Origin of the sequence: Marinobacter sp. UBA3607 (assembly GCF_002375525.1) — a bacterium.
Lineage (GTDB): Bacteria > Pseudomonadota > Gammaproteobacteria > Pseudomonadales > Oleiphilaceae > Marinobacter > Marinobacter vinifirmus.
This window is the reverse complement of record NZ_DFLY01000032.1, coordinates 105,074-162,744: the sequence shown is the minus strand read 5'-3', so window position 1 is coordinate 162,744 and position 57,671 is coordinate 105,074. Positions and strand designations below refer to the sequence as shown.

Genomic DNA, 57,671 nt, shown 5'->3' with positions numbered 1-57,671 from the left:
CGCCTGGGGTTTAAAACCCTGGTTGCCAACCGGCCGGACCGGGAAGAGCCGGGCCAGCCGTCCATGGCCGATATTGAAGCCGCTGCCGCCGAGCACGGGCTCAAGTGGGTCTACCTGCCAGTGGAGTCCGGCAACATTACCGATGCGGATGTCGACAACTTTGCCCCGATGATCCGGGATGCCGACAAACCCGTATTCGCTTTCTGTCGATCTGGCACCCGCTGTACCGTACTATGGGCCCTGAGCGCCGCCCGCGAGCTTGACCCACGGGAAATCCTGACCAGGGCCCACCGGGCCGGCTACGACATTACCAGCTTGATTCCGCGGCTTCAGCAGCAGGCAGACCAGCACTAACTACCCAACACCGGAAAGCTTCAATGCCATACAAAGGGACAGAGAACTTCAGCCACAAGCAGTCGGAGCGCCTTGGCGTTCTGGTAACCAACCTGGGCACCCCGGATGCCCCCACTACCCCGGCACTGCGCAGGTATCTCGGGGAATTTCTGTGGGACCCCCGGGTGGTTGAAGTTCCCCGCCCCATCTGGTGGCTGGTCCTGCATGGCATTATTCTGCGCATCCGCCCGAAGAGAAGTGCTGAAGCCTACGCCAGCGTGTGGGACAAAGACGGCTCACCCCTGCTGATCCACACCGCCAACCAGGCGGAGGGCATCCGCAAAGCCCTGCAAGCCCGATATGGCAACGACGTGGTAGTGGGCTTTGCCATGCGTTATGGCAACCCGTCTATTCCCCGCGTACTGGACGAGATGCAGGAACAAGGTGTACGCAAGCTGCTGGTGCTGCCACTTTACCCCCAGTATTCGGCCTCAACCACGGCCTCAACCTTTGATGCCATTGCTGGCGATTTCACCAAGCGGCGATGGTTGCCGGATTTCCGGTTTGTTTCCCATTACCATGACTTCCCTCCCTATATTGAAGCCATGGCGAAGCACATTGAGAGCCACTGGGCCGAGCACGGGCGCAAGCAAAAGCTGATCCTGTCCTACCACGGGGTGCCGCTCAAGTACCTGCAGAGGGGCGACCCGTACCATTGCGAATGCCACAAGACTTCGCGCCTGCTGGCCGAGCGACTGGCACTCAAGCCCGAAGAATACATGACCACTTTCCAGTCCCGCTTCGGGCGTGAAAAGTGGCTGCAGCCCTATACCGACGAAACCCTGAAATCCCTGCCGGGCAAAGGCGTGAAGAGCATTGATGTGTTCTGCCCCGGCTTCTCTTCCGATTGCCTGGAAACCATCGAGGAAATCAACGAAGAGAACCGCGAATACTTCATGGAAGCCGGCGGCGAAGGCTTTGCTTACATCCCCTGCCTGAACGCCACCCAGGGCCATATAGACGCCCTGGTGCAACTGGTAGAAGATAACCTGCAGGGCTGGGCCGCACCTGAAAGCAGACCGGAAGTGCTTGAGCAGAGGGCCGCGCTGGCCAGCGAGCGCAAGCAGGCAACCTGGCCCGGCCGGGACGACCTCTGAGCGAGTCGATAGCATCAAGAGGGGGGTACCATGAAGCTGAACTGTGATCTGGGCGAAAGCTATGGTGCCTGGCAAATGGGCCAGGACGACCTGGTTATGCCGCTGATTGATATGGCCAACGTGGCCTGTGGCTTTCACGCCGCAGACCCGATGGTGATCCGGCACACCCTGGTACTGGCAGCACAGCACAAGGTTGAAATCGGTGCCCACCCTTCCTATCACGACCTTCCAGGCTTTGGCCGACGCTCCATCTATCACACCCCGGATGAAATCGAAGCCCTGATGCTTTATCAGTTAGGGGCACTGGAAGGCATGTGCCGCAGCGAAGGCCTGGCCGTGAGCTATGTAAAACCCCACGGCGCCCTCAACAACGACATGATGAAGGATAAGGACACCCTGGCAGTGGTTATGAAAGCGGTACGGACCTTCCGTGAAGGCCTGCCGCTGATGATTCCGGTAACCCTGGGTTATCGGGAGCATCAGGCCCTGGCTGAGAACCTGGGTGTGCCGTTGCTGCTGGAAGCCTTTGCCGACCGCGCCTACGACGATCAGGGCCAACTGGTGTCCCGCCGCCAGGCCGGTGCTGTGCACGAAGATCCGGAGTTGATCGTAAAGCAGGCCTTGTCTTTTGCCCGCAATGGCGGAGTCACCAGCGCTACCGGCAAATGGCTGGATTTACCCGCCGACAGCCTGTGCGTTCACGGCGACAACGAAGCCGCCCTTGAAGCCGTTCGCGCCATACGGACAGCACTCGGCAAAGCGGCATAAAGCCCGGCGCCAGGAAACCGACGGAAGCCCCTGATTACTCGGCAGGGTGCGAATGACCGGTTACCCGGGTTGATTTTACGCTGGCGTCATCTTCAAGATCCGGCACAGCCTGGCAAAAAGTGCACTCTTCGGCATCCACTGCCGCCCCACCCGTTTCCACGTAACGAATGCGATGGCTGGCCTTGCCCCGATTGGCAGACACGGCAAAGCGACGATTCTTGCGCTCGTTTTCGGCTTCAGGAGTTTGATGTTCGTCCATATCGACACCTGCTGTTTTCGGTAAACGGTTCAGCAATGAGTGTACGGCAAAATCGGAATTGATTGGTAAAGCGGAGGAAAATGCGTATTCGGGAAGGTGTGTCTGAGAGAAAAATGGCGGTGGGCCAGGGATTCGAACCCCGGGACGGCTATTAACCGTCGGCGGTTTTCAAGACCGCTGCATTCAGCCACTCTGCCAGCCCACCGTCTTGTTGGATCGGCGATGACTCGCCTTTCCTCAGCTGCCTTGCGACAGCGGGTGGAATGATACCGGATTTGCCTGTGCTGTCAACGCCCTGTAGAAAAAACGATGTAAATTCCGGAGCTTCTGAACAATCCATAAACAAGATTACAGCGGTTTAATGGAATCCAGAAGGCGAATTACTGTCGTAAATGATTGAAAGTTGCGGATTCAACATTATGATGGGACACAGTATCCAGTTTCACTAAACGGAGATGACAATGGAAGACAGACGTTTCGGCGTTCAGAACAACCAGGCTGCCTACGACACGACCGGGGAAAGAAGCCAGGTCGCTGCGGGTATCAGTGATGATGCCATGAAGGTGCTTCGCAACACTTACATGTTGCTGGGCATGACCCTCGCCTTCTCAGCCCTGACTGCGTTCCTGAACATGAACGGCACTCATCCGGGCTTCCTGATCACCATCGTGGGTTACATTGGCCTGCTGTTCGCTACCTATAAACTGAAGAACAGCCCCTGGGGCATCGTAACCACCTTCGCCCTGACCGGTTTCATGGGTTATACCCTTGGCCCGATCATCGGTGCGTTTGTGGCGGCCGGCGCCTCCCAGATTGTGGCCCAGGCCCTGACACTGACAGCAGTGGCCTTTGTCGGCCTGTCTGCGACAGCGATCATCACCAAGAAAGACTTCAGCTTCATGTCCAGCTTCCTGACCGCTGGCGCATTTGTGCTGATCGGTGCCATGCTGCTGGCGTTCTTCATGGAAAGCTCTGCCCTGCACCTGGCGGTGTCTGCAGGCTTCACCATCTTCGCCTCCATCATGATCCTGTTTGAAACCAGCCAGATCATCAAAGGCGGCGAGCGTAACTACATCATCGCCACGGTTGGCCTGTATGTATCCATCTACAACCTGTTTGTCAGCCTGCTGCACCTGCTGGCGGCATTCAGCGGCGAAGACTGATCTCCGGTCAGTCCCTCGCTTCCAGAAACCCCGGCCTTTGCCGGGGTTTCTGCTTTAGGTACACTGCAAATCCTCAAGATTCACTCCCGGGTGCAGGACGCCATGACGCCACTGAGCTATACCCTCGTAATCACCGGAGCCCCCTGGTCTTCCCAGGCCCCCCAGAGCGCCCTGGCCGTTGCCCGGGAATTGCTTGTTGCGGGCCACCGGATTGACCGGGTATTCCTGTATGGTGAGGGCGTATTGCTGGCCTCGGCGCTGGCGACGCCACCCTCTGACGAGGTGAACTGGCCGAAGCAGTGGGCCGGCTTCCTGGCTGACAACGCCATTCCCGCTACCGTTTGTATTGCCTCGGCGCTGCGCCGCGGAATCATTGATGATACCGAACAGGCCCGCTACGAACTGCCCGGCAACAACCTGCTGGAGCCGTTTGGCATTGCCGGCCTTGGTGAATGGGTGGAAGGTAATGTGAAATCGGACCGGGTTATCTATTTCCACGGGAGTAACTGACGGTGAGCACGCTGATCATAGTAGACCAACCCCCATATGGTAACTGGGCCGGGCGCGAGGCCCTGGACATGGTGTTCTCGCTGGCCGCCTTCGACCAGCCGGCTGCCCTGCTCTTTACCGGCGCCGGGGTCAACTGGCTGCGCAAGCAACAGGCTCCCGACGCCATTGGCCAGAAATCCGTGGAGAAAAACCTTTCGGCAGCGCCCATGTTCGGCGTGGAAGAAATCCTTGCAGACACGGCGTCCTGCGAGCGCTTTGGGCTTGGGCCGGAGCAACTGGTTTCCGGTGTCACCCTCGCCGAAAACCTGCAAGACGTCATGAACGCCCACAGTAACGTGGCCTTTGCAGGCTGAGGCAGCAAGATGATGACAAGCACGCAGCCAGCAACCCCGACACTGCACATTCTGAACAAACCACCGGGGCACCCCCGCTTTGAATCCTGCCTCCAGGCCATCCAGGACGGCGATCAGCTGGTACTTACCGAAAACGCGGTACTTGCCCTGGCCGATCGCTCCGTTACCCTTCCTGCCGCCTGTAAGGCCATGAAAGCGGATGTCGACGCCCGAGCGCTGAATGAGCAAACCCGGACAGGAACGATCGACTACGCCGAACTGGTACGCCTGACCGCCAAACATTCACGCATCATCAGCTGGTAAACCATGCCCATAACTGACATGCCGCCCCGCAACAACGAAGGTTTTCTGGAAGACGCCAATCAGTGGACACCAGAGGTGGGCCGCCAGATTGCCGCAGATGATCAAATAGAGCTATCGGAAAAGCACTGGGAAATCATAGAGTTTCTGCGGGTTTTTTATAAATCACATGAAATGTCGCCGCCATCAAACCGGCTGTTCGTAAAGGCGGTAAAGGAAGCGCTGGGCGAAGAAAAAGGCAACAGCATCTACCTGATGCAGCTGTTCCCCGGCACACCGGCCAAAACCGCGTGCCGGATAGCAGGCCTGCCCCGCCCCACCAATTGTCTGTAAGACTGGACTGCGATCAGATCAGTACAAACTGGATAAAGCCCGCAATCGCCCCGAACAAGCCACCGACCAGCATCAGCTGGATTTCCTCTTCCCGAAACGCCGGGCGCAGGATTTCCTGGAATTCTTCAGGCTTGAGGGCTTTCATCTGGCCCGCCAGAACTCCTGCAACGACCGGTGCCCGTTCCTTGTTGAATGCCGTGTCAGAGAAGACATCCCGGGTAGCCAGTACCGCCTTGTCATTCATGGCCCGCTTAAGGTCGGTGTAACCGGACATACCCACGGTCACCTGCGCAGCCAGTCGCATGACCATGGAGTTATCCAGCATCGGGCGCAGGTGTTTCTGCAAAATGGAGCGGGTACGGGCGCCGTGGCGACCATTAATCATGGCATCCGCCACCTTCTCCACGGTAATCAGTTCCTCGGCCACCAGCTGCGCCCAGATGTCGCTGATTTCGTCCTGTCGCTGCAAAAACAGGCCCTGAAACTTCCAGAACAGCATCCGGCGCGGCCTGAGCGGGGCAAAAATCAGGTTGATGGCCAGCCAGTTGGTGATAAAACCGATGGCAAAGCCACCCACCGGCAACACCCACGGCTGCGGGTAAGATATCCAGAACGGCACCAGCAGAGCGCCCAGCAAGGCACCGATTAGCGCACCCCGGTTGATCACGGACTGCAATTCCACGGCACCGGCCTGTTTGAAAATGCGGTTCATCAGGTCCGGATGGTGTTGCAGTTCGCGGCTCAGCAGCGCTTTCAGGTCTACCAGGTCGTCCAGGTCGTCACCAAAGTCTTCCACCAGCTCCTCTATGCGCGATGGCAATTGCTGTCGCGCCCACTGGTAAATGCGCTCTTTCACAAACATCGGCAGGTTGTCCCAAAGCACCGGCTGCACTTCGTACATCACTTCATCGATGTATTCGTCCATGCGCGGCGATACCTGGGTCAGAACCTGCTGGACAATGCGCTGGGGTTCGAGCTTCTGGTACACCGAGTTGAGGTCGCCGAAATGCTGCAGGGTGCGGTCGATGCAGATGTGGGCCATTTTCTCGGCTTTGCGGGGAATCACGCCCTGCCAGCCAACGACGCCGAAACCGATGAACTGAACCGGATAGAACGACATCTGAATAGCCAGCCAGTTAGTAAACCAGCCAACTACGGCAGCCATCACTGGCACGGATAGAAGTGTTAGGTCCGACAAGACTTACCCCGAGTAAATACCAAGTCATTCTGTTGATGGCGGGAATAATGAAACAGAAGGCACTCTCGGGCATTGGCCGTGTAGCCACGGCGGAGGGGTGTCTGTGGCAGACTGTCCAGGCTCGGGAAGTCAGCCTGCCACAGCAGTCGCTTACTGGTAGTAAGCGTTTTCGGTGTTGGTGTGGTCCGTTACGTCACGCACGGCGGTAATTTCCGGCACGCGTTCTTTCAGGGTTTTCTCGACACCCTGCTTGAGAGTCAGACTCACCGCTGAACAACCCTGGCAACCACCGCCAAAACGCAGCACGGCCACAGACTCTTCAACAATCTCGACCAGCGATACATCGCCACCGTGAGCCGCCAGGTTGGGGTTGATCTCGGAGGCCAGTACGTAGTTCACCCGGTCCGGCAGCGGTGCATCGTCAGATACCTGGGGTACCTTGGCGTTCGGCGCCTTGATGGTCAGCTGGCCGCCCATCTGATCCTTGGAATAATCCACGTAGGCTTCTTCCAGGAAGGGTACCGAGTTGTGATCCAGGTACAGCGTAAACTTCTGCAGGTCTACCGTTTCGTCGGTGGGGACGATTTCGTTCGGCGGACAGTAGGCCAGGCAGGTTTCTGCGTTACGAGTGCCGGGCTGGGTCACAAAGATACGAACCCCCATACCTTCGACGTCCTGCTTTTCGATCAGTTGTGCAAGATAGTCCCTTGCAGAATCAGTAACAGTTACCAGAGCCATGCTTCCTACCTGTTTTCAAATGTGACGTCCATTTTAGGAGAGTTCGCAGGAACTTAAAAGACCAAGTAAAATAGTCGGGCATTAATCGGGCTAATGAGTTTCCCTTATGACCCGGCTAACCGCCGCGCACGGCAAGGCACTTGATAATGATCATCCGTACTAAGACGAACTGCTCGCTTTTTGCTATGATCCCGCGCCATTAACCGTATTAGACGTTATTCACGACATCCGGAAGATTTCCCTATGACCGATCGCAACACCCGTCTGGACCAGCTTAAAAAGGCACTCAAGGAACGCATCATTGTTCTTGATGGCGCCATGGGCACCATGATCCAGAACCAGAAACTGGATGAAGCCGCGTTCCGTGGCGACCGGTTCAAAGACTACGATCGGGAAGTCCAGGGCAACAACGACCTACTGAACCTTACCCAGCCTGCCCTGCTGCGCAATATCCACGCAGAATACCTGGATGCCGGCGCCGATATTATCGAAACCAACACCTTCAACTCCACCCGCCTGTCCCAGGCCGACTACGGCATGGAAGATCTGGCAAGGGAGCTGAACGTGGCTTCGGCCAGGCTGGCCCGGGAAATCGCTGATGAATACACCGCGAAGAATCCCGACAAGCCCCGCTTTGTGGCCGGTGCCGTGGGCCCCACCTCCCGTACCGCGTCGCTGTCGCCGGATGTGAACAACCCGGGGTACCGCAACGTCGATTTCCAGACTCTGGTGGATAATTATTACGAGGCTGTGTCAGGCCTGGTGGAAGGCGGTTCTGACCTCATCCTGATTGAAACCATTTTCGACACCCTGAACGCCAAGGCAGCCATCTACGCTACCCAGCAGTTCTTCGAAGATTCCGGCATTGAACTGCCGATCATGATCTCCGGCACCATTACCGATGCTTCCGGCCGAACCCTGTCCGGCCAGACTACCGAGGCGTTCTACAATTCCGTGGCCCACGCCAAGCCGATTTCCATTGGCCTGAACTGCGCCCTGGGTGCGGATGCCCTGCGCCCCTATGTGGAAGAACTGTCCAACAAAGCGGAAACCTATGTCTCCGCCCACCCCAACGCCGGCCTGCCCAACGAATTCGGTGAGTACGACCAGACTCCGGAAGAAATGGCCGAAATCATCGAAGGCTTCGCCAGAGACGGCTTCCTGAACATCATCGGCGGTTGCTGTGGTTCCCGCCCGGAACACATTGAAGCCATTGCCAACGCGGTCGCGAAATATCCGCCCCGGCAGATTCCCGATCGCCCGAAGGCCCTGCGCCTGGCCGGCCTGGAGCCATTTACCGGCGACGAAAACACCCTGTTTATCAACGTGGGTGAACGAACCAACGTGACCGGCTCCAAGCGTTTCCTGCGCCTGATCAAGGAAGAGCAGTACGAAGAGGCCCTCAGCGTTGCCCGGGACCAGGTGGAGAATGGCGCCCAGATTATCGATATCAACATGGACGAGGGCATGCTGGATTCGAAGGAGGTAATGGTTACCTTCCTGAACCTGGTTGCCTCCGAGCCGGACATCTCCCGTGTGCCGATCATGATCGACTCCTCCAAGTGGGAAGTGATCGAAGCCGGCCTGCGCTGCATTCAGGGCAAGGCAGTGGTGAACTCCATCAGCCTGAAAGAAGGCGAAGAGGCGTTCATCAAGCGGGCAAAAGACTGCATGCGCTACGGCGCCGCGGTGGTGGTTATGGCCTTTGACGAAGACGGCCAGGCCGATACCTACGAGCGCAAGACCGAGATCTGCAAACGCTCCTACGATGTGCTGACCAGCATCGGCTTCAACCCGGGCGACATCATCTTCGACCCGAACATCTTTGCCATCGCTACCGGTATCGAGGAACACAACAACTACGCGGTGGACTTCATCAACGCCACCCGCTGGATTAAAGAGAACCTGCCCCACGCATCCATTTCCGGCGGCGTGAGCAACGTGTCCTTCTCGTTCCGCGGCAACGATGCCGTGCGTGAAGCCATCCACTCGGTGTTCCTGTACCACGCCATCAAGGCCGGCATGAACATGGGTATCGTAAACCCGGGCCAACTGGTGATTTACGATGAAATCGAGCCGGATCTGAAAGAACTGGTGGAAGACGTGGTACTGAACCGCCGCGAAGATTCCACCGACCGCCTTCTGGAAGCGGCCGAGAAGTTCAAGAGCAAGGGCGGTCAGACGAAAGAAGAAGACCTGGCCTGGCGTGAATGGCCGGTCGAGAAGCGTCTTGAGCATGCCCTGGTTAAAGGCATCACCAACTTCATCATCGAAGACACTGAAGCCTGCCGCCTGAACGCCAGCCACCCCATCGAGGTGATCGAAGGCCCACTGATGGACGGCATGAACGTGGTCGGTGACCTGTTTGGCGACGGCAAGATGTTCCTGCCCCAGGTGGTGAAAAGTGCCCGGGTAATGAAGCAGGCGGTCGCCCACCTGATTCCGTACATTGAGGCTGAGAAATCTGAAGACCAGCAAGCCAAGGGCAAGATCCTGATGGCTACGGTGAAAGGCGATGTGCACGACATCGGCAAGAACATCGTGGGCGTGGTGTTGCAGTGCAATAACTACGAAGTGATCGACATGGGCGTGATGGTGCCCTGCGAGAAGATCCTTGAGACGGCGAAGAAGGAAAACGTCGACATCATCGGCCTGAGCGGCCTGATCACCCCGTCGCTGGATGAAATGGTGCACGTTGCCCGTGAAATGCAGCGGCTGGACTTCAAGATTCCGCTGATGATCGGTGGCGCCACCACGTCCAAGGCCCATACTGCGGTCAAGATTGAGCCTCACTACAAGAACGACATTGCCCTGTACGTGTCTGATGCGTCCCGTTGCGTCAACGTGGCGTCACAGCTGCTGAGCAAGACCGCCAAGCCGGCCTTTGTGGAAGCAGCCCGCACCGAATACGACGAAATCCGTGAGCGCCGCAAGAACCGTGGCGACCGCACCAAGCTGGTATCCCTGAAAGAAGCCCGGGCACGGGCGCCGGAGATTGATTTCGAAAACTACCAGCCGCCCAAGCCGGCGTTTACCGGCGTGCGGGTGTTCGAAGACTATGACCTGAACGAACTGGCGGAATACATCGACTGGACGCCGTTCTTTATCTCCTGGGACATTGCCGGCAAGTACCCGGCGATTTTCGACGACCCCAAGCGTGGAGAAGCCGCCCGCAACCTGTTCGACGACGCCCAGAAACTGCTCAAGCAGATGATTGAGGAGAAGCGGATCAGTGCCCGTGGCGTGATCGGCTTCTGGCCGGCCAACCGCCGGGGCGACGACATCGTGGTGTACACCGACGAGACCCGCACCAAGGAACTCACCGTACTGCACCACCTGCGCCAGCAGGACGAGAAAGCCCCGGGCAAGCCAATGATGGCCCTGTCTGATTTCGTGGCACCGGAAAGCTCGCACCTGGGTGATTATGTGGGTGGCTTTGCGGTCACCACCGGCATTGGCGTGGACGAACTCACCACCGAGTTCAAGAATGCCCACGACGACTACAGCGCCATCATGGTTCAGGCCCTGGCGGACCGCCTGGCGGAAGCCTTTGCCGAGCGCATGCACGAAAGGGTTCGCAAGGAGTTCTGGGGTTACGCCAATGACGAGCAGATGGCCAATGAAGACCTGATCAAGGAACGTTACCGGGGTATTCGCCCGGCACCAGGCTATCCGGCCTGCCCTGACCACACAGAAAAGGCTACCCTGTTCAAACTGCTGGATGCCACCGCCAATACCAGCCTTGAGCTGACAGAACATTTCGCCATGTACCCAACGGCTGCTGTATCCGGTTGGTACTTTGCTCACCCGGAATCCAAGTACTTTTCCGTGAGCAAGATTGGCGTGGACCAGGTTGAGGACTATGCTGAACGCAAGGGGCTGTCAAAGGCAGAAGCCGAACGTTGGCTGATGCCGAGCCTGGCCTATGATCCCGCAGAATAAATCAGGGCGGTAAACCATGACTGACGTTGCCAACAAAAACAAAGAGGACAACGAAGACCAAAAACCCGGTTCGCCGGGTGTTCTGAAAATCATGCAAAGCATCCTGGCCGGGGCCCTCGGTGTGCAATCCGACCGGCGCCGGCAGGAAGACTTCTCCAGCCACAGTCCCGTGCCCTACATAGTTGCGGGGCTGCTGTTTACGGCCGCCTTCGTAGGCGGCCTGATCCTTGTGGTGAACCTGGTACTGGCCGGTCAGTAACCTACTGGCCAGCCACCCAGATTACGGCAAACGACACAGTTAACACGACTAAAAGAACGGCTGCTACGGCATCGACCTTGCTGTCTGAACCTGCAGATTTGCTCATGGCTACCTTCACCTCTCTTTATTGGCTTTTGTTCTTCGCGTACGCCCTTCATTTAAGCAGCAAATTGATATTCGTCCAGCCCTTCAGCGCCGCCCTTATCACCTGAATCGATAATGTTATGTTGAAATAATCATTTTGAGAATAACAAGCCGGTGATATCCTGCCCCACAGGAATAAGGCGCTCCCTATTTTCGAGCCCGATATCACAAGACTCTTTGATGTAGCAGGCAGGACGTTACCCTATGTACGTTTACGATGAACACGACAAGCAAATCGCAGCCGAGCGTGTGGCCCAGTTCCGGGATCAGACCGAACGCGCACTGGCCGGTGAGCTTTCCGAAGAGGAGTTTCTTCCCCTTCGCCTCCAGAACGGCCTTTATGTTCAGCGTCATGCCCCAATGCTTCGCATCTGCGTACCCTACGGTATGCTGCGCTCCGAACAATTACGACGGCTGGCGCGGATTACGCGGGATTACGACCGTGGCTACGCACATGTAACCACCCGGACCAACATCCAGCTGAACTGGCCAAAGCTGGAAGATGTGCCGGATATCCTGGCCGAGTTGGCAGAGGTAGAGATGCACTCCAACCAGACCAGCGGCAATTGCATTCGTAACACCACCACAGACCAGTTCTCCGGTGTGCAGGCGGACGAAATTGCCGATCCGCGGCCCTACTGCGAAATCATCCGGCAGTGGTCTACCTTTCATCCGGAATTCGCCTTCCTGCCCCGCAAGTTCAAGATTGCAGTGAACGCTTCGGAGAAGACCGACAGGGCCGCCATCCAGATTCATGACATCGGCCTGCAACTGGTCCGGAATGAACAGGGTGAGCTGGGTTTCCGGGTACACGCCGGCGGCGGTCTCGGCCGCACCCCCATGGTTGGGCCCGTTATCCGGGAGTTCCTGCCGGAACTGGACCTGCTCACTTACCTCGAGGCCATCGTTCGGGTGTACAACCGCTATGGCCGCCGGGACAACAAGTTCAAGGCGCGTATCAAGATTCTGGTAAAAGCCCTGACACCGGCCGGGTTCGCCGAAAAGGTCGAGGCTGAGTGGGCACAGATCAAGGATTCCCCCACCCGTCTCACCCCTGACGCGATCACGAAGTTTCAGGGCTACTTTACCGAGCCGGACTATCAAACACTGGAAAACGCCAGCGACCTGCTGGGCAAGCAACGTTTTGAGAACCGGGAATTCGACAAGTGGCTGACCCACAACGTGGACGAGCACAAGAAGCCCGGTTACGCCATCGTCACCCTGACCCTCAAGAAAACCGGCACACCTCCGGGCGATGTAACAGACGCCCAGCTGGAAGACATTGCCGACCTGGCCGACGAATACAGCTTCGGCGAAGTTCGGGCCACCCATGAACAGAACATTGTCCTTGCAGATGTACGCCAGGACCGCCTGTTCGAGCTTTGGCAGCGCATTACCCCGATGGGCTTTGCCACCGCCAACCTGCACACCCTGAACGACATCATCTGCTGCCCGGGTGGCGACTTCTGCGCCCTGGCCAATGCCAAGTCGATCCCCATCGCGGAAGCCATTCAGCGCCGCTTTGACAACCTGGATTTCCTGTACGACCTGGGCCCGATCGACCTGAACATCTCCGGCTGCATGAATGCCTGCGGCCATCACCATGTCGGCAATATCGGCATCCTGGGTGTCGACAAGAAGGGCGAAGAGTTCTATCAGGTAAGCCTTGGTGGCGCTTCCCATCACGACGCCGCCATCGGCAAGATCCTTGGGCCATCATTTGCCCGGGAAGAAATGCCCGATGTGGTTGCGAAGATTATTGACGTGTTTGTTGAGAAACGCACAGAAGAAGAGACTTTCCTGGATACCTATCGCCGGGTTGGTCTGGATCCTTTCAAGGAGCGGGTTTATGCCTGATGTCATTGCCGTTGACGGCACCCTTCGTAACGACAACTGGGCCGTGGTTGCCCGCCCGGAAGCCGGCGAATCGCTGGCCATTCCAGAGGGCCAGCCGGCACTGATCCCGGTGGATCTCTGGCTGGCCGGAGCTGAACACTATGCCGGGCGGGAAGATATCGGCGTATGGTTCGACAGCCATCACGAACCAGAACTGTTGGCCGACAGAGCCAACCAGCTGCCGGTAATAGCCGTTAACTTCCCACGCTTCGTGGATGGACGGGGCTACAGCATTGGCCGCTTGCTGCGGGAAAGGTACGGATACAGCGGCGAGCTGCGGGCCATAGGTGACGTACTGCTGGATCAGCTCCAGTTTATGAAACGCTGCGGCTTCGATGCCTTTGTGCTTCGGGCTGACAAAGACGCCACCAAGGCAGCCCGCTGCCTGAACTTCTTCTCCCAGACCTACCAGGCGGCAGCCGACACCGACGTGCCGCTGTTCCGCCGCCGGGCTTCCTGAGGAAGCCCGTTACTGGATTTTCTGGTTACGGAACGCGCTCAGCACTTTCCACAGGGTGTGCTCGAGCGCGGCACTGGTGGCCAGCCCGAGTTTTTCCGGCAGTGTCCGCTTGCGCTGGAAAGATACCGACACGACATCCCCCCGATCACAAGCCTCGATCAGGTATTCGTCTGAGGTTTTGATCTCGTCAATCAGTTTGACCTCCAGCGCCCGCTTGCCAAACCAGATGTCACCGTTCGCCACCGCCTGGATATCCAGGTCAGGACGGCGCTCACTGACGTATTCCTTGAACAGGCCGTGGGTGTCTTCGAGGTCTTCCAGGAACTTCTGGCGGCCTTTGTCGGTGTTCTCACCAAACACGGTCAGGGTGCGTTTATGCTCACCGGCTGTCAGCACTTCGAAGTCCACGTCGTTCTTTTTCAGGAACCGGTGGAAGTTGGGCAGCTGTGCCACCACGCCTATGGAGCCCAGCACTGCAAACGGAGAGGCAATAATTTTGTCTGCGACGCAGGCCATCATATAACCGCCGCTGGCGGCCACCTTGTCGACACAGGCGGTCAGCGGAACGCCCTTGCTGCGGATGCGGTCCAGCTGCGCGGCAGCCAGGCCGTAGGCGTGTACCAGGCCGCCACCACTTTCAAGGCGCACCACTACTTCATCGGTTTTCGGGTCTGCCACACTGAGCACCGCAGACACTGAACGGCGCAGGGTATCGGTGTCGCTGGCCTTGATGTCGCCATCAAAGTCGATCACATAGATCCGGGACTTGCCAGGCTGCTCACCCTCACCTTCCTTGGTGCTGCTTTTTGCGGCTTTTTTCTCGGCCTTATATTCTTTCTTTTTCTTCTTCGACCAGATTTTGTATTCTGCATCGGACATCAGGCGGGTCTGGATAGACTCTTTCAGCTTGCGGTACTGGTCGTTCAGCTTTCGGATTTTCAGCTCACCTTCACCTTCGTGGTCATCGCGATCACGATGGGCAGCCGAAAAGATAATAGAGGCAAGAATGATGGCCGCCACAACGAAGGTGGCAACCTTGGCAAGGAACAGGCCGTATTCGGTGAGAAATTCCAAAATGCAGTCTCCGGAAGTGTTTCGCAAAGCCAAGAGTGTACCCGCTCGGGCCAAGTGTGATAAGCCCGAAAGAAAATTAAAACAAGCGTTCGATCAAGCTTGACACACACTCTCTGTGCCCATAAAGTCGAATTGCGAAGTCACCATGACAAGACAACCACCAAAAAGGGTAAAACAATGTCTGTAGCTCAGGTATTTGAAAAGCTGGAACAGAACTTCAACGCAGACGCGGCACAGGGCCTGGACCTGGTCTTCCAATTCGATATCGAAGACGACAAGACCTACAACCTGGAAATCAACGACGGTACCTGCAAGATGAACGAAGGTGCCCACGATGATCCTTCCGTTACCCTGATCATGAACTCTGAAACCCTTCAGGGCATTGTTTCCGGCGAAACTGACGGCATGCAAGCATTCATGGCTGGTCAGCTGCGCGCCGAAGGCGACATGATGCTGGCCACCAAGCTGGGCGAACTGTTCAACATGGGCTAATCCCCTGCAGAGCGTTCCACAAAAAAACCTGCGCAAGTCGCAGGTTTTTTTGTGGCTGGACAAAAGCCCTAAAAACGGGCCGGCTGTTACAGCCCTACGTCATCCAGCGATGATTCCGCCAGCTTCAGAAGATCGGTGTTGCGATCTTCACGGCGGCCGATGCTTTCAATGTAGTATTCCAGCGAGGTCAGAGCATCCGCCAGCGCTTCCAGCACCTGGGAAACCGGCGCTTCGCGGGCATCCAGCAGCCGCTCCTGGATAGAAGCCGCAACGCGTGCGATCACATCCGCGGCCTGCGGATCGTTGACCATCACCAGGCCACCCCAGATGCTTCGCAATGTTCCGGGCAGGTTTGCCAGGTGCAGCTTGTCGTAGTCAGATTCAATAAACGCAGTAATCGCCCGCTTGGCCAGGGTCAGTGCACTTCGGGCTTCGTCTGCTACCACCCAGACCGCTTCCTGCAGGTAAATCGACTCTTCTGCTTTGCGCTCACTGGTAGCCAGGGCGTCGGTTTCAGAGGTAATGCCACGGGGCACAATCTGCATCACCGCGTCTTCAACACCCAGCACCGAATCGGCCAGGCGATATAGTTCGTCTTCCTCCGGCAGGCGATCCTCTTTTTGCCACTGGCGAAGCTTGCCAGCTTCTTCGCGGGCAACACCCGCCAGACGGTTCAGGTCGAGCATCACCAGGGTATTGGCCAGGCGTTCGAGAGACTCGGCAATGGACACCAGTTCAGCAAGATCCGGCTCGATGCCCCGTTCGATGATATCCAGTTTGTCCTTGAGCTGGTTCAGCTCTTCCTGCAGCGCTTCCGACAGGGATTTCAGGACGTCGGAACCCGGGCCATATAACCGGCGGGAGTGGGCTTCCAGCAGGGAGTCCGGGAAGTCAGACGGTGCTACCTGCCAGGCTGACAAGACTTCGGCGACTTCCGGGTTGCCGGAACCACTGCGGTACAGCAGGTAGACCAGGTCACGAATCAGGGAATCCGGAGCGTCTTTTGCGGTAGCAACCTTGCCCACATACACCACTTCTCGGGCGTATTTCTCAATACGCATCAGCAGCCGCTTGCGGGCTTTATTGAACACCATCGCCCGGTCGAGCATGGTGTCCGCAACGGTGGCCAGCAAACACCACATCTGCCCCATGGGTGCGCCCTGGCACAATCTTGCAAAGCCCCGGGCCGAGCGGGCAATCAGTTTTTTACTGACCACCTCGTTCCGGTCCCGTAAAACACCCAGCAACGCCACCTGGAAGGTCAGGCGCATGCGCCGGGCAAGGATTTCGTATTCCGCTTCGCCACCTTCCAGCGGCTGAATCGCCTTGCCCTTGCAGAAATCCGGGCATTCCCTGACCTCCAGGTCAAAAAAGCAGGATTCGGGATAAGGTTTTTCGCGGCGGGCTTCGCGCAGATCGTTTATCACCGGCAACAATAGCTCGGGATGGTCCTCCCGCTGCTGGTGGTAATACTCTACATAGCGGCGAAGAATGAACAGCGCACCGCTGAGAGTGGTCAGGAGAATGTTTTTGTCGTCGTTTGCGCCAACAGGTACATCGTTGGCCAGGCTGACGGCTTCCTGGCAAAGCAGTGTGCCACCGCGCAGCTCCACCAACAAGAAAATGCCGCGAAGCTGGTTCAGGTAATCGACACAGTTTTGCAGGTCTTCCCCGCTCTCGCGGTTTTCCTGGAAACGTTCAAGGCTGGCCTCGGCCTGCTTGATGGTCTGTTCGATTTCGCTTTTGACCAGATCAAACGACTGCGATTTCGTCGCCAGAGACGATTGAACCATAAACGTTTCCTGCTTCCTTACAAAGAATAATCAGTTACCAAAAAACTGGCGAACTTCCCATTACTTATAACACAGAATTCAAGTACCTCAAGAAAGCCGGAATGTAACATTTGGTACACCCTGACCCAGTTCTCATTCTGCTCCCTGTAACTTGCTCCAAACCGTTCCGCCGGCCTGTTTTTCCATCATCGCCATGAACGCATCATGGGCTTCGGCTTCTTCATCACTGGCGCGTACAACGGCCAGCGGCTGGCGCTCTGAACTGATCCTGCGCAGGCCTCCGGCGCTACCATCATCACCGGCGCCGCTGTCCAGTGACAGCGCGGTCTGGCCGCCGGTCATCAGCAGATAGACATCGGCCAGGATCTCGGCATCCAGCAAAGCGCCGTGCAGGTCACGGTTGCTGTTATCTACGCCGTAACGCTTACAGAGCGCGTCCAGGTTGTTCTTCTGGCCCGGATGCTTGGCCCGGGCGATAGCCAGGGTATCGACAACACCGCAGTGGTCCGCCGTTTTGCGGACAGGCTTCAGGCGTGCAAACTCGGAATCCATGAAGCCGACGTCGAACGCCGCGTTATGGATAACCAGCTCGGCGCCCTTGATGAATTCGAAGAACTCGTCGGCAATCTCCGCGAATTTCGGTTTGTCTTTCAGAAATTCGTTGGTAATGCCGTGAACGGTTATGGCTTCGGCCTCTACTTCCCGTTCCGGATTGATGTAAACGTGGTAGTTCCTGCCCGTCAGCTGCCGCTCGACCACCTCAACACAACCAATCTCGATAATCCGGTGGCCATCGTTGGGATCAATACCCGTTGTTTCGGTATCCAGTACGATCTGTCTCATTGCTTACCTTCAGAAATACCCATCAGACTTTAGAAAATGCCGGTTCAGCTGCCGGACAACTCAGCCACGCCACGATTCGCCAGCTCATCCGCCAGCTCGTTATCCGGGTGGCCGGAATGCCCTTTGACCCAGTGCCAGCTTACTTTGTGCCGGGCGGCTTCAGCATCAAGCTCCTGCCAGAGGTCGGCGTTTTTAACCGGTTTTTTGGCCGAGTTTTTCCAGCCGTTACGCTTCCAGCCGGCCATCCATTCGGTGATGCCTTTACGGACGTATTGGGAATCGGTGTACAGTTCCACCTCACACTCCCGCTTCAACGCCCTCAAGCCCTGAATGGCGGCCATGAGTTCCATACGGTTATTGGTGGTTTGCGCCTCTCCGCCGTGCATGGTTTTGCAGGCATCGCCATAACGCAACAATACACCCCACCCGCCGGGGCCCGGGTTACCTTTACAGGCACCATCGGTATACATCACTACCTTGCCGGCCATTCACACTCCTGAACTGTTCTGCTGTTTCTTTACCGTGCCGGTACTGGCGCAGGTTCCGTGGGAACCCACAGCCCCGGGTAACGACACGACCCGTGTTTTGCGCCAGGGCACCCGCCGCTGCAACCGGGCATAGACACGTTTGCGGGCAAGGATACAGTAATAGGCCCCGACTGGCAGGAAATGTCCATGACAATCCAGGTCTTTGCTTTGCCGGCTTATATAGTTGCCCTTTCTTTGCAGCGGAAGCGTACAGAAAAACGTGGCACTGCCCTCCAGCTGAAACCCCAGCAACCTGAGCCAGTCTTCCATCCTCGCCCGGAGCAGAAAACGACCGCCCCATGGGCCAAGCTGATGCCGCGAAACAAGCTTGCGCGCGCCCCAGAGACTCAGCGGGTTAAATCCGATCAAAGCCAGGTGCCCTTCTCCCCGCAACACCCGGGCCGACTCCCGGAGCACCTGGTGTGGATCCGGTGAAAAGTCGGCAGTGTGGTGCAGGATGACCAGGTCCATGGAATCCCCGGGAAACGGCAACTCGTCCGCATCGCAAACCGCTACACCGTCCGGCATGTGGGGATACCAGGCTGGCGTGGTGATAATTTTCTGGGAGAAGTCGGTACCGCTGGCCAGGGGCAATCGATGGCTCAGCCCCACCTGCAATTGCCGGGCGCCGGTTAATCCATCCAGGTGATGGTCAAGGACACGCCGCTGGCTGGCCAGCAGGGCGCGGCCAAGCGGGGTCTGTATCCAGCGCTCGAAACTTTCGTGGCGTGCGGAATAATCTACAGGCTGCAAACCTTTCACCAGGATTTCTCCAACATCAGCGCCCCTGTTCCGGGCCGGATTCGCGGGCGCGCTTCTTGGGATGACAGCACGGTTGCATTATCATAACAGGCACATTCATCGAGCACATGGGGCCACCATGTTCAGTATTCACCCGATTCCGGCGTTTTCAGACAACTATATCTGGTGCCTGGCAGACCAGGACACCGGAAAGGCACTGATTGTAGACCCGGGGCAGGCGCAGCCGGTGAAGGACTACCTGGCCGCCAACAACCTGGTTGCAGACACCATCCTCGTTACCCACCACCACCCGGACCACGTCGGCGGCATCAAAGACCTGCAGCAGGCATGGCCAGACGTGCGCGTGGTCGGGCCGGCGGAATCCCCGTTCAAGGGCAGCAATCACCCTGTTCATCCCGGTGACGAAGTTGCCTGGCAGGGGCTGACCTTTGACGTGCTGGCCGTGCCGGGCCACACCCTCGACCACCTGGCTTATTTCAGCCCCACACAGGTCGATGGCAAGCCGGTACTGTTTTGTGGCGACACCTTGTTTGTTGGCGGTTGTGGTCGCTTGTTCGAAGGCACGGCGGAGCAAATGCACCAGTCCCTGAGTACCCTCCGGGACCTGCCCGGCGATACAGCCGTGTATTGCGCCCATGAATATACCCTGGCCAACCTGCGCTTTGCCCGTAGCTGGTTGCCCGACGACCAGGCCCTGGCGGATTTCGAACAGCAGTGCCAGGCACGCCGTGACCAGGGCCTGCCCACCGTGCCCTCAACCATAGCCGCCGAGAAATCGCTGAACCTGTTCCTGCGCTGGGACGACCCGGCAGTGGCAGAAGCCGCCCATCGGTACTGTGCCGAGCAGGGTTTGCCCTCCGGCTCGGACAGCGAAATTTTTGCAGCAGTCCGGCACGGAAAGGATCATTTCTGATGCTTTCCGGCGCTGCCGGTTAACAGTTCTTGTCACAGCTGTAACACGGCAATTCTTGACCGCCGTGAAAGGGCTTTCTTAGAATCCCAACCTGCTATCGACCGTAACCAGTCATTTCTGCCGGCCCTTTATACATGACGCTGCCGGCGCTACTCGGAACTCTTTTATGCCGGTCAAACGACTCTCATATGTGTTACTCGCTTCCTCGCTGCTTTCTGCCTGCAGCAGTACCCAGATCATGGAGAACTGGAACTCCCCATCAGCCTGGTTCGGATCGGACACTGACCAGCAAGGCAACCCGGTGGATTCCGAGAAGGTAGTAGTAGCCCGGGGAGACGAAGACCTGAAAGCCTCGGTGACAGCCGGCAATGGCAATGAAGCCACGGATGCCCCGCTGGACGACGCCATCTCCCCGGAACTGCGCGCCAAGGCGAAGGATGCCCGGCAAAAACTGGACGATCCGAAAACCCGGGCAGATGCCAGTGCCGACAGCCAGGACCTTTGGGACCGGATGCGTTCAGGTTTCGCCATGGACCACTCTGTCGACAACCCCAGGGTCAAGTCACAACTCGACTGGTACGCCCGCCACCCGAGCTACATCAAGCGGGTTGTCGAACGGGGCTCTCGTTACCTGCACCATATTGTGGAAGAAACCGAGGCACGGGGTCTGCCGACAGAAATGGCCCTGCTGCCGATTGTCGAAAGTGCGTTCGACCCGTTTGCCTATTCCCATGGCCGGGCAGCCGGCCTCTGGCAGTTCATTCCTTCTACCGGCAAATACTTCGGCCTGACCCAAAGCTGGTGGCACGACGACCGCCGTGATGTTCTGGAAGCAACCGACGCAGCCCTGACCTACCTGGACCGTCTGGCAAAGCGGTTTGACGGTGACTATACCCTCGCCCTGGCCGCCTATAATGCCGGTGGCGGCACCGTATCCAGCGCCATGCGGCGTAACCGGAATGCTGGAAAGCCGACGGATTTCTGGTCTCTGTCACTGCCCAAGGAAACCAGACACTATGTGCCCAAGCTGATTGCACTGGCCAAGATCTTCGACAACCCCGAAGCCTATGGCATCGAGTTGCCAGCACTGGACGACGAGCCCTACTTCGAAGTGGTTGATACCGGCTCACAGCTGGACCTGGCCCAGGCTGCCGAGCTGGCCGGGGTGGATATTGATGAAATCTACCTGCTGAACCCGTCTTACAATCGCTGGGCCACCAACCCGGAAGGCCCGCACCGTCTCCTGGTTCCGAAACAGAATGCCGGAGAGTTCCGCCAGGCCCTCGCGAATTTCCCGAAAGAACAGCGTGTATCCTGGCAGAACTACAAGGTCCGCAAGGGCGACAACCTGAACAGCATCGCCCGGAAGTTCGGCACGACTACGTCCGTGGTGCGCCAGGTGAACAAGCTGGATTCCGACCTGATCCGCATTGGCCAGAGCTTGCTGATTCCATCCTCAACCCGCGGCGCCGATGCCTATGCCCTGAGCCAGTCCCAGCGCCTGCAGCGCACTCAGTCACGCAAACGGGATGGCAACAAGGTTTCCTATACCGTGCGTTCCGGCGACACCTTCTGGGACATTGCCCGCGAACACCGGGTATCGGTGCGTGAAGTGGCCGCCTGGAACGGCATGGCCCCCGGCGACCCGCTGATTCCCGGCAAGAAGCTGGTTATCTGGTCCAAGAATGCACAACCCACCGTTGCCTCCAACAACTCCGCCCGCAGCAAGGCGTTGGTTCGCAAGGTAGGCTACCGGGTCCGCAGTGGCGACTCACTGTCTGCCATTGCCAGCCGTTTCTCGGTGAATGTGCGGGACATCGCATCATGGAACGATCTTAATACCAAGCGTTATCTGCAACCCGGACAAAGTCTGGTACTCTACGTTGACATAAGAAACAGCCCTTAACGTGCGAGAACCATGATAAAAACACGGAAAGCCGCCTTTTCACTGACCAGTATTTTCACCTCCCTGGCCCTGATGGCCGCCGCAGCAACCAGTGTTGCGGAAACCCCGGCGGCTTCGACTCCCGCTCCCGTGCACGGCATTGCCATGCACGGCGAGCTGAAGTATCCGGAAAATTTCAGCCACTTTGACTACGTAAATCCGGACGCCCCGAAGGGCGGCACCCTGCGTATGTCTGTGGTGGCCAACGGCTTCGACAGTTTCAACCCGTTTGTTATCCGGGGTGTTGCGGCAGCTGGCGTCAGTACCTACGTTTACGACACCCTCCTGGAATCCTCTGCCGACGAACCGTTTTCCGAATACGGACTGATCGCCGGGAGCGTTGAAGTACCGGAAGACCGCAGCTACGTGATCTTCAACCTGCGGGAGCAGGCCCGCTTCCAGGACGGGGAGCCCATTACCGCCGAAGACGTTGAATTCTCGTACCGGATACTCACCACCGAAGGCCACCCTTTTTACCGCAACTACTATGCGGACGTGAGCAAGGTCACCGTCGAAAACAGCCATCGTATCCGCTTTGATTTCGGTGCCACCGAAAACCGTGAACTGCCCCTGATCCTCGGGCAGATGCCTGTGATGCCGGCCCACTACTGGGCCGACCGAAAGTTCGAAGGTAACGGCCTGGATGTCCCGGTTGGCAGCGGCCCTTACCGCATCGACAGCTACGAGGCCGGGCGCTCGGTAACCTATGAGCGGGTCGATGACTATTGGGCGGAAGACCTGGGCATCCGCAAGGGCCGTTTCAATTTCGATCGCATCAAGTACGAGTACTACAACGACGACACCGTCGCCCTGGAATCCTTCAAGGCCGGCAACTTCGATTTGCGGGTGGAGACCTCCGCCAAGAACTGGGCCACTGCCTACACCGGGCGCGGCTTCGACAACGGCGAAATCACCAAGGAAGCGGTTGAACACCACCGCCCCAGCGGCATGCAGGGCTTTGTTTTCAACACTCGTAAAGCAGTGTTCAAAGACCCGAAGGTACGCAGGGCCCTGGCCTATGCCTTTGACTTTGAATGGGCCAACCGCAACCTGTTCTTCGATCAGTACACCCGCACCGACAGCTATTTCGAGAACAGCGACCTGGCCTCCTCCGGCTTGCCCTCCGGCCGCGAGCTGGAGATTCTCGAGACGTTCCGGGATCAGCTGAACCCGGCTGTTTTCACCGAGACCTACACGCCTCCGACGACCGGTGACGGCACCTCCATGCGGGATAACCTGCGCACGGCCATGCAACTGCTGCAGCAAGCCGGCTACAGCGTCCGCGACGGCAAGATGGTGCACGCGGAAACCGGCAAGCCACTGGCCTTTGAGGTGCTGCTGTTTCAGAAAAGTTTCGAGCGCGTTGTCCTGCCCTTCCGGCAGAACCTTGAGCGCCTCGGGATTGACGTATCCGTGCGGCTGGTGGACAGCAACCAGTATGTTCAGCGGGTACGGGATTTTGATTTCGACATGATCACCCAGGTATTGCCCCAGTCCGATTCTCCGGGCAATGAGCAACGCGAATACTGGCACTCATCCAACGTGGATGTGTCCGGTTCCCGCAACTACATGGGTGTGAGTGACCCGGTGGTGGACCGCCTGGTGGAGATGGTCATCCAGGCACCGGACCGGGACGAACTGGTATACCGCGTCCGCGCCCTGGACAGGGTATTGTTGCACGGCCACTATGTGATCCCCCACTGGCACCTGACCAGGGACCGGGTTGCGTACTGGAACAAACTGCAGCGCCCGGAGGTCACACCGAAAAACGGTATCGACCTGAACAACTGGTGGGTCAAACCCTGATCCGCCGGTTTATTCCACAGCAGTAACGGAAGGACTCCTCCCCTCAATGGGCATTTACATACTCCGCAGGCTGGCCCTGATTATCCCGACCCTGGTCGGGATAATGCTGCTGAATTTTATCATCGTGCAGGCGGCGCCCGGCGGGCCTGTAGAACAGCTGATCGCTGAAATGGAAGGCCACGGCGGCAGCGCCCTGGCCCGGGCCGGTGGTGGAGACACCGGCGGCGAGGTGGCGACCGGCTCTTCTGACAGCCGGGGTTCCCGGGGCCTGCCACCGGAACTGCTGCAAGAAATCGAGGCAATGTACGGCTTCGACAAACCGGCCCATGAACGTTTTCTGATGATGTTAAAGGACTACGCCACCTTCGATTTCGGCGAGTCTTTCTTCCGGGACCGTACGGTCATCGAACTGATCATCGATAAAATGCCCGTTTCGGTATCCCTGGGGCTCTGGTCTACCCTCATCATCTATCTAATCTCTATTCCCCTGGGTATTCGCAAAGCGGTCTCGGACGGCTCGCGCTTCGACGTCTGGACCAGTTCCGCCATCGTGGTGGGCTATGCCATTCCCGGCTTCCTGTTCGCCATCCTGCTGATCGTACTGTTTGCCGGTGGCAGTTACTTCGACTGGTTCCCGCTGCGGGGGCTGACCTCTGCCGATTTCGATCAGATGACCTGGTACCAGAAGATTGGTGACTACTTCTGGCACCTGGCCTTGCCGGTAACCGCCAACGTCATTGGCGGTTTTGCCACCCTGACCCTGCTCACCAAGAACTCCTTCCTGGATGAAATCGGCAAGCAGTACGTGGTCACGGCCAGGGCCAAGGGCCTTGAGGAAAAACAGGTGCTTTACGGCCATGTATTCCGTAACGCCATGCTGATTGTGATTGCCAGCCTGCCCGGGGTACTGGTGTCGCTGTTCTTTACCGGCTCCCTGCTGATTGAAGTTATCTTCTCCCTGGACGGTCTGGGCTTACTGGGTTTCGAGGCCGCCCTCAATCGCGATTACCCGGTCATCTTTGGCACCCTGTATATCTTCACCCTGATGGGCCTGGTCCTGAAGCTGATCAGCGACATCACCTACGTGCTGGTGGACCCCCGTATCGACTTTGAAAGCCGGGAGGGTGCGTAGTGCCAACACTCTCTCCCATACAGAAGCGACGGCTTCGTAACTTCAAGGCCAACCGGCGCGGCTACTGGAGCCTGTGGTTGTTCCTGCTGCTATTTGGCCTGTCCCTGGTCGCCGAGCTGATCGCCAACGACAAGCCGTTGATGGTGTCCTATCAGGGCGACTGGTATTTCCCGGTAGTACAGAACGTGCCGGAGGAAACCTTTGGCGGCTTCCTGCCCACCGAAACGGACTACCGGGATGATTTTATCGCCGGGGAAATCAACGCTAACGGCTGGATGATCTGGCCGCCAATCCGCTTCAGCTACAACACCATCAACTACGACCTCGACGTACCGTCACCAGCGCCCCCCAGTGCCGAGAACTGGCTGGGTACCGATGACCAGGGCCGGGATGTCGCCGCCCGCGTTATCTACGGGTTCCGAATTTCCGTGGTGTTCGGCCTGACCCTCACCATTGCCAGCTGTATTGTGGGCGTAATCGTGGGCGCCATTCAGGGCTATTACGGCGGTAAGGTTGACCTGTTCGGGCAACGGTTCATCGAAATCTGGTCCGGCCTGCCCATGCTCTACCTGCTGATTATCCTGTCGGCTATCGTTCAGCCCAATTTCTGGTGGCTGCTGGGCATCATGCTGCTGTTCAGCTGGATGGGGCTGGTGGATGTGGTGCGCGCCGAGTTCCTGCGGGCCCGAAACTTCGAATACGTGAAGGCTGCCCGAGCCCTGGGCCTGGAGAACCGTCACATCATGTTCCGGCACATACTGCCCAATGCCATGGTCGCCACCCTCACCTTCCTGCCCTTTATCCTGACCGGTGCCATTACCGGCCTGACCTCACTGGATTTCCTGGGCTTCGGCCTGCCGTCCGGGTCGCCATCCCTGGGGGAACTGATCGCCCAGGGCAAGTCCAACCTGCACGCACCCTGGCTGGGCATTTCGGCGTTCGTGTCTTTGTCCGTAATGCTGACCCTGCTGGTGTTTACCGGTGAAGCCGTGCGTGATGCCTTTGACCCGAGAAAGAACTGATATGAGCGAACTACTGAACATCTCGGGGCTTTCCATCCGTTTCGACAAGGGCCCGCTGGTGGTGGATGACCTGTCCCTATCCATTAACAAAGGCCAGACCCTGGCGCTGGTGGGTGAAAGCGGTTCCGGTAAGTCGGTTTCCGCCCTGTCGGTACTGCGCCTTCTGGACGAGCGCCACGCCGACTATCCGTCTGGCAGCATCACCTATCAGGGCGAAGACCTTCTGAAGGCCCCGGAAAAACGGTTGCGGCAAATCCGGGGGCGGAAGATCAGCATGATCTTCCAGGAGCCCATGACGTCCCTGAACCCGCTGCACACGGTAGAGAAGCAGATTACCGAAACGCTGGAACTGCACATGGGCCTGCGGGGCGAGCAAGCCCGGGCGCGATGCATGGAACTGCTGGCGCTGGTGGGCATTCCGGAACCGGAACGTCGCCTCAAGAGTTATCCGCACCAGCTTTCAGGTGGGCAGAAGCAACGGGTCATGATTGCCATGGCCCTGGCCAACGAGCCGGAGTTACTGATTGCAGACGAACCCACCACCGCTCTGGATGTCACCGTACAGAAGCAGGTGCTGGAACTGCTGAAATCCCTGCAGCAGAAGCTCGGTATGGCCATGCTGCTGATTACCCATGATCTGAGCCTGGTGCGCCGGTATGCCGATAACGTGGTGGTTATGGAGCGCGGCAAACGGGTCGAAGAAGCACCGGTCGCCACCCTGTTTGAATCGCCATCCCACCCCTACACCCGCAAGCTGATTGATGCGGAGCCACCGGAACACCCGGTTGCGGCAGAAACCGGCGGCCCTGAGCTGATCAAAGTCGATAAGCTGAACGTGCACTTCCCCATCAAAAAGGACCTGTTTGGCCGGGTAAAAGAGAGCTACCACGCCGTTCGGGACGTGGCTTTCACAGTGCGCCCCGGGGAAACCCTGGGCATTGTCGGTGAAAGCGGCAGTGGCAAGACCACCATCGGCCACGCGTTGTTAAAGCTCACCGGCGCAACCGGCAACATCCAGCTGGGTGGCACCGACATCGGCAACCTCACCCAGAAAGCCTTCCGGCCCTGGCGCAAGCGTATCCAGATTGTGTTCCAGGACCCGTTCGGCAGCCTGAGCCCGCGCATGTCCATTGCCGAAATTGTCGGCGAAGGCCTGACGATTCACGACCCGGACAACCAGGACCAGCACGAAGCCCGTGTCATCCGCGCCTTGCAGGATGTCGGCCTGGACCCGGAAGCCAGGCACCGATACCCCCATGAGTTCTCCGGAGGGCAACGCCAGCGCATTGCGATCGCCCGTGCCCTGGTTCTGCAACCTGAGCTGATTATCCTGGACGAGCCGACATCCGCGCTGGACCGAACCGTGCAGAAACAGGTGATCGAACTGTTGCGGGATATACAGCAGCGATATCGGTTAAGCTATATCTTTATCAGCCATGACCTGGCCGTCGTCCGGGCATTGAGCCACAAGCTGCTGGTGCTCCATCATGGCAGCATCGTGGAGTACGGCGATGCGGAGAAGATCTTCCGGCAACCGGAACAGCCGTATACCCGGGAATTGCTGAACGCAGCCTTCTTCTACCAGACTACGACCAATTGACCGTTACCCGCGTGTACCCCGGTCGGGGATAATACGCGCAAATCACAGGAACACAGGGAGCAGATACCCATGGGAATTCTCAGTGGCAAGAAAGCACTGATTGTTGGCGTAGCCAGCAAGCATTCCATCGCTTACGGCATTGCCGAGGCGTTTGCCCGTGAAGGCGCCGAATTGGCCTTCACCTACCAGAACGAAAAGCTGCAGTCCCGCGTTGAGAAATTCGCGGAACAGTGGGGCAGCACCATCACCCTGCCCTGCGATGTCGCCAGCGACGAGCAAATCGAGAATGTGTTCACCGAGCTGAACAAGCACTGGGACAACATCGACATCATCATCCACGCCGTTGGCTTTGCCCCGGCCCACGAGCTGAACGGCAACTATGTGGATGTCACCACCCGCGAAGGCTTCAAGATTGCCCACGACATCAGCTCCTACAGCTTCGTAGCGCTGGCCAAGGGTGCCCGCAAGATGATGCACGAAGGCAGCAGCCTGCTGACCCTGAGCTACCTGGGTGCCGAACGTGTCCTGCAGAACTACAACGTGATGGGCCTGGCCAAGGCCTCACTGGAAGCCAACGTCCGTTACATGGCCGCCAGCCTGGGCGAAGAAGGCATCCGGGTGAACGCGATTTCTGCCGGCCCGATCAAGACCCTGGCCGCCTCCGGTATCGCCAGCTTCCGCCGTATGCTGAGCGAGAACGCCAAGCGCGCTCCGTTGCGTCGTAACGTGACTACAATTGAAGTCGGTAACGCCGCTGCGTTTATGTCGTCTGACCTGGCCTCCGGTATCACTGGCGAGGTTCTGTACGTAGACGCCGGCGCCAATATCTCCGGCATGGGTTCGCTGGACGACTGAGCACCGCCGTTGAAAAGCACTGCCAAATAACGCAGACTAACCAGCTCACCGGCGGGCGGACAACCGCCTGCCGGCACCATTTGCGTTAATCTTCAGTCACCGGGGAAGCACTACAAGATGTCGGGCAAGAAACTGGAAAACCTGAACGTGGCCAGCCAGGAACCACTGATCACTCCTGAAGCCCTGAAAAGCGAACTGCCGCTTTCAGATACCGCTGCAGAAACCGTGGCCAACGGCCGTCAGGCAATCTACGACATCATGGACGGCAAAGACCACCGTCTGTTCATTGTAGTTGGCCCCTGCTCTATCCACGACGTGGACGCTGCCCGGGACTATGCCAACCGACTGAAGAAACTGGCCGACGAAGTCAGCGATACCCTGCTGCTGGTGATGCGGGTTTACTTCGAAAAGCCGCGGACCACCGTTGGCTGGAAAGGCCTGATCAACGATCCGCACCTGAACGATACCTTCGACATCGAACAGGGCCTGCACATCGGCCGTCGCCTGCTGCTGGATATCAATGAACTGGGCCTGCCAACGGCAACCGAGGCGCTGGATCCGATTTCTCCGCAGTACCTGCAGGACACCATCGCCTGGTCTGCTATCGGAGCCCGTACCACGGAATCCCAGACCCACCGGGAAATGAGCAGTGGCCTGTCTATGGCTATCGGCTTCAAGAACGGCACCGACGGCAGCCTGGATGTTGCTGTTAACGCCATGAAATCGGTCTCCCATCCTCATAGCTTCCTGGGCATCGACCAGCAGGGTAAAGGCGCCATCATCCGCACCAAGGGCAACAACTACGGTCACGTAGTACTGCGCGGTGGCGGTGGTAAGCCCAACTACGATTCTGTGAACGTTGCCCTGTGTGAGCAGGCGCTGGAGAAAGCCAACCTGCGCAAGTCCATCATGGTGGACTGCAGCCACGCCAACTCCAGCAAAGACCCGGCCATCCAGCCGCTGGTAATGCAGGACGTTACCCACCAGATCCTGGAAGGCAACAAGTCTATCCAGAGCCTGATGGTGGAAAGCAACATCAACTGGGGCAACCAGTCTATTCCGGAAAACCTGGCAGACCTGAAGTACGGCGTGTCGGTAACCGACGCATGTATCGACTGGGAAACCACCGAGAATGCGATCCGCACCATGCGGGAAAAGCTCAAGGACGTACTGCCCAAGCGAATCGACTGATTCGATTCGCAAGGCATAAAAAAACTGGGCCCATTCAGCTCCGGTTTTTTTTTATGCCTGATGTTTGGCCAAACTCAATATGGCTCGGGTTGTACGCCCAGCCAGTCCAGGCGGTTGCGCAGGGTGACCACCTCGCCAATAATCACCAGCGTGGGCGCGGCCACTTCCCGGTTTTCGATGATACCCACGATGGTCTCCAGCGTACCGGTAATGACTTCCTGCTCCGGCGTGGTGCCCTTTGACACCAGTGCAACCGGCATATCCGGCGCCATGCCGTGGGCGATCAACTCCCGACTGATAATCGGCAGGCCCACCAGCCCCATGTAGAACACCAGGGTCTGGCTGGTCTGCACAAAATCAGCCCAGGGCAGATCACAACTGTCGTTCTTCAGGTGGCCGGTAATAAACCGGACCGACTGGGCATAGTCCCGATGGGTCAACGGAATTCCCGCGTAGGCCGAACAACCAGAGGCGGCGGTGATACCCGGCACGACCTGAAACCGCACCCCGGCCTGGGCCAGGGTTTCGATTTCCTCGCCACCACGGCCGAAGATAAACGGATCGCCGCCCTTCAGGCGTACTACCTTATGCCCTTCACGGGCCAGGTCCACCAGGCGCTGGTTAATCTGATCCTGCGGCAGGGTATGGTTAGCACGCTGCTTGCCGACATGGATCTTCTCGGCAGTTTCCGGAATCAGGGCCATGATTTCCGGTGACACCAGGCGGTCGTACAATACCACTTCCGCGTTGGTAATCAGCCGCCAGGCTTTCAGGGTCAGCAACTCGGGGTCGCCGGGCCCGGCGCCCACCAGGGCAACCTCTCCGGCAGAGTTGTTCGGGTTTTCGGTAATCGGATTCGCCCGATACCTTGGTGCGGCAGAGGCCACACCAATCGCTCCTGGCGATGGAGTACCTTCTTTATTCTGGCTCATTGGATTCTGTCCAGGCCTCTCATATACGGCTTCAGCACTTCCGGAACGAGGATGCTGCCGTCCGCCTGCTGGTAGTTTTCCATCACCGCAATCATGGCGCGGCCTACCGCCAGGCCGGAGCCATTGAGGGTGTGTACCGGCTCCGGCTTGCCGGTTTCCGGGTTGCGCCAACGGGCCTGCATACGGCGAGCCTGGAAATCGCGGGTATTGGAGCAGGACGAAATTTCACGGTACTTGCCCTGCCCCGGCAGCCACACTTCCAGGTCGAAGGTCTTGGCCGCAGAGAAGCCCATATCGCCGCCACACAGGGTCATTACCCGGTACGGCAATTCCAGCAACTGCAGCACTTTCTCGGCGTGGCCGGTGAGCTGCTCCAGCGCCTTGGCGGAGTCTTCCGGGCGCACCACCTGAACCAGCTCTACCTTGTCGAACTGGTGCTGGCGAATCATGCCCCGCACGTCACGGCCGTAGGAGCCGGCTTCGCTGCGGAAACAGGGTGTGTGGCAAACCAGGCGCAGCGGCAACTCCGCATCATCCAGAATGGTGTCAGACACCAGGTTGGTGGCCGGCACTTCCGCCGTCGGAATCAGGTACAGCGGGTTGTCACCGGCGGTACGGAACAGGTCTTCCTCGAACTTCGGCAACTGACCGGTGCCAAACAGCGTATTGGCATTCACCAGGTACGGCACATAGGCCTCGGTGTAACCATGCTCTTCGGTGTGCAGGTCGAGCATGAACTGGGCCAGGGCACGGTGCAGGCGGGCCAGCTGGCCGCGCATTACGGCAAACCGGGAATGGGCCAGCTGGCTGGCTTTCTCGAAATCCAGGCCTTTCAGATCTTCACCCAGTGCCACGTGATCTTTCGGCTCAAAGTCGAATTCCCGGGGGGTGCCCCACAGGCGGGTTTCGACGTTGTCGTCTTCATTCTTGCCCGCCGGAACGTCTTCGTCCGGCAGGTTGGGAATTCCGGCGAAGAAGGCATTCAGGGATTCCTGGACGGAACGCAATTCGTCTTCCGCTTCAGCTTTCTGGCGCTTCAGGTTGTCCACTTCCTCCAGCAAAGGCTGGATATCCTCACCGGCCGCCTTGGCCTTGCCGATGGACTTGGAACGCTTGTTCTGCTCGCTCTGCAGTGTTTCCGTACGAACCTGGATGGCTCGGCGGCTTTCCTCTAACCGTTCGAAGGTAGCCACATCAAACTCGAAGTTCTTAATGGCCAGCCGGCGGGCGATTTCTTCAGTCTGGGTACGGACACGTTTCGGATCGAGCATGATCTTCCTGAATTTTCCGGTTAACGAATGAATTAGAATATAGCGGCATTATACCTGCCGGAGTGCTGCTGGCCACCTTCTGCCCTGCGCCCGGCACAAATTCAGTAAACCGGGGGTATCAATAGCGCTTTTTCGGGCTCTGGGCATCCAGGGTGTCGAGTCGTTGGCGTTTCTCGGCCAGCCTGATTTCCAGCCCGCGCATCACCGGTTCGTAATAACGGCGCTGGTGGATGGCTTCCGGCAGATAGGATTCACCGGCGGCGAAGGCATCGGGCTCGTCATGGGCGTAACGGTATTCCTCGCCATGGCCCATGCTTTTGAGGAGCTTGGTCGGGGCATTTCGCAGGTGCACCGGCACTTCATAGTCCGGGTCTTTGCGAATATCGGCCATGCACTGGTTGTAGGCCTTGTAGACCGCATTGCTCTTGGGCGCCATGGCCAGGTAGGTAACCGCCTGGGCCAGGGCCAGTTCCCCTTCCGGAGAGCCGAGCCTTTCCTGTGCATCCCAGGCCTGCATGGTGATCTGCAGCGCCCGGGGGTCCGCGTTGCCGATATCCTCGCTGGCGATGCGCACCAGCCGCCGCGCCACGTAAAGCGGATCGCAACCGCCGTCGAGCATCCGGCACAGCCAGTACAGGGAGCCGTCCGGGTTGGAGCCACGTACGGATTTGTGCAGGGCGGAGATCTGGTCGTAGAACACGTCGCCACCCTTATCAAACCGGCGCAGACTGGTTTGCAGCACCTGTTCCAGGGTGGCGGCGGTAATGCGGCTGGATTCGGGGCCTTCCGGGTCTGCCAGGTCGGCCGCGACTTCCAGGATATTCAGGGCGCGGCGGGCATCGCCACCGGCGGATTCGGCCAGGGTGTCCAGTACGTCTTCATCAATCAGCAGCCTGCCGCCAAAACCGGCGTCACTGGTGAGCGCCCGGTTCAGGAGTTGCAGGATGTCATCCCGCTCAAGGTTTTTGAGCACGTAAACCCGGGTGCGGGATAACAGGGCGCTGTTCAGCTCGAAGGAAGGGTTTTCCGTAGTGGCGCCCACAAAGATAAAGGTGCCGTTTTCGATATGGGGAAGAAAAGCATCCTGCTGGCTTTTGTTGAAGCGGTGTACTTCATCCACAAACAGCAGGGTTTCGCGCCCCTGGGACTGTTTTCGGTTACGGGCCCGCTCCACCACTTCGCGGATTTCTTTCACCCCGCTAAGCACCGCAGACAGGGTTTCATAGGAAAGCTCGCCAACATTGGCCAGCAACCGGGCAAAGGTGGTTTTGCCCACCCCGGGCGGCCCCCACAGGATCATGGAGTGCAACTGGCCCTGTTCTACGGCCCGGCGCAGGGGTTTGCCGGGGCCAACGAGGTGCTTCTGGCCTACGTAGTCATCAAGGGTTGCCGGCCGCATGCGGGCGGCCAGCGGCTGGAAACCGGCTTCAGTCTGAAACAGGCTGTCCTGCATCAGACGCCATCCCGGATAACATCAACCTCCTCCGGGTATTCCAGCCGGAAGGCGCTGCGTTCAATGTCTTCGTTCAGACGGATCTCGTCAAAGCTGAGGATGCTCATCTGGGACAGGGAATCCTCCATGCGCATTTCCTGCAGCTCACCATCATAGAAGCTCAGGCGCAAAGAGGTGAACAGCGAATCGGCGCTGCGAGGCTCCAGGGTAAACTCCCGGGTATCTTCCCCGATACTGCGGCCAGACACCCTGTAGCTTTCATTCAGGTTACCCACCTCGCCACTGAGCAACAGCGCCGGAGTAGTCTGGATACGGTCATCCAGGGTATGGATGGTTACCTGCTCCAGGTCCGGATCGTAAACCTCTACTTTTTCACCATCACTGACAATGAACTGGGACAGCGGCGCACCGGTTTCCCAGTAGAACAGGCCCGGGCGCTTGGCCTTCAGGTTGCCCCGGGTTTCCTGCACGCGGCCACCGCTGGAGTCCACCACAATCTGGATAAACCGGGCCTGGTAGGTTTCGTAGCTGCGCAGAATGGATGAAAGCTGCTCCGCCGCCTTGACGGATTCCTGATCGTTGTCGGCGAAGGCTTGCGCATTTGTGCCAATCGCCAGAATAAAGGCCATTCCGGTCAACAGTGATCTGATCATAGGTTAATCTCCTAGTCTCGTGGCGGCGGAGGCGCCAGCACTTCACGTGCGCCATTGTGTCCCGCCGGACTGACCACACCGGAAGCCTCCATTGCATCCACCAGATTGGCGGCCCGGTTGTAGCCGATTTTGAATTTACGCTGCACCGACGAGATCGACACCCGCCGGTTTTCCGTGACAAAGGCCACCGCCTCGTCAAACAGGGCGTCCCCTTCGTCTCCACCGCCCCCTTCCGAGAGGGTTGGAACACCGGGCAGGTTCTCGCCCTCGGCGCCATTAAGGACGTCGTCCACGTACTCCGGTTCGCCCCGGGCTTTCCAGGCACTGACTACCCGATGCACTTCGTCATCGTCCACAAAGGCACCGTGAACCCGAACCGGCAGGCCGGAGCCCGGCGGCAGGTACAGCATGTCACCGTGGCCGAGCAGCTGCTCCGCCCCGCCCTGGTCCAGTACTGTGCGGGAGTCGATCTTGGACGACACCTGGAACGAAATCCGGGTCGGGATGTTGGCCTTGATCAGGCCGGTAATCACGTCCACCGACGGCCGCTGGGTGGCCAGGATCAGGTGGATACCCGCCGCCCGGGCTTTCTGGGCGATACGGGCAATCAGCTCTTCCACCTTCTTGCCGACGATCATCATCATGTCGGCGAATTCGTCGATCACCACCACGATAAACGGCAGGGTGTCGAGTTCCGGGCGTTCCTGCTCGTCATTGGCCAGGTATTCGTCCGGTTTCCAGAGCGGATCCAGCAAAGGTTCGCCTTCGGCGCGGGCGTCCTTCACCTTCTTGTTGTAACCGGCAATGTTTCGCACACCCAGATTCGCCATCAGGCGGTAGCGGCGCTCCATTTCGGCCACACACCAGCGCAATGCGTTGGCGGCTTCTTTCATGTCGGTTACGACCGGCGCCAGCAGGTGGGGAATGCCGTCGTAGATGCTCAGCTCCAGCATCTTCGGGTCCACCATGATGAAGCGAACTTCTTCCGGAGTCGCCTTAAGCAGCATACTCAGCAGCATGGCATTGACACCCACAGACTTACCGGAACCGGTGGTACCGGCCACCAGCAGGTGGGGCATCTTGGCCAGGTTGGCCACCATGGGGTTGCCACCGATATCATTACCCAGTGCCAGGGTCAGCGCAGACGACGATTCGGTAAATACCCGGGCTCCCAGCACCTCGCTCAGGCGCACGATTTCCCGCTCTTCGTTCGGTATCTCGATACCCACTACGGATTTTCCGGGAATCACTTCCACAACCCGAACGCTGAGCACCGCCAGGGAGCGGGCGAGGTCTTTGGCCAGGTTGGAAATCTTGCTGACTTTCACCCCGGCCGCAGGCTTGATCTCGAACCGGGTAATGACCGGTCCGGGGTTTACTTCTACAACCTCGACGGACACCCCGAAATCGGCCAGCTTTTCTTCCAGCAGGCGGGACATGTGTTCCAGGGATTCCTCGGAGTAGCCTTTTTCTTTGTGCTCTTCGGCCGGGTCCAGCAAGGAAATGGGCGGAATCGGGCTCTCGATGTCCTCGAGTAGCGACGCCTGCTTGTTCGAAGCCTTCTTGTCCGACGGTTTCTGCTCGTCTTTCTTGAACGGAGAAATCTTCAGGGAGCGGCTGGCTTGCGGAGCCGGTTTGTCGGAGCTGAGAGCCGGCTCGGGCCGGGGTTCGTCGACTTCACGGGAGCTGAAGCTTTCCAGCCGCACCGGTTCCGGGTCTACATCGGCAAGGCCTTCCAGCCCGGGTTCTTTACGGACTTTCGGTGCAGGCGCCTTCTGCTCTTTGTTGGCGACTTTGGCGCGGCGGCGTAACAGACGGTTCCACCAATGCCCGGATTTTGGTTTGGTACTGTCCGGACCTTCATCAGCCACCTTGTCCCGAATAACCGGCGGCTCGGGTTCCGGCTTTGCCGGCCGTTCGGGCTGTTCGGCTTTGTTACCCGCGCGGGTAAACAGCGCCTTGATGGCCAGCCCTGCCTTCACGGTTAAGGCCCCCACCTGGTCCATCAGCCGGAACCAGGACAAACCAATGGTGACCGTAAGGGCAAACAGGAAGATCGCAATCAGCAGCAGTGTGGTGGCCGGCAGGTTAAAGAAGCGCACCATGGCTTCCGACACCGCCATGCCCATCACACCCCCGGAGGATTCCCCCAGCCCGAACACCGAATACAGTGACAACAGGCTGGTGGCAGAGAGCAGGATCAGCAGGAAACCACCGAAGCGCACCATGAACAACGGCCAGTGCAGATCCAGTGACTGGTTACGCAGGCGAATAAGCATGACCGCATAACCGGCAATCATGGCAGGAAACAGCCACGAGACATGGCCGAAGAAATCCATCAGCAGGCTGGCCAGCCAGGCGCCGGTGCGCCCTGCGTAGTTCTGCACGCTGGTGTCGTGGCCGATACTGGCCCAGCCGGGATCAGACGGGCTGAAGGTAAACAGGGCCATGGCCAGATAGATGCAAAGCACTATCAGGCCAATGACAGCCCCTTCACGGGCGCCCTGTGCCATCAGGCGGCGAAAGCGTTTCTGTTTTTCCGTCAGCTCGGCTGATACTGCTTTTTTCGCTTTAGCGGATTCCGCCATGAATGCCCAAACCGTCAGTGAGTTTAATCTTTCAGTGCCTGAAAACCTCGATCCAGATCGGTTTTCAGGTCATCGATGGCTTCTATGCCAACAGACAACCGAATCAGGTTTTCGGTGATGCCTGCCTTGGCCTTGTCTTCCGGCGCCAGCCGCCCGTGGGTGGTGGTTGCCGGATGGGTGATGGTGGTTTTCACATCGCCCAGGTTTGCGGTGATGGAAATCATCCGGGTGGCATCGATAAACCGCCACGCCTGCTCCCGCCCGCCTTTCACCTGGAACGACACCACACCGCCAAAGCCATCTTGCTGGCGTTTGGCCAGCTCGTGCTGGGGATGGCTTTCCAGGCCGGCATAAAACACCTTTTCCACCTCCGGCTGCTGTTCCAGCCAACGAGCCAACTCTAACGCATTGGCACAGTGAGCTCGCATACGAATCGGTAAGGTTTCCAGGCCCTTCTGGAACACCCAGGCGTTGAACGGGCTCATGGTGGGGCCGGCAGAACGGATGAAACCGTAAATTTCGTCCAGGTACTTTGCCGGACCAACAACCACGCCGCCGACACAACGGCCCTGACCGTCCAGGTACTTGGTGGCCGAATGCACTACCAGGTCTGCGCCATGTTCCAGCGGGCGCTGGAGCACCGGGGTGCAGAAGCAGTTATCAACCACAAACAGGGCATCGTTGGCATGGGCCAGTGCCGACAGTGCAGCAAGATCGGCCACATCGCACAAAGGATTCGAAGGGGTTTCGATAAACAGCATGCGGGTTTCCGGCCGCACCGCGGCCTGCCACTGTTCCATATCCGTCAGCGACACAAAGGTGGTTTCCACCCCGAATTTTGCCATGTACTTCTGGAACAGCACGTTGGTGGTGCCGAACACGCCCCGGGAGCAAATCACATGGTCCCCGGCTTTCAGCAGCGCCATACAGGTGCTGAGAATCGCCGCCATGCCGGAGGCGGTGGCGACGGCTTTCTCGCCGCCTTCCATCGCCGCAATCCGGCCTTCGAAGGCCTGCACCGTGGGGTTGGTAAAGCGGGAATAGATGTTACCCGGCTCCTCGCCTCCAAAGCGCGCCGCCGCCTGGGCGGCACTGCCGTAGACAAAGCTGGATGTCGGGAAAATCGCATCACTGTGTTCCAGCTGCCCGGTACGGATCTGCCCTGCCCTGACCGCCAGGGTGTCCACAGACATGCCGTCCAGGTCCGATTCCGGAATCCAGAGCTGTTCTTCGCGGCCGTAAGTCATTGGGTTCTCCTGGTGCTAGGGTCAGTCTTCATCATTGTGCAGGTCGATAATACCGTTATCTTCATCCATCACCTGGCCACCGGAACGCTTGGTGTCGTTGCGCTGGTCTTCCAGGCGCGCCAGGTAGGCGGCATCGACATCACCGGTCACGTATTCGCCGGTAAATACCGAACATTCCCAGCCATCGATATCATCGTTAACGTCGTCCACACAGGCCACCAGGTCTTCAAGGTCCTGGTACACCAGCCAGTCCGCACCAATCAGCTCGCGAACTTCTTCAACCGTGCGGTCGTGGGCAATCAGTTCATCGGCAGACGGCATGTCGATGCCGTACACGTTCGGGTAGCGAACAGGGGGCGCGGCCGAGGCAAAGTAAACGTTACGGGCGCCGGCGTCCCGGGCCATCTGCACGATTTCCTTACAGGTGGTGCCGCGAACAATGGAGTCATCCACCAGCATCACGTTCTTGCCGCGGAATTCCAGGTCAATCGGGTTCAGCTTCTGGCGCACGGACTTCTTGCGCATCTTCTGGCCCGGCATGATGAAGGTACGGCCGATGTAACGGTTCTTGATGAAGCCTTCGCGGTACTTCACGCCCAGCTGGTAAGCCATCTGCATGGCAGAGGTACGGCTGGTGTCGGGAATCGGAATTACCACGTCGATGTCATGTTCCGGGCGTTCGCGCAGCACTTTATCCGCCAGCACTTCACCCATACGCAGGCGGGCCTTGTACACAGACACGCGGTCCATGATGGAATCCGGGCGGGCAAAGTAAACGTGCTCGAAAATACAGGGGTACAGCTTGGGCGCCTCGGCGCACTGTTCGCTGTAGAGGGTGCCGTCGGTTTCAATATACACCGCCTCGCCCGGTGCAATATCCCGCACCATGGTGAAGCCGGCGGCGTTCAGGGCCACGCTTTCAGACGCGATCATGTATTCCTTCTGGCCGCTTTCGTTCTCGCGCACGCCGTAGCAGGCCGGGCGGATACCGTTGGGATCACGGAATCCGACAATACCGTAGCCGGTAATCATGGCGATAACGGCGTAGGCACCGCGACAGCGCTTGTGCACGGCCCGCACCGCCGAGAAGATCTCATCCTTGGTTGGGTTCAGCTTGCCCTGCTTCTGCAGTTCGTGGGCGAACACGTTCAGCAGGACTTCGGAGTCTGAATTGGTGTTGATATGGCGCAGGTCGGTACGGAAAAGGTCCTCGGCAAGGTCGTCGGCGTTGGTGAGGTTGCCGTTATGGGCAAGGGTAATGCCGTAGGGGCTGTTCACGTAGAACGGCTGGGCTTCTGCCGAGCTTGAGCTGCCGGCAGTCGGATAACGGACATGGCCGATGCCCACGTTACCCACCAGGCGGCGCATGTGCCGGGTGTGGAATACATCCCGAACCAGCCCGTTGTCCTTGCGCAGGTAAAACCGGTTGTCCTGGAAGGTCACAATTCCCGCCGCATCCTGGCCACGGTGCTGAAGAACGGTCAGCGCATCGTAAAGCAGCTGATTAACGTTGGAAGTACTGACAATACCGACAATGCCACACATGGCTGGGCAACTCTCCGAGTGTTAGAACTGAATGTTATCGGGATGCAGACGCGGGTTGCACGTCTTCGATTTCGTTAGCAGGTACGGGTTGTTCCTGCGCTTTGTCTGCCGGCCCGAGAAAACGGGCAAATTCATCCCCCAGTGTCCGGCGTGACCAGTCTTCGACTACTGCAAGCCGGTCAATCATCACTGAGGTTTTCCACCAGGTATCCTGTGCCAGCGGCGTGTATCGGGTAAATGCGATAGCGACGATAACCACCACCACGCCCCTCAGCAGGCCAAACCCCATGCCCAGCACCCGGTCTGTCGCGGACAAACCGGTGGCCCGGACCAGGTGGCCGATCATGTTATTGATGATCGCACCGATAATCAGGGTGCCGAAAAAAAGAATCGCGAACGCGGCGATCAGCCGCACTAACGGTGTTTCAACCGAAGATTCCAGCAGCGATTGCATCTGGGGGTGAAAGGTTCGGGCGATGATAAACGCGCCAATCCAGGTTACCAGCGAAAGGGCTTCTTTGACGAAGCCACGCTTGAGACTGATAACCGTGGAAACTGTAATGAGGGCAATGATGACCCAGTCAATCCAGATCAGCGTTTCCATGAACATCCCGGTGTAGAAAAGGAAACGCGAATTCTATCAGGAAACCGCACCGCACCAAACTGCAGAGTGCCCAAAACAGCGGTTGATTTCCGGCGCCGGCAGATTATTTACCGCCAGTGGTCACCAGGCTGTTCAAATTGAATTCCTTGTCGAGTACGGCCTTTGCCTTCGTGGCTTCAGCTTCGCTCACAAAGGGGCCGCTAAACACGCGGGTCAATTCGGTGTCACCACGGGTCACTTGCTGCAGGTGCGCTCCGTACTTCATCTCGATTACCTTGTCCCGCAGGCGACGGGCATTATCGGCGTTGCCGAAGCTGCCAAGCTGGACAATCCAGGCTCCCTCAAGGGTTTTGGAGAACTCCTTGGGTTGCTCGGGCTCACTGGCACTGGCCACCGGTTCGGTTGCCTGCTGTGGCTCTGGCGCTTGCTGTGGTTCTGGCGCTTGCTGTGGTTCTGCCTGCGAAGCTGTTTGCGCAGGAGTTGCTTCCGCAGCTGTTTGAGAAACTGTTTGAGAAGCTGGCTCTTCAACTGTTTCCGCTACCGCAGCATCGGCCTCTGCAGGCTCTTCAACCATTCGGTAACCGACGCTCGAACCGTCTGTTTCAGGCTCTTCGAAATTCCGGGCGTCCGGCTGGGTCGGCATATCCACTTCCGGGAACGGCGGCTCTTCAGGGATGGTGATCGGTGTGGACTGACGCTCCGAGTGCGGCTCATCAAAAATCATCGGGACAAAAATAACCGCCAGTGAAATCAGTACCAGCGCGCCGATTATCCGTTGCTTCAATCCATCCACCGTTGACGGCTCCCGTTCATTATCCGTTCACCACGATACTAACCGCCACCTGCGCCAAGTCCAAGCCCACCGCACGGGAATGGACAAAGTTTAAGAACCGGCACCCGCCAACTTTGCCCGGGCCTCGGCAACGGTATAGAAAGAACCGAACACCACAATACAGTCATCCGGACGGGCATTGGCGATAGCCGCATCCAACGCCTGACTGACCGAGCCATAGCCCTCACCATCGGTGATGCCACAGGCGCGCGCATGGGAAACCAGCTGGTCAACGGCAAGGCCGCGGGGAACATCCAGCCCGGCGAAATACCACTGATCGGCCACAGACTTCATGGCCGTCATCACGCCTTCTACGTCTTTATCTGCCAGTGCCGCATAGACCGCATGCACCTTTGAGCCTGTAAGGCGACTGGCCGAGACCTGCCCGGAAAGCCAGCGCGCCGCATGGGGATTATGGCCAACGTCTGCCCGCACAAACGGACTTCTAGCGAGCAGCTCGAATCTCCCGGGAACACTGACCGTTCGGGCAATATCACCCAGCGATGACGGCGCCACATCTGGCAGCAACTTACGCGCCAGCACAACCGCTGCGGCAACACTTTGTACCGGCAGGGGGCCGGCCGGAAGCTTGATGTGATCTCCCGCTACGGTCAGTTCAACGGTATTGGCATCACCATTGGCCGGTGCCAGCTGGTAATCCCTTCCGGTTACCTGAAGGTTCACTTTCTGCGCGGCCGCTTGCTGAAGAACGGAAGCCGGTGGCTCCGGGTCGGCACACACGGCAAAGATTCCGGGCCGTAAAATGCCGGCCTTCTCAAAACCGATCACTTCCCGGTTATCACCCAGAAAGCCGATGTGGTCGATATCAATGGAGGTAATGACTGCGAAATCAGCATCGAGTACGTTCACAGCATCAAGCCTGCCGCCCAGGCCAACCTCGACTATCCAGTCTTCCACGCCGGCATCGGCAAATGCGACAAACGCAGCCAGGGTGCCGAACTCGAAATACGTCAGGGATACCTTGCCCCGGGCCTCTTCCACTTTCTCGAAAGCACTCACCAAGACCGGGTCTGAAATATCTGTGCCGTTCAGGCGAACCCGCTCGTTGTAGTCCTGGAGATGCGGAGAGGTGTAAGCCCCGGTGGTGCGGCCCGCTGCCTGTAACAGCTTTTCCAGGGTCGCAACTGTGGTGCCCTTGCCATTGGTACCCGCCACGGTAATGATCCGGGCATTGGGCTTGCGCGGGAACAGGCGGCGAAGAACCACCAGAACGCGGTCCAGGCCAAGGTCGATTTCGGCAGGATGGATGGCTTCGAGCCAGGTCAGCCAGTCCTGAACGGAAGCCCCGGCGCCGGGGCTGGATGCCGGCGCCGGAGAGGGATCAGTGCCCGGAGGGTTCATCTGTATCGGGTTTCTCGGTAATTTCGAATTCGATCGGAGCCTCGGTCCCCGGCTTCTCACCGCCGGTGAACTTGGCCAGCAGGTGGGCAATACGCTCACGCATGGTATGACGGTGCAGGATCATGTCGATGGCACCGTGCTCCAGCAGGAATTCGCTGCGCTGGAAGCCTTCCGGCAGTTTCTCGCGCACGGTCTGCTCGATAACCCGCGGGCCGGCAAAACCGATCAGCGCATAGGGCTCGGCAATGTTCAGGTCGCCCAGCATGGCCAGGCTGGCAGACACACCACCAAATACCGGGTCTGTGAGCACGGAAATGTAGGGAATGCCCTCTTCCTTCATGCGCTCCAGAACCGCAGCGGTTTTGGCCATCTGCATCAGCGACAGAATCGCTTCCTGCATACGGGCACCACCACTGGCAGAGAAGCACACCAAGGGAATGCGATGCTCGAGGGCCACATTGGCAGCCTGGACGAACTTCTCACCCACGACCTGCCCCATGGAACCGCCCAGGAAATTGAATTCAAAGGCGCAGGCAACCAGCGGAACACCCATGGTCGTGCCTTTGAAGGCCACCAGTGCGTCTTTCTCGCCCGTGGCTTTCTGGGCTGCCGACAGGCGATCCTTGTAACGCTTGGTGTCTTTGAACTTCAGGCGATCGGAAGGCTCGAGATCCGCAGCGATTTCCTCACGGCCGTCTTTGTCCAGGAAGATATCCAGCCGACGACGGGCGTTTACCCGCATGTGGTGGTTACACTTCGGGCAAACGTCGAGATTCTTCTCGAGCTCCGGCTTGTACAGGAAGGCGCCACACTTGGGGCATTTTTTCCACAAACCTTCCGGCACGCCGGTACGCTGCCGTGATTCCGAGCGAATCTTGCTCGGCATGATCTTTTCCAGCCAGTTACTCATGCTTTCATCCTGTCCTTTGATGCCTGGACGCCGTTAACTCAGGAGAGACTGTCCAGAGCCTCGCGCATCGGGTGCAACAGATCGGTCAGAGCCTTACGAAGACCGTCCGGATCTGTCTGGTGTCGGGCTATTGTATCCACCAGCACGCTGCCAACAATTACACCATCGGATACTCTGCCTACTGCGGCGGCAGTTTCCGCATCGCGGATACCAAAGCCGACACCCACCGGCAGAGCGGTCAGTTCGTGCACATGTGCTACTTTCCGGGCCACTTCGTCGACGTCGATGGTGGCAGAGCCGGTCACACCCTTGATAGAAACATAGTACACATAGCCGGAAGAGTGCTCACTGATTGCCCTGATTCGTTCATCCGTGGTGGTCGGCGCCAGCAGGAAGATCGGATCCAGCTTGCGCTCGGCGAACAGCGGGGCCACCTGATCCGCTTCTTCCGGCGGCAGGTCTACCGTCAGCACGCCATCAAGGCCCGCATCGGCAGCTGCATCGGCGAACGCCTCATAACCCATGGCTTCCATGGGGTTGAGGTAGCCCATCAACACGACCGGCGTGTCACTATCGGTTTTCCTGAACTCTTTCACCATACCCAGCACATCGCGCAGCGACGTGTTGAACTTCAGCGCCCGTTCACAGGCCAGCTGGATAACCGGGCCGTCTGCCATCGGGTCAGAGAACGGCACGCCCAGCTCGATGATATCGGCACCGGCCGCCACCAGTGTGTGCATCAGGCCCACGGTCTGATCCGGGTGCGGATCACCGGCCGTGATATAGGGGATCAGGGCCTTCCGGCCCTGCTCTTTCAGTGATTTCAGTACACCTTCAATTCGGCTCATGCCTGCTCCTGATACCTTCAGATCTCGATGCCATCCAATTGGGCAATGGTGTGAATATCTTTGTCGCCACGACCGGAGACATTGATGACCAGCATTTGGTCTTTATCCATAGTAGCAGCCAGCTTGAGTGCGTAGGCCACCGCATGGGCAGACTCCAGTGCCGGCATGATACCTTCAATACGGGTCAGTTTGCGGAAACCGTCCAGTGCTTCTTCATCGGTTACCGAAACGTAGTTGGCGCGGCCAATATCCTTCAACCAGGAATGCTCGGGCCCTACGCCCGGATAGTCCAGGCCTGCGCTGACCGAATGGGTGCCGGCAATCTGGCCATTTTCGTCTTCCATCAGATAAGTACGGTTACCGTGCAGTACGCCCGGGCGGCCGGCACACAGGGGTGCGGCATGCTGGCCGGTTTCAATGCCCAGGCCACCGGCTTCCACGCCGTAAAGCTCAACAGATTCGTCGGTCAGGAACGGGTAGAACATTCCGATTGCGTTCGAACCACCACCCACGCAGGCTACCAGGGCATCCGGCAGTTTGCCGGTTTTCTCCAGCGACTGGCGACGGGTTTCACGGCCGATCACAGACTGGAAGTCGCGCACCAGCAACGGGTACGGATGCGGGCCAGCCACGGTGCCGATGATGTAGAACGTCTCATCCACGTTCGCTACCCAGTCACGCATGGCATCGTTCATGGCGTCTTTCAGGGTTTTGGTACCACTCTCAACGGCATGCACCGTGGCACCCAGCAGTTTCATCCGGTACACGTTAAGGGACTGGCGCTTGACGTCTTCAGAGCCCATAAACACGTGGCATTCGAGACCCAGACGGGCACACACGGTAGCCGTGGCCACACCATGCTGGCCGGCCCCGGTTTCCGCAATAATGCGTTTCTTGCCCAGGAAGCTGGCCAGCAACGCCTGGCCGATCGTGTTGTTCACCTTGTGGGCGCCGGTGTGGTTCAGGTCTTCCCGTTTCAGCCAGATCTGGGCACCACCGGTTTCCCGGGTCAGGCGCTCGGCAAAGTAAAGAGGGCTTGGGCGGCCTACATAATCAGCGAGATCCTTGTCGAACGCAGCCTGAAACTCAGGGTCGTCTTTCAGGCGCAGATACTCCCGCTCGAGCGTCATCAGGGAGTCCATCAGGGTTTCCGATACAAACCGGCCACCAAAGGCACCGAAGTGGCCTTTCGCATCAGGAAGCGCCTTGAGCATTTCTTCAGTCAGTTTTACAGACACGGTGAACCTCTTTAATGAATTCGGATAGTTTGGTGGCGTCTTTCCTGCCTTTACTCTGCTCTACCCCACCACTCACATCGACAGCCCATGGCCGTACCTGCTCGATAGCGCTGGCTACGTTAGCAGATGACAAACCACCGGCCAATATCAGGGGCAGCGGCCGTTGTTCCGGAATCAGCTGCCAGTTGAAGGAATGACCTGTACCGCCGTAACGGTCCGGATCCCAGGCATCCACCAGCAGACCACAGGCATTCTGGTAGTCCACGAAGGCCTGTTCGATCTGGCCGGCTTTCTGAACCCGGACCGCTTTAATCCAGCGCCGGCCGAAAGAGGCGCAGAATTCCGGCGTTTCGTCGCCGTGAAACTGCAGCAAGTCCAGCGGCACCTGTTCAAGCACCTGTTTGACGAACGCTGGCTCCGGATTAACGAATAGTCCGGTCAGCGTGACAAAGGCCGGAACCCTGGCCGCAAGTTGTTTTGCCTGCTCTGCAGAGACAGCCCGGGGGCTCTTGTCGAAAAACACCAGGCCAATGGCATCTGCACCGGCGTGAATGGCCGCTTCCACATCGTCTGGCCGGGTCAGGCCGCAGATCTTAACGCGGGTTGTCATGATTCCGTTACCGGCTGTTTCGGGTGAATATGGCTTGGCGGAATGGGCTGGTTCGCCTCGGCTGAAAACCAGGGACTGGCAAAACCGGGCCCGCACAGGGCTTTCGGAATACCATACCCGTCAGGATACCCCACATCCACCAGATAAAGCCCGTGTGGCGGTGCAGTGACCCCGGCAAGCTTGCGATCCCTTGCCTCAAGCACGTCGCCAACCCAGTCCACCGATTCCTTTCCTGTGCCCACATCCATCAGGGCACCGGCTATATTCCGAACCATATGGTGCAAAAACGCATTGGCCTGCACATCAATTACGACATAACTGCCGCTTCGGGTTACCGAAATCCGCTCCATGTAACGAACCGGCGTACGGGACTGGCAGCCGGCTGCCCGGAATGAGGTGAAATCGTGCTCGCCAATAAGCGCCTGGGCGGCCTGGTGCATTCTGTGCTCGTCCAGCGGGCGAAAGTTCCAGCTCACCTGCCCTCGCTGGATTCCCGGTCTGACCGCGTGGTTGTAGATGATATACCGATAGCGGCGGTAAACCGCAGAAAAACGGGCATGGAAGTCGTCGCCCCCCTTGCCCGCCCAGTGCACGGCAATGTCGTCGGGTAAGGCCGTGTTCATACCCATCACCCAGGACCGGAGGTTGCGTACCGAGGGAGTATCAAAATGGGCAATCTGAAAACTGGCATGCACCCCCGCATCGGTCCGGCCGGCACACACCAGGTCCACCGGATGATCAGCCACCTTTGCCACAGCCTTTTCCAGTTCGGCCTGCACTGATCGTACACCGCTTTTCTGGAACTGCCAGCCATGGAAGCGCCGGCCGTCGTACTCAAAGGCAATGGCAACACGGCCATTACCGATGGCGTTATCTGTGGTCAGGGGTTGTGGAATAAGAAACAAGGGTCAGCCCGGAATGATGTCTTCTGAAAAACAAAGCGCCGGCACAAAGGCCGGCGCTGTTGCCACGATGGAACTGATTATAACGGATCAGGAAAGATTTTTAAGGAGCTCCTGCGCCTCGGCTTTCTGATCATCGTTACCTTCCAGTGCAACTTCCTCCAGGATGTCACGGGCACCGTCGCTGTCACCCATCTCGATGTAGGCACGGGCCAGGTCAAGCTTGGTGGCAGCCTCATCGGTGCCGGCCAGGAAATCGAAGTCGTCGTCTTCAAGATCGCTTTCGTCGATATCCAGTCCGGTAGCGGGAGTGACCGCCTCGTCTGACGCGCCCTCTTCCGGCATTTCCGGAACTTCTGCGTCAGTGTCGGACGCCTCAGCCTCAGGCTCAACATCCGGCAAGTCGCCAAGAGGTTCTTCTTCGGTCTCCAGTTCCTGCAGGGCGTCTTCAAGGCCCAGTTCTTCGTCGACCTCCGGGCTCTCGCTGTCTTCGGAGAATTCTTCCATCAGGGCCAGGTCTTCGTCGGAAACGTCCAGTTCCAGCTCTTCAAGGGAAGAATCTTCAAGGTCCAGCTCTTCCAGGGAGTCTTCCTCGCTGGATACTTTCTCCAGCTCGGCATCCAGCTCGTCCAGGAAGGATTCGTCCAGCGACTCGCCCTCGAGGCCGAGGTCGATCTCTTCTTCAGCAGGCTGCTCGCTTTCGGTTTCGCCGGTGACAGGCTTATCCAGGTCGCCCAACTCTTCCGCCTGTTCCGGTTCACCCAGCTCTTCCAGCTCACCCAGCTCCAGACTCAGGTCTTCCTCGTCCGCCTTTTCGGGCTGCTCGGAATCCAGCTGGTCCAGACCGGCATCTTCAGCGTCCAGTTCGAAATCGGAGAGATCGAATTCAACGGAATTGTCGTCTGCATCGGTTTCGAGTGAGCTGTCGGATTCCAGCTCGCCGAACTCGTTTTCTTTCACTTCATCGGCAGCGGCTTCAAATTCATCCGCCTTGAGCTCATCAGACAGGGACCAGTCTTCTTCCGGCTCCTGCTCCGGTGTCTCGAAGGAAAGTGCCTGCTCCGGTTCGTTATCCGTCAGACTGAAGGAATCGGAACGCAGCTGGGACTCCAGGTCATCGATGCTGGGCATGGACTCCGCTTCGTCCAGACGGCTGCGAATGGCTTCCGCTTCTTGCAGGGAGGACTCGTCTTCCAGTGCCGCTACTTCACCGTACTGCTTCTCGAAGGCATCACGGTCCTGGTTATCTGCATAGACAGACAACAGCTTCAGTCGCAGGTCTGCACGGCTGGGCTCGCGGGAAATTGCGGTTTCCAGGACTTCGATGGCCTGGTCGTTACGACCGTAGGCAATGTAGGTCTCGGCTTCTGTCAGCGCATCGGCAGTTTCTTCCTGGTCGCTGCCGGCAACAGCCGCTGCAGGGCCAAGGTCTACCGAATCATCTGCTGAATCGTCTTCACCACGATTGAACTCATCGTAGAAATCCTTCTCGCGCTTGGCGTTTTTACGAGCGACCAGCAGCAGAAGCAGGAGCAACAGAATCAGGCCACCACCCAGCGCAATCTGGTACATCGGGTTGCCCAGAATGGTGTCCATCAACTGACCAAAGAAGCCTTTCTCTTTGGCAGGTGCAGTCTGCGACGGCTTGGGCTGAGGCTTGGCTTCCTCCTGAGTCGGGGCTGCAGCCGCTGCAGGGGCGTCGTCGGCTTCAGCAGCTTCTGTCGCTTCTGCAAACTCGGTGTCAGCACCAGGCTGTGCAGCCGTATCAGCACCCGTTACGTCAGACTGGCCAGAACCAGATGCATCGCCTTCGGCCTCCGCAGGAGCCTCGGCGCTTTCACTCTCACCTTCAGCAGCACTGGCTTCCGCTTGCTCACCGGCACCAGCCACTGCGGCAGTCGTGTCCGCGCTCCCTTCAGCCATACCAGCCTCAGTATCAGCACTTTCACCTTCCTGGGCCTCAGCACTTTCACCTTCCTGGACCACAGCACTCTCACCGGCCTGAGTCGCCGGTTCTTCTGCGTCAGCAGACTCCGTAGCCGCGGCGGTTTCACCATCAGCATTGGCATCCGTACCTGCGGCACCGGCCTGGGCACTGTCACCCTCGGCCGCGAGCGCCGCAGCAGCTTCTTCCTGGGTCATACCCTGAAGTTCCGCCAACTGGCTATTCTTCAGCTCGAGCAGGCGTTGCAGGGTCTGAACCTGTTCCTGCATATCCTGCAGGCGACTGGACAGTTCTTCGTTTTCACGACGAGTCGCATCCAGCTCTTCCATGGCAACGGCATTACCGGCGTCTGCACCGCCAGCCTGTTCGCCATCGCCACCTGCTGAACCGCCTTCGTCATCGGTACGGGGAGAGGTTTCTTCCTCGGCTACCAGCAGTTTCAGTTCGTCGGTGCCGGCATTTTCAGCAGTCTGTGCCGGGGCCGTTTCAGCCTGGGCGGTACGGGTTGCATCAACAGGGCGTGGAGACTGGAATTCCTCGTTCTGTCGGGCTACAACACGATTGGCCTCGGCCTTGGTGCGGCGCTGAATCTGATCAAGGGTCGGCGCACGAAGTACCTGCCCGCGCTTCAACTTGTTGATATTGCCGTCGATGAAGGCATCCGGATTGAGATCCTGGATGGCCAGCATCATTTGCTGCATGGACACAGAACTATCCGGCCTCATGCGCTGGGCAATCATCCAAAGCGTGTCAGACGGTCCGGTCGGACCAAAGGTGTCAGGCTGGTAGCCCCGGGCCGGCGCACGCTGTACAGCCGCCTCGCGACGAATCGATTCCGGACTGCGGGTGGTGGTTTGACGTGCCGGCGCAGATGCCGCCGACGATACAGGCGCGCTCACCTGCTCCCGCACACCGGATTCCTCGGCATAAACCGGGGGATCAACCAGAACCGCGTATTCCCGCATCAGGCGACCGTTGGGCCAGGTCAGCTCCAGCAGGAAGTTCAAATATGGTTCACGCACCGGCTCACGGGACGACACGTTGATGGCAAGGTTACCATCGGAGCCCGTTACCACCTCGAACTTCAGTTTGCTCAGAAACTGGTTCCGCTCCAGACCTACCCGTTGATAAGCAGCCTCCGGTGCCACATTGACGAATACATCACCCGGATCCACACCCGCACTCTGTCTGAGTGAGATTTCTGCGTCCAGGGGCTCATTCAGCCAGGACTGCAGTTCGATTTCACCGAGCCCCAGGGCCTGTGCCATGCCGGAGCCAAGCCCTCCCGCCAGCGCCAGGGCAACCGCAAGCTTGCGTACCTTCATGCTTTTTCCTTTCCAGTCTCCGTTATTCGTTACTGCTGACTTTCAGCAGAATCGGACGAGGTTGGATGACGTTTCGTCTTGTTATTTCTCGTTTTTATATCGTAAGTCTAACTATGGCGGGGAAAGTATTGATGATAAGTCCCCTTTTATCAATCAATCAGCTGCAATCCTTGCACTGATTCCTGACCTGTCAGGCGGAACTCCTTACTGCCCTTGAAAATAACAGGGGCGGACGCTGAAATCAGCCTCCGCCCCCGACCGGTTTGCTAAAAACCGGACACAGTTGGCATTAATTGCCCCTGCGTAACATTTCTTAACGCTCTTGCAGAATCCGCAGCATGCGGCGCAGCGGTTCAGCGGCGCCCCAAAGCAGCTGGTCACCCACGGTGAACGCTGAAATGTATTCCGGCCCCATGGCCAGTTTCCGGATGCGCCCAATAGGAATACTCAGGGTACCGGTCACCTTGGTCGGGGTCAGTTCCTGCATGGTGGCGTCACGATCGTTCGGGATCACCTTCACCCAGTCGTTGCCCTTGGCCAGGATGCCTTCGATTTCAGAAACCGAAAGATCCTTCTTGAGCTTGATGGTCAGCGCCTGGCTATGGGAACGCATGGCGCCGATGCGTACGCAGATACCATCAATAGGGATCGGGTTGCCGGAGCGGCCCAGAATCTTGTTGGTCTCCACACCCGCTTTCCACTCTTCCTTGCTCATGCCGTTATCGAGCTGCTTGTCGATAAACGGAATCAGGCTGCCGGCCAGTGGCACACCGAAATGCTCGGTGGGGAAATCGCCGGAACGCATGGTGTCGGTCACCTTGCGGTCGATTTCCAGGATGGCGGATGAGGGATCGGCCAGCTCTGATTTCACGCTCTCGTTCAGGGCGCCCATCTGGTTCAGCAGTTCACGCATGTTCTGGGCACCAGAACCGGAAGCCGCCTGGTACGTCATCGGAGAAACCCACTCGATCAGGTCCTGCTCCAGCAGGCCACCCAGGGCCAGCATCATCAGGCTGACGGTGCAGTTACCACCAACGTAGTCCTTCACGCCTTTATCAAGGGCGGAGTCGATCACGTTACGGTTAACCGGGTCCAGCACGATCACGGAATGATCCACCATCCGCAGGGTGGATGCGGCATCAATCCAGTAGCCTTCCCAGCCCGCATCACGCAGCTTCTGGTAAACCTCGGTGGTGTAATCGCCGCCCTGACAGGTCACGATCACATCCATGCCTTTCAGGGTATCGATATCAAAGGCGTCCTGCAGAGGAGGAACACCTTCCTTGCCTACGTCCGGGGCCGGCTTCCCTGTTTGGGAAGTGGTGAAAAACACCGGATCGATATCGGCAAAATCGTTTTCTTCACGCATGCGCTGCATGAGGACTGAGCCTACCATGCCACGCCAACCTACAAGTCCAACTCGCTTCATGTGCGACCTTTGAACCTCACATTATGCCCGCCCATTACCGTTATCGCTGGCAGGGACAGGATGGATGATCCCGCAGCGGCAGCATCGCGCCGCTGTCGGGTCTCGGTTTGCCGGATCAAGCCTGGCTTAAAGTGCGTTCAGTACCGCCTCACCCATTTCGCGGGTGGAGACCTTCTGGCCGCCGTCAGACATGATGTCTGCGGTACGCAGGCCCTGATCCAGCACCTTGCTGACCGCCGCTTCAATCGCTGCTGCGGCTTCTTCCTCATTCAGGCTATAACGCAGCATCATGGCTGCACTGATGATGGTGGCCAGCGGATTGGCAATGCCCTTACCGGCGATATCCGGTGCCGAACCGTGGCAAGGCTCGTACATGCCCTGCTTTTCAGAGTTCAGCGACGCAGACGGCAACATGCCGATAGAGCCGGTGAGCATAGCCGCTTCGTCAGAAAGAATATCACCAAACATGTTGCCAGTCACAATCACATCGAATTGCTTCGGCGCACGAACCAGCTGCATGGCGGCGTTGTCCACGTACATGTGGGACAGCTCCACGTCGGGATATTCGCGCTTAAGGTCTTCCATGATTTCCCGCCACAGCACGGTCACTTCCAGCACGTTGGCTTTGTCTACGGAACACAGCTTCTTGCCCCGTTGCTGGGCCGCCTCAAAAGCAACCCGGCCAATCCGGCGAATCTCGGATTCTGTATATTGATAGGTGTTGTAACCCTGACGCTCGCCGTTCTCCAGCTCACGCACACCACGGGGCTGGCCGAAATAGATACCACCGGTCAACTCGCGCACAATCAGGATATCCAGGCCGGAAACCACTTCCGGCTTCAGGGAAGACGCAGACGCCAGCTGCGGATACAGAATGGCAGGCCGCAGGTTGGCGAACAGCTGCAGGTTAGAACGCAAACCCAGCAACCCCTTCTCCGGGCGCTTGGCCATCGGCAGGCTGTCCCACTGGGGGCCACCTACGGCGCCCAGCAGAATGGCATCGGCCTTGCGGGCCTTCTCCAGGGTCTCGTCCGGCAGCGGAGTATCATTAGCATCGATGGCCGCACCACCGACCAACGCGCTGCCAAAACTCAGACCAAGACCAAACTGCTCATTAACCTTGTGCAGAACCTTTTCTGCCTCGGCAACAATTTCCGGACCAATGCCGTCACCCGGCAGAAGCAATACATTACGGGACATATCCAAACCCTTGTTAATCAGTTTCCAGCGTTAAACAGCCAGGGAGCCGTCTTGCGGCGAGCATCTTCATAGGCACGAATGGTATCGGCATCTTCCAGCGTTACACCAATGTCGTCCAGACCGTTCAGCAGGCAGTGACGACGGAAGTCATCCACATCAAAACCAAACGACTCGCCAGACGGCGTGGTCACGGTCTTGGCTTCCAGGTCAACGGTCAGCTGGTAGCCCTCGTTCGCTTCGGCTTCCTTGAACAACTTGTCGACAACTTCTTCATCCAAAACAATGGGTAACAGGCCGTTCTTAAAGCAGTTGTTGTAGAAGATATCGGCAAAGCTCGGGGCAATGATCACCCGGAAACCGAAATCATCCAGCGCCCAAGGCGCGTGCTCACGGCTGGAACCGCAACCGAAGTTGGCCCGGGCCAGCAGTACACTGGCGTTCTTGTAACGGTCCTGGTTCAGCACAAAATCCGGATTCAGCGGACGGCCAGCACAATCCTGATCCGGCTTGCCTTCGTCCAGGTAGCGCAGTTCATCAAACAGGTTCGGGCCAAAGCCCGTGCGTTTGATGGACTTCAGAAACTGCTTGGGAATGATCATGTCCGTGTCCACATTGGAACGGTCCATGGGGGCTACAATGCCCTGGTGTTGCGTAAATGCGCGCATGGTCTCTCTCCTGTGGCTCAGTGCATCAATTCACGGACATCAACGAAGTGGCCGGTTACCGCCGCTGCGGCAGCCATGGCCGGGCTCACCAGGTGGGTACGCCCACCAAAGCCCTGACGACCTTCGAAGTTCCGGTTGGAGGTAGACGCACAATGCTCGCCCTGCCCCAGCTTGTCGGCGTTCATGGCCAGACACATGGAGCAACCCGGATCACGCCATTCCAGACCCGCCTCGATAAAGATCTTGTCCAGGCCTTCCTGCTCCGCCTGCGCTTTAACCAGGCCGGAACCCGGAACCACCATGGCCTGCTTCAGGCTGGAAGCCACCTTGCGACCTTTCACCACCGCAGCCGCTTCGCGCAGGTCTTCAATCCGGCTGTTGGTGCAGGAACCGATAAACACGCGATCCAGCTGGATATCGGTAATCTTCTGGTTCGGCTGCAGACCCATGTACTTGAGCGCGCGCACAATGCCCTCGCGCTTGATGGGATCTTCTTCCTTCGCCGGGTCCGGCACATTGCCGTCGACACCGGTTACCATCTCCGGAGACGTACCCCAGCTCACCTGCGGCTGGATAGCCGTGCCGTCCAGCTCAACCACCTTGTCGAAAACCGCGTCGTCGTCGCTGTGCAGGGTACGCCAGTATTCAACGGCCTTGTCCCAGGTCTCGCCTTTCGGAGAGAACGGACGGCCTTTCACATACTCGATGGTGGTGTCATCCACCGCCACCATACCCACACGGGCACCGCCCTCGATGGCCATGTTGCAGATAGTCATCCGGCCTTCCATACTCAAACCACGGATCGCCTCACCACCAAACTCGATGGCGTAACCGGTACCGCCAGCGGTGCCGATCTTACCAATGATGGCCAGAACCACATCCTTGCCGGTCACACCCGCGCCAAGTTTGCCGTTCACCTTCACCAGCATGTTCTTCATCTTTTTCTGAACCAGGCACTGGGTGGCCAGAACATGCTCAACTTCAGAGGTACCGATACCGTGGGCCAGGCAACCAAAGGCGCCGTGAGTAGAGGTATGGGAATCCCCACACACAATACTCATGCCCGGCAAGGTTGCACCCTGCTCCGGCCCGATCACGTGCACGATGCCCTGGCGCTGGTCCTTGATCTTGAATTCCAGAATCCCGAACTCGTCGCAGTTCTTGTCCAGGGTTTCCACCTGGGTGCGGGATACCGGATCCACGATGCCGTCGATGCCACGATCACGATCGGTGGTTGGCACGTTGTGGTCCGGTGTCGCGATGTTGGCATCAATCCGCCACGGCTTGCGACCCGCAATCCGAAGGCCTTCGAATGCCTGCGGTGAGGTTACTTCGTGCAGCAACTGACGGTCGATGTAAATCAATGCGGAGCCGTCGTCCCGCTGTTTGACCAAATGGTCGTCCCACAATTTGTCGTATAAGGTCTTGCCCGCCATGGTTCTCTCTCACTCTCTGGGGGTTTCTGTTTCTGCTTTGATGCCTCTATCTTACTCTTCCGCCTGACATAACCTCAATTCATCTTTTTCATCCATCGCATTCCTTTTGGTTATGCTCTATATTCCAGGTAATCCGGAGTTTGGCGTTAACCTCGATCCAACTCCGTGCCGGGCGCACGTTGGTGGGGGCCGCTTCCCAAACAAGTTCGGTGCCAGGCACAACTGGGTGGAAAGGCTTTTCAAAACACGCCCACGAGTACGTCCCTGTAGGCTCGTTTCGGGCCGTCCATGGCCCTCAACGGTTTTGAAAAGCCTTTCCACCCAGTCGCACCTCATACAATGGTCGGGGTTTCCAGCAACCAATGATTCGATCTGCTGTAACCCAAAGTTCGAGTTCCGGCTTGTGGGGCACCTTTCCAAAAATGTCGTAGGCCATGGATGGCCGGAGAGAAGCGCACAGGGGTGAGGCAAGCGTTTATGAAGCTAAGCTTCATGCGTAGCCGAACGACAGCAATCTATGATTGCTGGCTGGACCCGCTTGCGGGTGCTTGTAGCGGTTTTTGGAAAGGTGCCCCACAAGCCGGGACCTGTACCAAGGCACCGGAACACGCCGGAAAGAGACGGACACCGAAAATGGACGCAAACTCCTTAAAAGCATTCCTGAGCATAGTCGATCAGGGTTCCTTCTCCGAAGCCGCAGAAGCGCTGCACCTGACACAGCCGGCTATCAGTAAACGCCTTGCGGCCCTGGAAAACCAGCTGGGCACCAAGCTGATAGAACGTGGCCACCGGGAAATCCGTGTCACCGAAGCCGGCGCCAGGCTGCTGCCCCACGCCAGGCGCATCCTCGATGAAATCCACAACGCGCGCATGGCGCTATCAGCCGACGACGGCATCATCAGTGGCGAACTCGAAATCATCGCCAGCCACCACATTGGCCTGCATCATCTCCCAAACTGGCTGCGACGGTTCGTCAGTGACTATCCGGAAGTAACGGTCAACCTGCAGTTTATGGAATCCGATGCCGCTTACAGTCAGATGCTCAAACGTAACGCAGAGCTGGCGTTTGTCACACTCAGTGACAGCATGGGAAGCGAGTTCGTGGTATACGAACAGTGGTCTGATCCTATGGCCTTTGTGGTGGGCGCCGGCCATGAGCTTGCAGTGGGTAAAAACGCCAGTCTTGAAGACCTGGCCCAGTATCCCGCGCTGCTGCCAGACACCACCACGGCAACGTACCGGGCGGTCAGCCGTTTGTTCCTGGAAGCCAACCTTCCGCTCAAACAGCAGATTCCCACCAACTATCTTGAGACCATCAAGATGATGGCCAGTGTGGGCCTTGGCTGGAGTGTGTTGCCGGTGAGTATGGTGGATGAAAGCCTGCACCAGCTGGATACCGGGTTTCCGGTCAGCCGGGTGCTGGGGGCGGTGGGTTTGTCAGGCCGGCATCTGAGCCCGGCGGCGACCGCCCTGCTCGGTATTGTTCACGACGAAGAAGCAAACCAAACAACCTGATCCGGATAAACAGCGGGAGACAAGATGGGCTTTGACGATTACCTGAAAATCCTGGCCAAACACGATGGCTCAGACCTTTACCTGAGCACCGGTGCTCCACCCTGCGCCAGGCGCCGGATGTGATCCTGATCGGCGAGATTCGGGACCGGGAGACCATGGAACACGCCCTGGCGTTTGCCGAAACCGGGCACCTGTGTATTTCCACCCTGCACGCCAACAACGCCAACCAGGCTCTGGACCGGATCATCAACTTCTTCCCGGAGGAACGCCGGCCGCAGCTGCTGATGGATCTGTCGATGAACCTTCGGGCGTTTGTGTCACAGCGCCTCATTCCTACTGTGGACAAGAAACGTACCGCTGCCATCGAAATCCTGCTGGGCACGCCCACTATCAGCGAACTGATCCTGCGGGGCGAGATCGACGGCATCAAGGAGATCATGGAGAAGTCTGCCAACCTGGGCATGCAAACCTTCGACCTGGCCCTGTTCAAGCTCTGGCAGGAAGGCAAAATCAGTGAGGAAGACCCGGATCAATAAACGCCCGGTCAGGCCTCTTTCGGCGGGGGTTGCAGCCCCCGCCAGGTAACCACGATGGCAAGAGCCATGGCTACGGCACCGCCCCAGAAGGCGGCAGAGGTGCTGTAGCCGTCCACCAGGAAACCTGACATCCAGGCGCCGAGCGCGCCACCGGCGCCGAAGGTCAACCCGCTGTACAGCGCCTGCCCCTGCCCGTGGTGATGTTTGCCGAAGAAACCCTGAATGTACTGCACCGAAACCGCATGTAAGGCACCGTAAGACGCCGCATGCAACAGCTGGGCAAAGATCAGTACCGGAACAAGCCCGGTGAGCTCGGCAATCAGCCCCCAGCGAATCATGGTCAACACCAGGGAGCCGATCACAATCTGGCGCACGGTAAACCGCGTCGACAGCCGGTGCATGACCAGGAACAGCCCTATTTCGGCAATCACCCCCAGTGACCACAACAGGCCGATCGACAGCTTTCCGTAGCCGTGTTGTTCCAGGTGAATACTGAAAAACGTGTAGTAAGCGCCGTGGGAGACCTGCAGCAGGAAGTTCATCAGGAAGAAGGCCACCACCGCCGGATGGGTAACGATGGCTTTCAGGCTGCCTTTGGGAGCAGACTCTTTGCGTTCACCCCGTTCGGACGGCACCAGGAAGGCCGACACGGCAATGCCGGCGAAGACCGGCAGCAACAGCCAGGGCAAATAGCGAATCGGCACCAGTTCCAGCAAGCCGCCAACCAGCGCCACCGCACCGATAAAGCCCACCGAGCCCCACAGCCGAACCTTGCCGTAACGTTCTTTTTTTGAACCCAGCACCCGCAGGGTGATCACTTCATACAGCGGAAGAATCGCGTTCCAGAAAAAGGTAAA

50 protein-coding genes, 1 tRNA gene and 2 pseudogenes (1 of these 53 cut by a window edge) are annotated in these 57,671 nt (G+C 58.3%); 23 read left to right on the top strand and 30 right to left on the bottom strand.

Going from position 1 to position 57,671, the window contains the following annotated elements:
• The 3 genes in view from B2589_RS12370 to B2589_RS12360 are tightly spaced (at most 30 nt apart) and all read left to right on the top strand, a layout consistent with a single transcriptional unit that may run on beyond the window.
• A protein-coding gene (locus tag B2589_RS12370; RefSeq protein ID WP_286816777.1) for a TIGR01244 family sulfur transferase crosses the window boundary here: on the top strand, positions 1-354 show its 3' portion. 75 nt of this gene lie to the left of the window's left edge; only the last 354 of its 429 coding nucleotides appear in the window; its start codon lies off the left edge, out of view; it ends in the stop codon at positions 352-354.
• A 23-nt stretch (positions 355-377) separates the two neighbouring features.
• A complete protein-coding gene (gene hemH / locus B2589_RS12365) occupies positions 378-1,490 on the top strand; it encodes a ferrochelatase (RefSeq protein ID WP_286816776.1) in 1,113 nt (370 codons plus the stop codon).
• 30 nt (positions 1,491-1,520) lie between these two features.
• Positions 1,521-2,258 (top strand): 5-oxoprolinase subunit PxpA, encoded by a 738-nt coding sequence (locus B2589_RS12360; RefSeq protein ID WP_286816775.1) that lies wholly within the window; start codon positions 1,521-1,523, stop codon positions 2,256-2,258.
• A gap of 34 nt (positions 2,259-2,292) precedes the next feature.
• On the opposite strand, the gene B2589_RS12355 is transcribed toward B2589_RS12360, so the two are convergent.
• Together B2589_RS12355 and B2589_RS12350 are read right to left on the bottom strand one after the other, a co-directional pair.
• Complete coding sequence (locus B2589_RS12355; RefSeq protein ID WP_286816774.1) at positions 2,293-2,517, bottom strand: hypothetical protein; 225 nt, start codon at positions 2,515-2,517, stop codon at positions 2,293-2,295.
• 114 nt (positions 2,518-2,631) lie between these two features.
• Positions 2,632-2,722, bottom strand: a tRNA-Ser gene (locus B2589_RS12350).
• Between the two features lie 256 nt (positions 2,723-2,978).
• Between B2589_RS12350 and B2589_RS12345 the strand changes: the two genes are divergently transcribed.
• The 5 genes from B2589_RS12345 to B2589_RS12325 all read left to right on the top strand — a co-directional run bounded on the left by B2589_RS12345 (position 2,979) and on the right by B2589_RS12325 (position 5,176).
• Complete coding sequence (locus B2589_RS12345) at positions 2,979-3,680, top strand: Bax inhibitor-1/YccA family protein (protein ID WP_286816773.1); 702 nt, start codon at positions 2,979-2,981, stop codon at positions 3,678-3,680.
• A gap of 102 nt (positions 3,681-3,782) precedes the next feature.
• Positions 3,783-4,190: a sulfurtransferase complex subunit TusD gene (gene tusD / locus B2589_RS12340; protein ID WP_286816772.1), complete on the top strand. Its 408-nt coding sequence runs from the start codon at positions 3,783-3,785 to the stop codon at positions 4,188-4,190.
• A gap of 2 nt (positions 4,191-4,192) precedes the next feature.
• Entirely contained in the window at positions 4,193-4,543 is a 351-nt protein-coding gene (locus tag B2589_RS12335; RefSeq protein ID WP_286816771.1) for a DsrE family protein, read from the top strand.
• Positions 4,544-4,552: 9 nt separating this feature from the next.
• Complete coding sequence (gene tusB, locus B2589_RS12330; RefSeq protein WP_286816770.1) at positions 4,553-4,846, top strand: sulfurtransferase complex subunit TusB; 294 nt, start codon at positions 4,553-4,555, stop codon at positions 4,844-4,846.
• Positions 4,847-4,849: 3 nt separating this feature from the next.
• Positions 4,850-5,176, top strand: coding sequence for a TusE/DsrC/DsvC family sulfur relay protein (locus B2589_RS12325; protein WP_273133763.1), 327 nt, complete (start codon positions 4,850-4,852; stop codon positions 5,174-5,176).
• Positions 5,177-5,189: 13 nt separating this feature from the next.
• Here the strand turns inward: B2589_RS12325 and B2589_RS12320 are convergent, their stop codons facing one another.
• Positions 5,190-6,341, bottom strand: a complete 1,152-nt coding sequence (locus B2589_RS12320) for a DUF445 domain-containing protein (protein ID WP_286816769.1) — start codon at positions 6,339-6,341, stop codon at positions 5,190-5,192.
• 183 nt (positions 6,342-6,524) lie between these two features.
• Positions 6,525-7,112 carry a Fe-S biogenesis protein NfuA gene (gene nfuA / locus B2589_RS12315; RefSeq protein WP_058340876.1) on the bottom strand — a complete coding sequence of 196 codons (588 nt, stop codon included), beginning with the start codon at positions 7,110-7,112 and terminating at the stop codon, positions 6,525-6,527.
• A gap of 243 nt (positions 7,113-7,355) precedes the next feature.
• Between nfuA and metH the strand changes: the two genes are divergently transcribed.
• The 4 genes from metH to B2589_RS12295 all read left to right on the top strand — a co-directional run bounded on the left by metH (position 7,356) and on the right by B2589_RS12295 (position 13,813).
• Positions 7,356-11,054: a methionine synthase gene (gene metH / locus B2589_RS12310; protein ID WP_286816768.1), complete on the top strand. Its 3,699-nt coding sequence runs from the start codon at positions 7,356-7,358 to the stop codon at positions 11,052-11,054.
• A gap of 16 nt (positions 11,055-11,070) precedes the next feature.
• Positions 11,071-11,313, top strand: a complete 243-nt coding sequence (locus tag B2589_RS12305; RefSeq protein ID WP_286816767.1) for a DUF2970 domain-containing protein — start codon at positions 11,071-11,073, stop codon at positions 11,311-11,313.
• Between the two features lie 348 nt (positions 11,314-11,661).
• The gene (locus B2589_RS12300; RefSeq protein ID WP_286816766.1) at positions 11,662-13,314 is read left to right on the top strand and encodes a nitrite/sulfite reductase; all 1,653 of its coding nucleotides are present in this window, start codon (positions 11,662-11,664) and stop codon (positions 13,312-13,314) included.
• Positions 13,307-13,813 (top strand): DUF934 domain-containing protein, encoded by a 507-nt coding sequence (locus B2589_RS12295; protein ID WP_286816765.1) that lies wholly within the window; start codon positions 13,307-13,309, stop codon positions 13,811-13,813. The genes B2589_RS12300 and B2589_RS12295 overlap by 8 nt, the downstream gene beginning before the upstream one ends.
• 9 nt (positions 13,814-13,822) lie before the next feature.
• Here B2589_RS12295 and sohB read toward each other — a convergent pair whose 3' ends face one another.
• Positions 13,823-14,887 carry a protease SohB gene (gene sohB, locus B2589_RS12290; RefSeq protein ID WP_286816764.1) on the bottom strand — a complete coding sequence of 355 codons (1,065 nt, stop codon included), beginning with the start codon at positions 14,885-14,887 and terminating at the stop codon, positions 13,823-13,825.
• 177 nt (positions 14,888-15,064) lie between these two features.
• On the opposite strand from sohB, the gene B2589_RS12285 reads away from it, so the two are divergent.
• On the top strand, positions 15,065-15,379 hold the full coding sequence (locus B2589_RS12285) for an SCP2 sterol-binding domain-containing protein (RefSeq protein ID WP_058340870.1): 315 nt from the start codon (positions 15,065-15,067) through the stop codon (positions 15,377-15,379).
• A gap of 86 nt (positions 15,380-15,465) precedes the next feature.
• Here B2589_RS12285 and B2589_RS12280 read toward each other — a convergent pair whose 3' ends face one another.
• The 4 genes from B2589_RS12280 to B2589_RS12265 all read right to left on the bottom strand — a co-directional run bounded on the left by B2589_RS12280 (position 15,466) and on the right by B2589_RS12265 (position 19,304).
• Positions 15,466-17,172, bottom strand: a complete 1,707-nt coding sequence (locus tag B2589_RS12280) for a chemotaxis protein (protein WP_286816763.1) — start codon at positions 17,170-17,172, stop codon at positions 15,466-15,468.
• Positions 17,173-17,304: 132 nt separating this feature from the next.
• On the bottom strand, positions 17,305-18,015 hold the full coding sequence (gene dnaQ, locus B2589_RS12275; RefSeq protein ID WP_199457562.1) for a DNA polymerase III subunit epsilon: 711 nt from the start codon (positions 18,013-18,015) through the stop codon (positions 17,305-17,307).
• Between the two features lie 44 nt (positions 18,016-18,059).
• Positions 18,060-18,503: a ribonuclease HI gene (rnhA, locus tag B2589_RS12270; RefSeq protein WP_199457563.1), complete on the bottom strand. Its 444-nt coding sequence runs from the start codon at positions 18,501-18,503 to the stop codon at positions 18,060-18,062.
• Positions 18,504-19,304 (bottom strand): class I SAM-dependent methyltransferase, encoded by an 801-nt coding sequence (locus tag B2589_RS12265; RefSeq protein WP_286816762.1) that lies wholly within the window; start codon positions 19,302-19,304, stop codon positions 18,504-18,506.
• 118 nt (positions 19,305-19,422) lie between these two features.
• Here B2589_RS12265 and gloB point away from each other — a divergent pair, with 118 nt between their 5' ends.
• From gloB to B2589_RS12225, 8 genes are all read left to right on the top strand, one after another.
• Positions 19,423-20,217 (top strand): hydroxyacylglutathione hydrolase, encoded by a 795-nt coding sequence (gloB, locus tag B2589_RS12260; protein ID WP_286816761.1) that lies wholly within the window; start codon positions 19,423-19,425, stop codon positions 20,215-20,217.
• Between the two features lie 166 nt (positions 20,218-20,383).
• Positions 20,384-22,123 (top strand): LysM peptidoglycan-binding domain-containing protein, encoded by a 1,740-nt coding sequence (locus B2589_RS12255; RefSeq protein WP_286816760.1) that lies wholly within the window; start codon positions 20,384-20,386, stop codon positions 22,121-22,123.
• Positions 22,124-22,135: 12 nt separating this feature from the next.
• Positions 22,136-23,968 carry an extracellular solute-binding protein gene (locus B2589_RS12250; RefSeq protein ID WP_286816759.1) on the top strand — a complete coding sequence of 611 codons (1,833 nt, stop codon included), beginning with the start codon at positions 22,136-22,138 and terminating at the stop codon, positions 23,966-23,968.
• A gap of 46 nt (positions 23,969-24,014) precedes the next feature.
• On the top strand, positions 24,015-25,100 hold the full coding sequence (locus tag B2589_RS12245) for a microcin C ABC transporter permease YejB (protein ID WP_199457568.1): 1,086 nt from the start codon (positions 24,015-24,017) through the stop codon (positions 25,098-25,100).
• Positions 25,100-26,122: an ABC transporter permease gene (locus tag B2589_RS12240; protein ID WP_286816758.1), complete on the top strand. Its 1,023-nt coding sequence runs from the start codon at positions 25,100-25,102 to the stop codon at positions 26,120-26,122. Before B2589_RS12245 ends, B2589_RS12240 begins: the two co-directional genes overlap by 1 nt.
• 1 nt (position 26,123) lies before the next feature.
• Positions 26,124-27,722 carry an ABC transporter ATP-binding protein gene (locus tag B2589_RS12235; protein ID WP_094624041.1) on the top strand — a complete coding sequence of 533 codons (1,599 nt, stop codon included), beginning with the start codon at positions 26,124-26,126 and terminating at the stop codon, positions 27,720-27,722.
• 69 nt (positions 27,723-27,791) lie between these two features.
• Entirely contained in the window at positions 27,792-28,577 is a 786-nt protein-coding gene (locus B2589_RS12230) for an enoyl-ACP reductase FabI (RefSeq protein WP_199457569.1), read from the top strand.
• Between the two features lie 117 nt (positions 28,578-28,694).
• Entirely contained in the window at positions 28,695-29,768 is a 1,074-nt protein-coding gene (locus tag B2589_RS12225; RefSeq protein ID WP_199457570.1) for a 3-deoxy-7-phosphoheptulonate synthase, read from the top strand.
• A gap of 74 nt (positions 29,769-29,842) precedes the next feature.
• Here B2589_RS12225 and cobA read toward each other — a convergent pair.
• The 20 genes and pseudogenes from cobA to leuC form a co-directional block, all read right to left on the bottom strand.
• Positions 29,843-30,658, bottom strand: a pseudogene (gene cobA / locus B2589_RS12220) (uroporphyrinogen-III C-methyltransferase); the annotation flags it as partial.
• Between the two features lie 38 nt (positions 30,659-30,696).
• The gene (serS, locus tag B2589_RS12215; RefSeq protein ID WP_232901081.1) at positions 30,697-31,971 is read right to left on the bottom strand and encodes a serine--tRNA ligase; all 1,275 of its coding nucleotides are present in this window, start codon (positions 31,969-31,971) and stop codon (positions 30,697-30,699) included.
• A 118-nt stretch (positions 31,972-32,089) separates the two neighbouring features.
• Positions 32,090-33,424, bottom strand: a complete 1,335-nt coding sequence (locus B2589_RS12210; RefSeq protein WP_286816757.1) for a replication-associated recombination protein A — start codon at positions 33,422-33,424, stop codon at positions 32,090-32,092.
• Complete coding sequence (lolA, locus tag B2589_RS12205) at positions 33,424-34,053, bottom strand: outer membrane lipoprotein chaperone LolA (protein ID WP_414673958.1); 630 nt, start codon at positions 34,051-34,053, stop codon at positions 33,424-33,426. The genes B2589_RS12210 and lolA overlap by 1 nt, the downstream gene beginning before the upstream one ends.
• A 35-nt stretch (positions 34,054-34,088) precedes the next feature.
• On the bottom strand, positions 34,089-36,665 hold the full coding sequence (locus tag B2589_RS12200; RefSeq protein ID WP_286816755.1) for a DNA translocase FtsK: 2,577 nt from the start codon (positions 36,663-36,665) through the stop codon (positions 34,089-34,091).
• Positions 36,666-36,688: 23 nt separating this feature from the next.
• On the bottom strand, positions 36,689-37,912 hold the full coding sequence (locus B2589_RS12195) for an O-succinylhomoserine sulfhydrylase (protein ID WP_232901083.1): 1,224 nt from the start codon (positions 37,910-37,912) through the stop codon (positions 36,689-36,691).
• A gap of 21 nt (positions 37,913-37,933) precedes the next feature.
• Complete coding sequence (gene purF / locus B2589_RS12190) at positions 37,934-39,457, bottom strand: amidophosphoribosyltransferase (RefSeq protein ID WP_286816754.1); 1,524 nt, start codon at positions 39,455-39,457, stop codon at positions 37,934-37,936.
• Positions 39,458-39,491: 34 nt separating this feature from the next.
• Positions 39,492-40,061 carry a CvpA family protein gene (locus B2589_RS12185; RefSeq protein WP_058340852.1) on the bottom strand — a complete coding sequence of 190 codons (570 nt, stop codon included), beginning with the start codon at positions 40,059-40,061 and terminating at the stop codon, positions 39,492-39,494.
• A 103-nt stretch (positions 40,062-40,164) separates the two neighbouring features.
• On the bottom strand, positions 40,165-40,854 hold the full coding sequence (locus tag B2589_RS12180; protein WP_286816753.1) for an SPOR domain-containing protein: 690 nt from the start codon (positions 40,852-40,854) through the stop codon (positions 40,165-40,167).
• Positions 40,855-40,944: 90 nt separating this feature from the next.
• Positions 40,945-42,255, bottom strand: a complete 1,311-nt coding sequence (folC, locus tag B2589_RS12175; protein WP_286816752.1) for a bifunctional tetrahydrofolate synthase/dihydrofolate synthase — start codon at positions 42,253-42,255, stop codon at positions 40,945-40,947.
• Positions 42,236-43,165, bottom strand: a complete 930-nt coding sequence (gene accD, locus B2589_RS12170) for an acetyl-CoA carboxylase, carboxyltransferase subunit beta (protein ID WP_286816751.1) — start codon at positions 43,163-43,165, stop codon at positions 42,236-42,238. The genes folC and accD overlap by 20 nt, the downstream gene beginning before the upstream one ends.
• 38 nt (positions 43,166-43,203) lie before the next feature.
• A complete protein-coding gene (trpA, locus tag B2589_RS12165; RefSeq protein ID WP_094624052.1) occupies positions 43,204-44,013 on the bottom strand; it encodes a tryptophan synthase subunit alpha in 810 nt (269 codons plus the stop codon).
• A 17-nt stretch (positions 44,014-44,030) separates the two neighbouring features.
• A complete protein-coding gene (trpB, locus tag B2589_RS12160; protein ID WP_213016952.1) occupies positions 44,031-45,227 on the bottom strand; it encodes a tryptophan synthase subunit beta in 1,197 nt (398 codons plus the stop codon).
• A gap of 4 nt (positions 45,228-45,231) precedes the next feature.
• A complete protein-coding gene (locus B2589_RS12155; protein ID WP_286816750.1) occupies positions 45,232-45,861 on the bottom strand; it encodes a phosphoribosylanthranilate isomerase in 630 nt (209 codons plus the stop codon).
• A complete protein-coding gene (truA, locus tag B2589_RS12150; RefSeq protein WP_286816749.1) occupies positions 45,858-46,766 on the bottom strand; it encodes a tRNA pseudouridine(38-40) synthase TruA in 909 nt (302 codons plus the stop codon). Before truA ends, B2589_RS12155 begins: the two co-directional genes overlap by 4 nt.
• A gap of 87 nt (positions 46,767-46,853) precedes the next feature.
• Positions 46,854-50,033, bottom strand: a complete 3,180-nt coding sequence (locus tag B2589_RS12145) for a FimV/HubP family polar landmark protein (protein WP_286816748.1) — start codon at positions 50,031-50,033, stop codon at positions 46,854-46,856.
• Between the two features lie 313 nt (positions 50,034-50,346).
• Positions 50,347-51,462, bottom strand: coding sequence for an aspartate-semialdehyde dehydrogenase (gene asd / locus B2589_RS12140; protein WP_058340843.1), 1,116 nt, complete (start codon positions 51,460-51,462; stop codon positions 50,347-50,349).
• 126 nt (positions 51,463-51,588) lie between these two features.
• On the bottom strand, positions 51,589-52,662 hold the full coding sequence (gene leuB / locus B2589_RS12135; RefSeq protein ID WP_286816747.1) for a 3-isopropylmalate dehydrogenase: 1,074 nt from the start codon (positions 52,660-52,662) through the stop codon (positions 51,589-51,591).
• Between the two features lie 17 nt (positions 52,663-52,679).
• A complete protein-coding gene (gene leuD / locus B2589_RS12130) occupies positions 52,680-53,327 on the bottom strand; it encodes a 3-isopropylmalate dehydratase small subunit (protein WP_286816746.1) in 648 nt (215 codons plus the stop codon).
• 17 nt (positions 53,328-53,344) lie between these two features.
• Complete coding sequence (leuC, locus tag B2589_RS12125) at positions 53,345-54,763, bottom strand: 3-isopropylmalate dehydratase large subunit (protein WP_273133796.1); 1,419 nt, start codon at positions 54,761-54,763, stop codon at positions 53,345-53,347.
• Positions 54,764-55,396: 633 nt separating this feature from the next.
• Here leuC and B2589_RS12120 point away from each other — a divergent pair.
• Positions 55,397-56,278, top strand: coding sequence for a LysR family transcriptional regulator (locus B2589_RS12120; protein ID WP_286816745.1), 882 nt, complete (start codon positions 55,397-55,399; stop codon positions 56,276-56,278).
• Between the two features lie 95 nt (positions 56,279-56,373).
• A pseudogene (locus B2589_RS12115) lies at positions 56,374-56,802 on the top strand (ATPase, T2SS/T4P/T4SS family); the annotation flags it as partial.
• A gap of 20 nt (positions 56,803-56,822) precedes the next feature.
• Here B2589_RS12115 and B2589_RS12110 read toward each other — a convergent pair.
• A partial coding sequence (locus B2589_RS12110; protein ID WP_286816744.1) for an MFS transporter occupies positions 56,823-57,671 on the bottom strand: 849 nt, incomplete at its 5' end.

Coding starts and splice junctions, on each gene's coding strand:
- dnaQ (WP_199457562.1), bottom strand. CDS start 18,015: ATGAGACAGATCGTACTGGATACCGAAACAACGGGTATTGATCCCAAC.
- B2589_RS12355 (WP_286816774.1), bottom strand. CDS start 2,517: ATGGACGAACATCAAACTCCTGAAGCCGAAAACGAGCGCAAGAATCGT.
- B2589_RS12360 (WP_286816775.1), top strand. CDS start 1,521: ATGAAGCTGAACTGTGATCTGGGCGAAAGCTATGGTGCCTGGCAAATG.
- B2589_RS12210 (WP_286816757.1), bottom strand. CDS start 33,424: ATGCAGGACAGCCTGTTTCAGACTGAAGCCGGTTTCCAGCCGCTGGCC.
- B2589_RS12235 (WP_094624041.1), top strand. CDS start 26,124: ATGAGCGAACTACTGAACATCTCGGGGCTTTCCATCCGTTTCGACAAG.
- trpA (WP_094624052.1), bottom strand. CDS start 44,013: ATGAGCCGAATTGAAGGTGTACTGAAATCACTGAAAGAGCAGGGCCGG.
- tusD (WP_286816772.1), top strand. CDS start 3,783: ATGACGCCACTGAGCTATACCCTCGTAATCACCGGAGCCCCCTGGTCT.
- B2589_RS12255 (WP_286816760.1), top strand. CDS start 20,384: ATGCCGGTCAAACGACTCTCATATGTGTTACTCGCTTCCTCGCTGCTT.
- trpB (WP_213016952.1), bottom strand. CDS start 45,227: ATGCTCAAGGCGCTTCCTGATGCGAAAGGCCACTTCGGTGCCTTTGGT.
- nfuA (WP_058340876.1), bottom strand. CDS start 7,112: ATGGCTCTGGTAACTGTTACTGATTCTGCAAGGGACTATCTTGCACAA.
- serS (WP_232901081.1), bottom strand. CDS start 31,971: ATGCTCGATCCGAAACGTGTCCGTACCCAGACTGAAGAAATCGCCCGC.
- accD (WP_286816751.1), bottom strand. CDS start 43,165: ATGAGTAACTGGCTGGAAAAGATCATGCCGAGCAAGATTCGCTCGGAA.
- leuC (WP_273133796.1), bottom strand. CDS start 54,763: ATGGCGGGCAAGACCTTATACGACAAATTGTGGGACGACCATTTGGTC.
- B2589_RS12230 (WP_199457569.1), top strand. CDS start 27,792: ATGGGAATTCTCAGTGGCAAGAAAGCACTGATTGTTGGCGTAGCCAGC.
- tusB (WP_286816770.1), top strand. CDS start 4,553: ATGATGACAAGCACGCAGCCAGCAACCCCGACACTGCACATTCTGAAC.
- folC (WP_286816752.1), bottom strand. CDS start 42,255: ATGAACCCTCCGGGCACTGATCCCTCTCCGGCGCCGGCATCCAGCCCC.
- purF (WP_286816754.1), bottom strand. CDS start 39,457: ATGTGTGGCATTGTCGGTATTGTCAGTACTTCCAACGTTAATCAGCTG.
- B2589_RS12145 (WP_286816748.1), bottom strand. CDS start 50,033: ATGAAGGTACGCAAGCTTGCGGTTGCCCTGGCGCTGGCGGGAGGGCTT.
- B2589_RS12245 (WP_199457568.1), top strand. CDS start 24,015: ATGGGCATTTACATACTCCGCAGGCTGGCCCTGATTATCCCGACCCTG.
- hemH (WP_286816776.1), top strand. CDS start 378: ATGCCATACAAAGGGACAGAGAACTTCAGCCACAAGCAGTCGGAGCGC.
- B2589_RS12225 (WP_199457570.1), top strand. CDS start 28,695: ATGTCGGGCAAGAAACTGGAAAACCTGAACGTGGCCAGCCAGGAACCA.
- B2589_RS12320 (WP_286816769.1), bottom strand. CDS start 6,341: ATGGCTGCCGTAGTTGGCTGGTTTACTAACTGGCTGGCTATTCAGATG.
- B2589_RS12120 (WP_286816745.1), top strand. CDS start 55,397: ATGGACGCAAACTCCTTAAAAGCATTCCTGAGCATAGTCGATCAGGGT.
- metH (WP_286816768.1), top strand. CDS start 7,356: ATGACCGATCGCAACACCCGTCTGGACCAGCTTAAAAAGGCACTCAAG.
- B2589_RS12250 (WP_286816759.1), top strand. CDS start 22,136: ATGATAAAAACACGGAAAGCCGCCTTTTCACTGACCAGTATTTTCACC.
- B2589_RS12325 (WP_273133763.1), top strand. CDS start 4,850: ATGCCCATAACTGACATGCCGCCCCGCAACAACGAAGGTTTTCTGGAA.
- leuD (WP_286816746.1), bottom strand. CDS start 53,327: ATGCGCGCATTTACGCAACACCAGGGCATTGTAGCCCCCATGGACCGT.
- B2589_RS12300 (WP_286816766.1), top strand. CDS start 11,662: ATGTACGTTTACGATGAACACGACAAGCAAATCGCAGCCGAGCGTGTG.
- B2589_RS12280 (WP_286816763.1), bottom strand. CDS start 17,172: ATGGTTCAATCGTCTCTGGCGACGAAATCGCAGTCGTTTGATCTGGTC.
- gloB (WP_286816761.1), top strand. CDS start 19,423: ATGTTCAGTATTCACCCGATTCCGGCGTTTTCAGACAACTATATCTGG.
- leuB (WP_286816747.1), bottom strand. CDS start 52,662: ATGTCCCGTAATGTATTGCTTCTGCCGGGTGACGGCATTGGTCCGGAA.
- B2589_RS12155 (WP_286816750.1), bottom strand. CDS start 45,861: ATGACAACCCGCGTTAAGATCTGCGGCCTGACCCGGCCAGACGATGTG.
- B2589_RS12185 (WP_058340852.1), bottom strand. CDS start 40,061: ATGGAAACGCTGATCTGGATTGACTGGGTCATCATTGCCCTCATTACA.
- rnhA (WP_199457563.1), bottom strand. CDS start 18,503: ATGGCCGGCAAGGTAGTGATGTATACCGATGGTGCCTGTAAAGGTAAC.
- B2589_RS12345 (WP_286816773.1), top strand. CDS start 2,979: ATGGAAGACAGACGTTTCGGCGTTCAGAACAACCAGGCTGCCTACGAC.
- B2589_RS12200 (WP_286816755.1), bottom strand. CDS start 36,665: ATGGCGGAATCCGCTAAAGCGAAAAAAGCAGTATCAGCCGAGCTGACG.
- asd (WP_058340843.1), bottom strand. CDS start 51,462: ATGAAGCGAGTTGGACTTGTAGGTTGGCGTGGCATGGTAGGCTCAGTC.
- B2589_RS12285 (WP_058340870.1), top strand. CDS start 15,065: ATGTCTGTAGCTCAGGTATTTGAAAAGCTGGAACAGAACTTCAACGCA.
- lolA (WP_414673958.1), bottom strand. CDS start 34,053: ATGGCCTTTATTCTGGCGATTGGCACAAATGCGCAAGCCTTCGCCGAC.
- B2589_RS12305 (WP_286816767.1), top strand. CDS start 11,071: ATGACTGACGTTGCCAACAAAAACAAAGAGGACAACGAAGACCAAAAA.
- B2589_RS12295 (WP_286816765.1), top strand. CDS start 13,307: ATGCCTGATGTCATTGCCGTTGACGGCACCCTTCGTAACGACAACTGG.
- B2589_RS12195 (WP_232901083.1), bottom strand. CDS start 37,912: ATGACTTACGGCCGCGAAGAACAGCTCTGGATTCCGGAATCGGACCTG.